The organism is Streptomyces sp. NPDC006739, assembly GCF_042869815.1.
Lineage (GTDB): Bacteria > Actinomycetota > Actinomycetes > Streptomycetales > Streptomycetaceae > Streptomyces.
In genome coordinates, this window is sequence record NZ_JBIAGM010000035.1 from 1 (window position 1) to 56156 (window position 56156).

Here is a 56156-nt window from a genome sequence, read left to right on the forward strand (position 1 = left end):
CCCGCGGAGCGGGTCCCATCGCGCTGCGCGCGATGCCAGCGAACCCGGGCGCTACGCGCCCGGGTTGCGCTCACGCTCCGCGTGAGCGCTGGCGGTTCGCTGCGCTCACCGCCCAGTTCGCTTGCTTCGCAAGCGAACTGACACTCCCTCCGCTGCGATTCGGGAGTGAGTCGGACTGCGTTGCAGTCCGATGCCAGCCTCCATCCGGCCCGAGGCTTCCGCTACGCTCCAGCCTCCACCGCGCTGCGCGCGGCAAACGGGCCTCCGGCCCGTGCAGCAGCAAGGGGGTGGGGTTGTGCGGCTGGGGGAAGGGGGGAAGGAACGTGACGATGAGTCGGAGGGCGGCTTCGGAGAGAAGAAGCCCGGGGGCTGCTCCCGTCCCGGTACTGTGGAGGCCTGGGTTGAGTGCTCAGATCTGTGCTTCAAAATAGAATCCAGATCGAATCTGGATCATGTCTTCCCTGCCGACCCCGCCTCACACGGCTCCCGCCGACCACTGAAACTGCGCAGCATCTGCGGCACACTCAAACTCACCCCTCGATGAGTGGAGTGAGACCTAAAGGTCTAGACACCTCATGGTCTGACGCGCTAAGCGGAATCTGAACACACGGATCTGACCGCCAGGTTGGGGAGCCGTGCTGGACCGCGCTCGAACCGGCCCGGCCCCTCCGGCGCTGCCGACCTGACCGCCCGCCACGGACGTCGGGGCGGCACCCGATGGGTGCTGCCCCGCTCCGGCGTGTCCCGACCCGTCAGCGCCAGCTCTGAGGCACGTACATGGCGTGGGGTCATAGCCGGAGGCGAGCAGCTCGGCCGCCTCCTGAAGCAGTCCCCCGGCCGTGGTCCGGCTGACACCGAGATCGGTCTCGATGTCAGTCAGCGCGACGACGTCGACGTTGCCGGCGTGGCCGTCGGCCGCCACGATCAGACGGGCCACCTGGCGAGCGCGACGCTGACGCGGGCTCAGCCCCGCCATGTACCTGGACGGCTGGGTGAACAGGCCGGCCCGCTAGCCGCGTTGATTCCCACGCGCGGTCCGCTGATCGACGCAATGAGCCTGATGGGAGACACGGCATCCCTCGACGAGGCGGCGGACAACCTGATGGCGGCTCCCCTCGCCCTGATGCACTCGAACTGGAGAACCTCGACTTCCACCCCGTACACCGCTCCTGGGCCCGCAACCTGATAGATGGCGACCGGGAAGCTCGCCTCCAGGTGGCCACGGCACTCAAGGCCTGCCACAGCGTTATCCTCGCCCCCTGCTGGAGCAGAGCGCGCTGCCGTCTGAGCGAGGTCCGAGCCGCGTACGCGTGCACGACGGCCGAGGGCGGGGTCGAGCAGCTGCTCAACACACTCGGCACTCCGTTGGTCCGCTGGCGGCCGCTTTGGCGTAAGTCGGTTACCGAACCGAGTGATCAAGTTCGAGGCACCATTCGACGCCAGCCATTAAAGATCAAGCTAGGGCCCGTCTTCAACGGATCTTGCCCAGAGCAAGAGTGACGCGAGACTGACCGATGCCTCGCAGGAGGAGGATCCGGTGTTCGTACGGGCCGGTTCCCGGCCGGAACTTGCGCAGTCTCAGTCGCATACGGCGATTCCTCTCAACACCGTGCGGGCCATCCGTCGGGCGAAGTCGTCCACGGGGGGCGGCTGCCCGTCGCTCGTGGCGTCGTAGGCGAAGGCGCGCTGGGCGCAGGCGCCCAGGAGGAGGGAGGCGGCCGCGAAGGTGTCCGCGTCGGGGTGGACGCGGCCGGCCGCCTGTTCGCCGCGGAGGTACGCGTCGAGGCCCTCGATGGGTTTGTGCGCGCCGGATCCCATTTGCCGCATCGCGTCGTCGTGACGCTTCTTGAGCTGGGTCTCGGCGTAGAGGGAGGCCGCGATCGGGAAGCTCTGCTCGTAGAACAGGGCCGCCTGCCGGGCGATCTCTGTGAGGTTCTCCTCGAGGGTGTGCCTGCCCGGCTCGGCGGTGAGGGCGCGCAGCAGCGGGCCCAGTCCTGGGAGCCGCTCGCGCAGGACCTCGATGAACAGCTCCTCCTTGCTGGTGAAGTGCTTGTAGAGGGCGGCCTCGGAGCAGTCCGCCGCCCTGGCGATCTCCTTGGTGGTGGCGCGGGCTAGACCGACGGTGAGCATGAGCTCGTGGGCGGCGTCGAGGATGCGGGCGCGGGCCGGTTTCTGCTCCATGGCGCCCAAGGATCGCATGACGTGTCCAACAGGTCTTGACGAGTGGGTGAGTACTTACTCACACTAGACGCACACTGTGAGTGAATACTCACCCACTGGTGGAGAATTGGAGTGGGCCAATGAACCTCACCGTTTTCGGCGCCACCGGAGGAATCGGGCAGGAGGTCGTTCGGCAGGCGCTCACCGCGGGCCACCGGGTCACTGCCGTGGTGCGGGACCCAGCCCGGTTCGAGTTGACCGGGGCCGGCCTGGAGGTCTTCCGTGCCGACCTCACCGACCCGGAGGCGGTACGACCCGCGGTCGTCGGCCGGGACGCAGTCCTCTCAGGTCTGGGGGCCCGCAGCCGCAAGAGCGCCGGGGTCGCGGCCCGGCTGACCCGTACGGTTTTGCGGGCCATGGAGGCCGAGGGCGTGCGCCGGGTGCTCGTGGTCAGCGCGGCTCCGGTGGGTCCCGAGCCGGAGGGTGACGGCTTCCTCGACCGCGGCGTTCGCGGGATCGTCTCGGCACTGCTCAAGGACGTCTACGCCGACCTGCGGGAGATGGAGGACGAGCTGGCTCGCAGCGGCACGGACTGGACGTCCGTACGGCCACCGCGGCTGCAGGACAAGCCCCTCACCGGCTCGTACCGGGTCGTCGTCGGTGGCTTCCCGCGCCGGGGCCGGTTCATCGCACGGGCGGACGTCGCTCACGCGATGCTGGGGATGATCGATGATCCCGGGACAATGAAGGAGGGGGTAGGGGTGGCGTATTAGCTTGACTCTGTCGCAGATCTTGGTGTCGGCGAAGTCAACAGCCAGGGTCCGCCAGGACTTCGGGCGAGGGATCTCGCGCTGGTCGAGGCAGTTCTGGAAGGCAGTCGGCTGGCGGGGTGTGGGGGCTTCCTCAGCCGGTGACGGTTTGCCGAGGCGCTCGATGGTGACGGCGATGGCCGTTCAATACGTGCTGGACGTGGACCTTTCCCTGTCCTCGGTAGCGGCAGCGCCGTATGCCGTGTCCGTGGGCGAACTCGTTGACCGTGCTTTCCACTCCGGAGCGGACCGCGTATCGGGCCTTCCATTCGGGCGTCTGTGGTGATCGCGGCTCGGGCGGCGGCCACCGACCAGCCGGCCGGATAGCCGGTCACCTCGTAGCGCCAGCGCGGCAGTGTCGGTGCCTGGTGGTGGTGATCCGGTACTGGCTCAGCTCAGACGTGTGGTGGCTGGGTCGCGTTGCTACGATCAACTCATGAGTTCTGACGGGGCAGTTCTGTCGGTGACGGTCAAACCGTCCTTGTCAGCCGCGTGGTTCCATCATCTGCTGACCCGGCCTGTTGTCGAGGTGGACGGGCGTGAGTTCCCTGCTCGCTGGGGGAGTGTGGAGATGCCGATCGGCAGCGGCGAGCACCGTGTGGCTGTGTTCTTCCGCTACCGGTGGCAGCAGGATGCACGGCTTGCCGAGTCGAGTGTCGAGTTCAGCGCAGATGCGCAAGCGCGTCGTGTGACTCTCACCGCCCGGCTCGGCGCGCGCAATGGCAGCCGGTTTCGTATCGGTGCACCGCTGGTCGCTGGGTGAACGACGGCAGCGGACAACGCCCTTCCGGACGGGCGTTGTCCGCTGGCAGCCCTCGGATGTCACGGCTCAGGCCGTCGTCACCAGCGGCGCCGTCATGACCGGTGCGGTGAGTGGTTGGGGTGGTTTGCGCTGCGGGGTCGCGCAGACGATCGCGGAGCCGATCATCACCGTGGCGAAGCTCCACAGCCCCATGGTGAGGATGATCGAGCCGTGTAGCACGATGTCCATCACCAGTGCGGCTTTGCGCCACCGGTCCGATGCGAGGACACACACACCGATGGCGAGTTCGATGACGAGCGCCCCCCAGGTGAGCGCCACCACCACGAGGGAGTTCTTCGACATCGAGAGGAACAGCGAGTCCCAGGGCCGGGCCACGCCGAACATGTTGTCGCGCAGGAAGTAGTACTCCGCGGTGCCGTTGGCCCAGTCGGCCACTCCGAACTTGCTGACGGCACTGTCGAGGTAGAGGTAAGCGATCTGCACCCGGATAGCGAGGAATGCGGCGAAGGTGACTGTTTGCCAGGATCGTCCCGTTTCGGTGGTGGGTGCCTGCCAGTGCCAGGTGCGGTCGTCCGCCAGAGCGATGGGAGTCATCAGCAGCGCCATGATCATTCCGATTGACTCGCCGCCGTCGGGTACGGCGATGCTCACGGCGACCGAATAGGTGGCCCAGGCGTGCGGAATGGCCGTCCAGCGTGGCCGGTATCCGCTGGCCACGACCGCGAAAATGACGACGAGCAGCCATCGGCGGGGCTCGGCACCCACCGAGTCGTTCCCGATGCACAGTGCCGAGGCGGCCCGGACCCCGTCGCAGCGGGGGTATTCCCCCATTGCGACGACCGGGATGAGCAGGGCCTTGATGGGCGTCAGCAGCAGGACGCTGAGCTGGGCCCCGGCCATGACCGTGCGGCCGGCCCCGAACCACCGGCTCCGCAGATCGTGCCGGGCGGTGCGGGCTTCCAGCCAACCGGCACACGACTGCAACGCATCGCTCACCCGCATCGGACGTCCAGATGAGCGACCTTGAGCACGCGCCTGACGTAGGGAACCTGATTGCGGAAACTCCACGGGACTGTTTCTTCCTGGGTGAGATATGCATCGCCGCACACGGTCGGCACCGGATTGGTGTTCTTCACCTGGACCGCCGGTTTTGAGGAGGCCTCTTTGACGCAGTCGTCCAGATAACCGGTGCAGTCAGTCCATTTTCCCGCCGCGTTGGCGTTCAAATAGCCCAGCTCTGGTCCTTGGGCGCGTTGCCTGCGTGAAAGCCCGAAAAAATTCGACGGATCGGCCTGTGGCGTTCTGAGAAGATTCCGTATCGAACCGTCGGCACGCTGAGCGTAGACACCGGTCTGCGTGGTCTGTGGGTTACGGGTGAAGAACGCCCAGTTCTCCGGGACTATAGTATTGAAAACCGAGCGTGTACCCCTTGAGTGTCGGCTGCTCAGCGCGTTGCTCGGCAGGGTGTAGAAGAGACCGGCGGCGAGATAGCCGAATATCACGAGGCAGGCGATGCAGAACAGGGTGAGCTGCCGTAGCGATCCGGCTCCCGGACTGGCCGGTTCGGACGGGACATCGGTGGCGTTGCTTGCCATCGGGGCGCGATCCTCTGCGGTGGTGAACGGTCTGACGGACGCCGGGGTTCCGCCGCGCCGGGGCGAGGTGCCCCGGCGCGGCGGGAGCGGCTACAGGGCCGTCGCCACCGAGGACACCAGGTTGTCGGCGTCCAGGCTGTTGGGCTGGCGCAGGTCGAAGCCGTAGCTCACGGCGGACGGGACCACTACGAGGGTGACCACGGCCTCGGTGGCGCCGGCCACGTTGGCGTAGACGACGCCGTTGATGGCGCCGACAGCGTTGATCTCGATCACGACATTGGCGTCGTGCCAGAGCCATCCGTTGGCCCGGTCCGGGCTGTTGACGCCGGCCTGCTTTATCTTGGCGAGGACCGTCTTGATGTCGTCACCGAGCCGCTGCATGCCGGCCTTGGCGGCGAACGGGTCGTTGATCTGGACCGCCACCGTCACCTTGGCGTGGAAATCTCTGTCCACGCCCTTGAGCGCCTTGGTGAACTCGGCGATCTGTACGAGCGTCACCTTGTCGTTCTCGGCAGACCGGTGGGAGCGGATCTGCCGGGCGAGGTCGGGGTGGTCGTCCGCCGCCTTGCCCTTGCCGAAGACGAGCAGGCCGACGATGTCGTCGTCAGAGTACTTCACGTGGTGCTGCGCCGGCTTGACCGCCGTGTGGGCAGCCGCCGGCTCACTGGACGCGGACGCCGAGCCGTAGGCGGCGCCGACGCTCAGCACAGCCGCCGCAGCGACGACCGCACCGGTCTTCTTCAGGTTCATGTGAGGTAACCTCAAATCGTCGTCGTGTACGTGCTCCACCGCCTCGGGGCAGGACCGGCCAGCGCTCCGCCACGTGACCTTGCGACGGCGAACGAGGGCGAACCGCTGGTTCATGCCAGCTCATGCGGTGGGTCCCGTCGGTACCGGACGGTGCCGGACCAACGGCGTCAGAGCCGGTGGTGGAGGGCCGCTTACTTGCGGACTCCGCCACCGGAGCCTGGAAAAGGGTGGGGTCAGGAGCGGCGCGCGGCCGTGTTCGCCGCCGAAACGGAGCGGCCCGCGATCACGAGGTCGATGACGCCGCTCACCCCGACGATCACCGCAAAGCCCCAGAAAGGGCCCTGCGCAAATGCGTTGACCAGCACCGCGATCGCGCCTGCGACCAATGCCGGAACCAACAGAACATAGGGGCGCCGGGTTTCGTGATGCGCTGCGCGCCAAGCGGCGTCGTCAGAGAGCGTCGCGGACGTCCGCACGCCTACCAGTATATTCCGGCGCAGGGTGCCGTTGCGGCTCGCGCGGACGGTGGTCAAGACGCCCACGGCTACCGACAGATACAGCACGGCCAGAACAATCCCCACCACGAGATGGGTATTCATCAGTTCGACTCATCTCCCCCAGCAGAGTCCTGTGATGCCGTGATGACATCATTGCACAACCGTTCGGTTCGCTCAAATAGAAAACGGGCCCAACTCGTGGCTCAGCAAATGGAGTTGGCAATACCGCTTTTTGGCAGCCGTGACGACCGGAGGAGCCCCACCTGGCTTCCGCAGGACGCCCGAACGTCGGTAAGCAATCCGGCTTGATCAACCTGCCCGTTTCATCGGCCGCTGCGAACACAAGCCGGTACTGGTGCACCTGGACATCAAGACACGGCAGCCGTAGTTCGTGATCTGTAGCGCGTCTTTCTGATCAGTGCGGTGGGTGGCCGCGGGCATGGGATGGTCAGCCACGATCACGACCGTAAGTCACGACGAATCAGGAAGCGGCAGCCAGCCTGCGCCGCACGCCGGCTGCCGTCCGCCGCTGCGCGGCCTCACCCACCGCCGCCTGGTCGGAGGGCAGTGTGCTGTGGGCCCGCAGGCCCTTGGGCAGCCGGGATGCGCCGAGACCGTCACGCCTGGCGATGGGGGCTGACCTCGGCCATGACGGCGTCCAGGCGTCCCGCATCCCAGGCGGCCACCCCGGGTCCAGATGATCGCCTTCACCGTCAGCATGCCCTGCTTGGCCCCGGCGGGGTGGATCGCTTGGCCGGCGGTCGGCCCAACCCCCCGGGCCTGATCACTCTCCTCGCCCGGTGTCGACGGGGGCGAGCAGGGTGCGATGCCCAACGAGGGCGCAATCCTGCGGGCCCTGGGCATGGGGCATCGCCCTGCCGACCAGGTGGGTGTCGTCGTCATCGGTTACAACGACGCGACCCACGTGGGGCCAGCGCTGGAGACGCTGGACCGTCTCTGCCCCGCAGGGGCGGCCCAGCACCCGATCGCCCGCCCGGCCCCGCACCCCAGGCATCACGGAGGTCGGCGGGTCCCGCAGACGCCAAGCACCCTGCGGGCATCATGACCCCGTCCCGTCGAAGGACCGGAAACCTCCCGCGGGACGGGGGTAGGACCGAAGAGGCCCCAGCCGGGATGTACCCACCAGCTGGGGCCTTGCTTGCGTGTGGCGTTACAGGGGGCGGATGTTCTCCGCCTGCGGGCCCTTCTGGCCCTGCGTGACGTCGAACTCGACCTTCTGGCCCTCCTGCAGCTCGCGGAAGCCCTGCGCGACGATGTTCGAGTAGTGGGCGAAGACATCAGGGCCGCCGCCTTCCTGCTCGATGAAACCGAAGCCCTTTTCCGCGTTGAACCACTTCACAGTGCCCTTGGCCATGTGCCTGTCTCCTTCGAAGGGACTCGTATCGGATCCCGCACCGTGCAAGATCCGGAGGTGATCGCCCTGGTCCGGAGAGGCGTGAACAGCAAAAACGCCCGCGATGCGATCACGGGCGAACGGGACTGCTGTGGGGCGTGGACTCGGGGGCGTAGAGGGGATGTCGGGCTCCCCGACCACACCTAAGAGGCGTGGTGAGCTGCGGCTACGTCGGCAGGCGTCCGATGGGCGCGGAGCGTTGTCGGCCGGGTTGTCGGCGGGGATGTGGGAGGGGTTGCGGGCGGGGTCGGGGGCGGGGTTATCGCATCGTGACGCTGGTCGGGCCTTCGTGGTCGGTGGTCTGGTCGGAGGCGGCTGCTGGCCTGGACGTATGCGCGGTGCCGGAGAAGGCCGGCGCCGCACCGTACGCGAAGGGCAGCAGAGTGATGCTGAATGTGGACGCCGGCGGCGGGGACCGGCTGGCACTCGCGGTACTGGCGCAGTACCGGATGGCGACGACCGAGCAGATGCACCTGGTGATCGCGCCCGGGGTGCGGATCGAGCAGACGCGGCGGCGTCTGGCCAAGCTGCGCGGCGAGGGGCTCATCGACCGCGTCACTCTGCCTCAGGCCGGCCGCACCCGGGTGTGGTTCGCCACGCAATACGGCGTGGACGTCGCCTCCGAATGGCCCGAACCCACGATGCCGCTGTCGAGGTCGATCGGCCCGCGGCAGGGATCGCTCTGGCTCTCGTCGTCGCGCGTCCACTACAGGCGCTGTCGTTCCTCGTGAGGGTGGCGGGCGCTCGGTTGGAAGATCTCTTGGAGGATGTTCACCGGAAGGCTCCGCTTAGCCCAGCGGCCGCCAACGCGGCGCGGGCCGACCTAGAACCGGTAGGCCGGCCGCCTGCTCGGGTCAGCCGGACTGCGCGTGATGATCATTCGGACTTGTGCGGCGTCGGCTCGTGCCGTGTTGGCCGTGATGCTCAGACGTGCCATGCGCTCACGGTGGCGGAGTACGTCCCGCCACACATCGCGCCGGTGCCCAGACTCCTGCGGCAGCAGCGCCGACAGGACACCAGGCAGAGCACCCGCCAGGGTTACGAGCCCGATGGTCCACCCGGGGCGCCGAGGTAGGACTTGGCGACCAGAGCCAGGCCGGCGGCGAGGGGAGGGGCGGTCCAGACGACGATGCGGCGCGCGGTCGGGCGGGTGGTCATGTCGGTTGTCCTTCGGGCTCGGAGCCCCGCACACGCCTGGTGCGCGTGCGGGGCGGAGCGTGCAGCAGTCCCAGCCCTGACGTCGCAGGCAGCGGATCTGACAGTGCCGAAGAGTGGGGGAGCACAGGGTTAGCAGCGCAAGCCTCGGCGGCGGACCTCGCGTTGCTGACGAGGGAACCCGCATTCAAGGCCGTGACCTGCTGGTTTCCTGCCTCTGTCGGCTTGAATCGCGGCCTCTACACCGCTAGGGGGCTAGTGGCGCAACCCTCTTCGCCATCAGCGGTTAGGGACTCGTTGGGCTGAGCCGCCGCTGTGCGAGGCGGCGTTGCTGTTCGGCGGCGATCCGCTTGGTTTTGCGTCGCACGTGCTCGCCGAAGGCTTGCGGGTCGGTGGCGCCGGTGGCGGCCGCGGCCTCTGGCCAGGTGGTTCCCTCGCCCTCGGCGTACGCGAAGACCACCCGCCGCCGCGGGGCCGTCGGCGCCGGTCTCCTGCGTGCCGTACAGGCGGTGGATCTCGGCGCCCACCCGGCCGTCCGTGATCAGCGGCTGGAAGTCGAGGTCCTGGAGGGCCATGCGGCCCGCTCCGGACGCCGCGAAGAGAGCGGGGAGGTGTTCGGTCAGGGATGAAGGCATGGCTGGTCCTTGGTGTGGTCGGTGGGTGGGAGCGGGCTGTGCCTGGTGGTGCGGGGCCGGCCACTGCGGACGGGGCGCAGCGGCCGGTCGGGGGCGCGGTGGTCGGGTCAGCCGGCGAAGTGGCGTCGCGGCAGCGCGAGCAGCACTGCGACGAGACCGCCGATGGCGGCGGCGAAGAAGGCCTGCTGGAAGCCCTGGTGCAGGGCGGCGGTGTGACCGATCCCCGAGTGTCCGCCGAGCAGGCGGCTGGTGTGGGCGGCCGCGATGGCGGTGAATGCCGCCGGCAGGGCGGAGCTTCCGGTCTGCTGGGCGGTGTACTGCAGGGCTGAGACCACGCCGCGCTCGGAGGGCTTGGCGCCGCTGGTCGCGGAGAGCATGTTGGCGAGGTTGGCGACGGTGGCGCCGCAGCCGATGAGGATGTCCGGGCCGAGCCGGCTGCCGACGAAGCTGGTCGAGGGGGTGGTGGCGAACCACAGCAGGCCCGCCGCCATGACGGCGGGAGCGGCGATCGCCATGTGGCGGACACCGAATCGTGCGACCAGCTTCGGGCCGATCCGGCCCATGGGGAGGATCATCACGGCGGCCGGCAGCAGGCTCAGGCCGGCGCGGGTCGGTGACTGGCCGAGGGCCTGTTCGTTGTCGAGCGCGACGAGGACCAGAGCGCACAGGAACGCGCCGGAGACCAGGGCGGCTCGCAGGTTCGCGGTGTGGACGACGGGGTTGCGCGGGATGCGCAGTGGCAGCAGCGGGTCAGGGCTGCGGTGCTCGTTCCAGCCGAAGGCGACGAACAGCGCAAGGGAGGCCGCGATGCCGCCGAGCGTGGGGGTGCTCAGCCAGCCGCGGTGCGCCGTCTCGGAGAGGGTGTAGATCAGCAGGGCCAGGGCCAGGGTCACCGTCATGGCGCCTGCCATGTCGAAGCGCCGGGATCCGGCGGTCTGCTCCCGGGTGGGGCGCGGCAGGAAGCGGGGGGTCAGGGCCAGGATGAGGGCGCCCACGGGGACGTTGACGAGGAACAGCCACCGCCAGCCGAGGGCGTCGGTGAGCAGGCCGCCGAGGATGAGGCCGAATCCGGCGCCCGACCCGATGACCGCCTGGAAGGTGCCCATGGCGCGCTGGCGCTTGGGGCCTTCGGGGAAGAGATCGAGGATGAGCGCGAGGGTGCACGGCGTGGTGATCGCGGCGCCGACGCCCTGTGCGGCACGCGCGGCGATGAGCACGGCGGCGTTGGGTGCCAGTGCCGCGGCGAGCGAGGCGAGGGTGAACAAGGAGATGCCGAGTACGAAGGAGTTGCGCCGCCCGAACAGGTCGACCACGCGTCCGCCGAGCATCATCGCTCCGGCGTAGGTGAGGGTGAAGGCCGTGGTGATCCAGGACAAGGAGGCGGCGGACAGGTGCAGGCCGCGGCTGATCGGTGTCATGGCGACACTGACGATGGTCATGTCGACCGCGATCATGAAGTAGCCGATGACGGCCAGGGTGAAGGCGATCCCGGGGTGGGCGACCGCGCCAGGTGTGTCGGGGGCGGCCACAGGGGTCTCGGCGTTGACGGCTTCTGCTTGTTTGCTGGTCATAAGGTGGTCCCGGGGTGGCAGGGATGGTGGCGGGTCCCGCAGTGCGACGCCTGCGGGCGGGAAGTCGCCGGGCGGACGGGGGCACGCCGGGCGCCGGGGTTGTGACGCACGTTCACAGGTCCGCTCCGGCGCCGCTGCCCCACCGGCTTCGCGGAACTCGGCCCGGGCCACGCCCCACACGTCGTCGAGGGTCAGCCCGCCCGATGCGGCGGCCACGGCCATGAGCCGTTGTGGGGTGAGGTGGCGCAAGTCGAGCGGGTGCGGGCGCTGCCGTACCGCGGGCAGGATCCCGGCGCGGGACACCACTCTGACGGGGCCGCGGGCCGCGATCGCGCTGCGCCGCAGGGGCCGGCGTGTGAGGGTCCTCAGCGAAGCCGTCACCGCAGGAGTCCAGGCACGCCAGCAGGGGCAGCCGACGGCCCTCGCGGCCACTTGCGGCACGCAGCGCGTGCTTGAGGACCTGCCTCGACAGGGGGTCGTAATCGGCCAGCACCAGGTTCGTCACGGACCGGTGCGTCTCCACGAAGACCAGCGGCATGGGCATTACGCACTCGGGACTCATCGTCATGGTGCCCTCAAGACCCTTCGATCGTGAACTCCGACCGCGCGGCAGCTGTGCCGTTGTCGGGAGCCAGGCGGCGATGCGCGCCCTCGATCACCGCTCCCCCGCCATCGAGCAATTTATGAACTTGAGAATAATCATAGACTGGAGTTCAAGCACAGTGGCAAGTTTACCTAAGTCGTGATCCACGTCACGGAATCTTGTGTGCAAAACGTTTTTTAGCGGGGTGAACTCGCGCGGGGACAGGGCCTGGAGATCGGCGAGGCGTTCGCGGGCGTGGAGCGACTGTGGTGGCGGGACGGGAAGCAGTGGCGCGCATGCGCCGACCGCAGGCTCACCCGCACGCGGCCTGGGAAAGCTGCCTGCAGTCGATCCTCGCCGCCTGGGCCTCGTCCCGTTCGCCGGGCAGGCGTATGTCCCGACCGGCTTCGACGACGTCCGGCTCGCGAAAGACCTGCCCGAGCACTTCTGGAGCGTGGCCGCCCTCAGGGACGCGGCAGGGACACAGCAGGCGGTCGCCGATGTGCCCGCCCGGGCATCGACGGCCGGGTGATCGCCGAGTTCGGGCCCGCCCTGCTTCCTGCGGAGCCGGCGATGCCGTCACCGGCCCCGCAGCCCCCTGCACAACAGGCCACCGCTCAACAGGCCACCGCTCAACAGGCAGCTGCGCCAAGGGAGTTCACCACCGACGAGCTGTTGCAGCAGGCCGCGGACATCCTCGGCATGGCACCGGGCGGGCTCGACCCGCGTCGGGCGCTGCGTGACTTCGGCCTCGACTCGCTGAGGGCCACGGTGCCGCAACGGCGGCTGCGCACCGACTGCAACATCGAGGTCCCGCTGGGGCAGTTGCTGGGCACGGAGAGCCCGGCGAGCATCTCCAAGAGCCTCACCAGACATCGCGTGGTACCCGCCTAGAGGTCGGGTGGAGTGACGTCGGGGCCGCCGTGCCGCCACCTGGCCGGCAGCCCCGATGTCACTGTCCCCCCTACCAATGGTGACCACAAGCCATAGATATACCCTAGTATAAATTCTATGGGTGTCGGTTGCCGTGCGCGGCGTCCGAACGATCGGAGAAGAATGAGGGCTCGCTCATGCCAGAGACCACACAGCCGATCGGCCGTCGCGAACGCAACAAGCAGAGGGTCAAGGACCGCCTGTACGCCTCGGCACTCGACCTGTTCACCAAGCAGGGATACGACCACACGTCGATCGACGAGATCGCCGAGCAGGCCGACGTCGCACGCGGAACCTTCTTCAACTACTTCCAGCGCAAGGACGACCTCATCAGCGCCTGGGGCGAGCAGCGTCGGCTGAAACTGCTGGCCACCCTCGGGGAGGAGGGGCCCGCTCACGGTGCCGACGCGGTGTCCCGACTCTACGAGTGTATGGCCGTCCTCGGACGTATCAACGAAGAGGAACGCGACCTCACCGCCGCCATGCTGTCCGCCTGGGTCAAGGCGGGCCGCCCGCTCACCGAGGAGCCCTACATCGGCCGCATATTCGCCGAGGTCGTGGAGGCGGGCCGCAGCAAGGGGGAACTCGCTGCCGACGTGGCATCGGAGCAGGTGGGAAACGTCCTGCACGATGTCTACTTCGGAATTCTCTACCGCTGGTCACAGTCCAGGACAGCCGAACAAGGCGCTCTCGAGAGCGAACTCCAGGCGGCCGTGAAGCTGCTGCTGGACGGCATCGCCGTACCGGGCTGACATCACCTCGACCCCGGCTCGTCCTTTCGACGAGTCGATGATCCGGCGGCCGAAACCCTCCTCCAGCGGAGGTGGCCCGAAACCCCACAGTTCCACTGGCGCGCGATACCCGGCCCCACCCAGCCACGCCCATGAGGTGCCGGTGGCGTACAACCCCGAAATCACACCTGGCCCGCGGCATTGGTCAAGAGCTTGCCCAGTGCCGTGAGCTCGTGCCGGACCGCACGGCCGTTGCGCCCCGTGTCGATCAGTCCGGCTCCGCGGAGGGCAGCCGCGTGGGTGGAGGCCGCGCTCGGGCTGACGGCCAGGTGGGCGGCCAGCTCGCTGGTGCTCAGTGGATCACTCAGCAGGCGCAGTGTGTGCGCTCGGGTGCTGCCCAGTACGGGAGCGAGCGCGTCCTCACGTAGAGCGGCGGGCAGGACCGGTGTGCCCGGACCGGCCGGATAGATCACCAGCAGTGGCTGGCCCTCGTTGCCGCCGACCAGAGTGGCACCGGTCCAATGGAACGTGGGCAGGAGAACCAGGCCACGGCCGGCTGCCGTCACGTGCCGCGAATAGGGCGCGTCGACCTCCCAGCAGCCGTCGACCAGCCGGGAGCCCGGGCACAGTGCGGCCAGCGCGCCGGCGACCCCGCGCTCGGCCACGTCGAGAGCGTAGCGAGCGAACTCGGCCTTGTGGCCGGCCGTCACTTGGGGCCAGGTCACGCCGAACGCAGCGTCGAAGGCGTCGTGCAGGCCCAGGCACAACCGCTCTCGGGAGAGGACGTCACCGTGGACCAGATCCCTCAGCCAGGGGGGCACGGGCCCCCTCCGCCCGGCCCAAGCTTGTTCGACACCCGCCCGCACCAGGGTGACGGGGGCGGCCCGGACCGCGTCCAGGCCGGTCGCCAGGTCCGTGCTCAGCGGGTCGAGGAACGCCGGGCCGATGTTCGCGGAGATCAGGTCCCACAGCGGGCGGGTGGTGCCGGGCAGGCGCTGCCGTAATGCGCGCCGCCACCGCCCGAACACCCGCTCCGAATCCGGGCGCTGCAGCATCATCAGTGTGAGCTTGAGCTCGACGAGCGGCGCCGGCTGCGGTGCGAACCGGATCCGAGCCAGGTCTTGTGTCGACAAGTCAATGCGCAACACACCCAATTCCCCCGTTTGCAAGCCTTTTAGTGAGAACAGAAGACATGGCCGACGATCTGCGGACGAGCCAGGCTGAGTGCGCGCCGTCATAGCGCACCACTGACAGCACACCGTGAGGAGCACCCGTATGAGGATCAGATTCGGACGCCGCACCGCGACTCTCGCGGCGGCCGCGGCCGTGAGCGCCTGCGCGCTCATCACGTCAGCGGGCAGCGCCTCCGCCGACGACGTCGTCCCGATCAATGTCGGCCACTGGGTCGGCCTCTACAACGACCCCAACACCACCGACGGCAAGATCGGGTGGTCGGATGTACCTCCGGGCGGCTCGGTCTACGCCCAGTGCTGGACCGTCGGCCAGAGCATCGGCAACTACGGCAACACCTGGTACCGGGTGAACGAGGTCAACTACAACGACGGCAACGGGTGGTGGTGGACCGGCAACGCCTACGTCTTCGCCGGATACGCCGACGGCAATGCCCGCTCCGTGAACCGGGACCCCAACATTCCTCACTGCTGATCCGTCACTCCGGGCACCGGCCGGCAAACAGCCAACAGTGGCGGGCGTCGAGTCGGTGCCGTCGGAGGACCGAGGCCGACGGGAGTGAGGCCGGGTCGGAGGCGAACGCCGCGGCAGCGTAGACGCCGGCCGTGATCGGCAGGGCCGCGTCGGTACCGCCGGACATGACGCGGGTGGGCAGGGGGGACGCCGCGGCAGCGGCCTTGGCTCTGTTACTGATCACCATGTCGGTTCTCCTACCGGCGCAGGGGCGCGTCGCATCACGGCCGGGGCCCGTCAACACACCGTGCAGAGTGGTTGGTTGCACGGCGAGGTGGGGGTCCCGGGATGGTCCCTGTTCTCGCCCCTGCGTTGCACCACATCCTCGGTGCCCCGGGACGGTGCCTCCATGACGGGAGGTTGACGTTCGCCTGCCGTTCGGACCCGGAGGAGCCGGCGGCCGCCGATCCTCGGGCCGGGCCGGTGCTGAAGTCGGCATCGGCCCGGCCTGGACTCCGCGTCCGGCTGCTGCGCGCCGGACGCCGCCCACGCCGCGCCCTCTCAGGATGCTCTCTCCGATCGTCCGCGCGACCGCGCAATCAGGGGTTCGATCGCTTTGGCGTGCTGGTGGACCACTGCGGCGGCCGGGCCTGGGCTGCCGGAGCGGGATCGGTCCGCAGGGCGGAGAGCCAGTCAGCGGTGTCTGCGGCGGAGGGCGAGCCGAGCCGGCGGTAGATGGCGACGGCGTCCTCCAGGTAGGCCAGGGCGCCGGCGCGGTCGTCGAGAGCGAGGGCGCAGCGGGCGGCGCCTTCCAGGGCGTGTGCCTCGTGCAGCGGTCTGTGGGTGTCGCGGGCGAGTATTAGGGCCTGCTGGTGGAGCGTCATCGCCGAGCGTGGGCCCGCCGTCCGTTCGGTGAGGGCTGCGAGGTCGAGCAGGGCGCTGGTCTCACCGAGACGGCTGCCGACGTCCTGGTAGAGCGCCAGCGCCTGCTGGTAGAGCGCGACGGCGTCGCGGTCCTCACCCAGCGCGTCGCGGGCCCGGCCCAGGCCGAGCAGCGAGTCGGCCTCTCCGTGGCGGCTGCCCGCCTCCCGGCAGGCGTCCAGGGAGCGCTGGTGCAGCTCGGCCGCGGCGCGGTGGTCGCCGACGGCGTGTCGGCTGCGGCCGAGCCCGCGCAGGGTGTTCGCCACTCCCTGCACGCTGTTGAGGTCTTCGTAGATCGTCAGCGCCTCCTGGTAGTACTCTCCGGCGCTGTTGGGTTCGCCCGTCTCGTCCAGGATGTAGGCGAGGTCGTGCAGGGCGGCGGCCTCGCCGCGGCGGTCTGCCATGGTCCGGTAGAGGGCGAGCACCTGTGAGGTCAGCTCGATCGCGGCGGGGGAGTCGCCCAAGGAGTGCCGGGCCCGGCCCAGGTCGCACAGCGCACGGGCCTCGCCGAGCCGGTCGCCGAGGGCCCGGAAGGCTGCCAGGGCCCGTTCGTGCAGCCGGGCGGCCTCGCGGATCTCCCCGGTCAGCAGCAGGATGCGGCCGAGCTCGTGGAGGTCGTTGGCCTCGCCGTGCCGGTCGCCCAGCTCCCGGTGGATCGCGAGAGCCCTCTCGTACAGCTCTGCGGCGGCCCGGTAGTCGCCGGTCGCGTGCCGGGCTCGGCCCAGGTCGCACAGGGCGTCCGCCTCGCCGCGGCGGTCGCCGGCGGTTGCCGCCGCGGTCACTGCGGACTGGTGCAGTGCGGCGGCTTGGCTCCAGCGCCCTTCCAGCAGGAGGAAGGCAGCCAGGTCGGCGGAGATCGACACGGTGAACGAGGGGAGGGCCGCGAGGGCGGGGTGCCCTAGGAGTGCGAGCAGGTTCCGGTGCTCGCTGCGCATCCAGGCCAGGGCCTCGGCCCGGTCCGTCAGCGCGGGGAGGGCAGCCGGTGCCGCCGACTCGAGGTGCCGGCCGGGGCGGGTATGGCGTGCCAGGTGTTCGTTGGCCCGCGCGGCGGCGTGCTGGTAGTACCCGGCCAGCCTGGCCAGCGGGGCGTTGCGGTCCGTCTCCCCGGTACGGTCTTCGGCCATCGACCGGGCGTAGAGGCCGACGAGGTCGTGGAAGAGGTAGCGCCCCGGGGTGCGCTGGATGAGCAGATTGTGGTGGAGCAGGGATTCCAGCAGGCGTTCCGCTGTGCGGTGATCGGTGCCGGCCAGGGCGGCGACGGCACAGGTGTCGACGTCGTAGCCGGGGAAGCGGCCCAGCAGCCGCAGCAGGTCCTGTTCGTCGGGGGCGATGGAGGCGAAGGAGGTTGCGAAGACAGCGGTCAGGCTGCGGTCCTCGTCCGCCAGATGGGCCAGGCGCTGGTGCTCGTCGCGGAGCATGTCCACCAGATCCTGAAGGCCCAGGCCGCGGTGGTGGCGCAGCCGCGCGGCGGCGATACGGATCGCCAGCGGCAGGTGACCGCAGAGCCGGACGAGCTCGTCGGCCGCCGGATGGCCGGCGGGGACGCGACCGGGGCCCGCGCCCTCTCGCAGCAGCGCCACCGCGTCAGTGTCCGGGAGAAGGTCGACGGCCAGGCTGTGCGCGTCGTCGAGGCCGGTCAGCCGCTTGCGGCTGGTGATCAGGACCAGGCAGCCGGAAGTGCCTGGCAGGAGCGGACGCACCTGTGCGCTGCTGGCAGCGTTGTCGAGGACGATCAGGGTGCGTGTGTCGGCGAGCCGTTCCCGGTACAGGGCGGCGCGGGTGCTCAGGTCCTCGGGTATCTGCTGCGGCGCCACGCCCAGTGAACGCAGCAGCCAGTCCAGGGCGTCGGCGGGGGTGACCGGGGCGATCCCGGCCGTGTGGCCGTGGAGGTCCACGAAGAGCTGCCCGTCCGGGAACTGCGCACGCACGCGGTGCCCGGCGCGAATGGCCAGCGCGGACTTGCCCACACCGCCCATGCCGTCGATCGCCGAGATCACCACCATGCCGGAGGCGCTGCCCGCCGGCGCCGACCTGGCCAGCGCCAGCAGTTGATCGAGCTCCCGGGCCCGGCCGGTGAACAGCCGGGTGTCGTAGGGGAGCTGGCAGGGCGCCCCCGGGCGCGGCCGTCCCGTTTCGGCAGCGACGGCCGAGCGGGCCGGGGCGGACACGGTGCGCGCCGCCACGAGCAACTGTTCGCGGCGGCGCGGATCGAGTGCGAGGGCCTCGGCAAGCCGGCTCACCGAGGAGAGTCTCGGCTGTCGCCGCCCCGCCTCCAACACACTGATCGAGTGGGCCGACACCCCTGACCGGTCGGCCAATTCGTCCTGCGTCCACCCGGCCGAGAGTCGACAGTCACGCAGAAGCTCCCCAAAGGCACTACCGCCCACTTCCCCCCCTGGAAACGGTCAGCCGCCGAAACGGCACAGGCCAGTCGGACCATTCTCGGTCAGCGAGCTGGACGCGTTCAACTGCCGTTCCGGGCCGCGGGGAAGGCAAGTCGGCCCGCGCGTCTGCGTCCGGCGCCATGAAAGCACTGGCTGCTCCCCCGGCCCGAGCCGAGCCAGGCACGTCCGGAAGGGCGGGAAAATGGAGTCGCCTCCTGCCCCAGGGCACCCTCTTCTCCGCTGTACGCGTCCCCGCCCGGCTCGTGCACTGCACCGCCGGAACCGAAGAACCCGACGACGACGCCGCCTCCCTGGAGGACGCCCTCGACGGCGTGGTGGTCCAAGCTCGACGTGGAACTCCTCGGACACGACGGGCCGAAATTAAGCGTTTTTCCGAAGGCTGAAATAGCGCCAACGCCATGCTGCGCTCGGATGTGTTTTCAAGGGGAGTGTTTCCTAGGTTGCGGAATCGTGTTTCTTTGGTGACATCAGGTTGACCGGTGCGGCACGGGCTGACTAACTTGCAGAGAATTGGCGGAGAAAGTGCAGAAGGGGCCCGCCGAAATTACCTGAGGCAGTGATTCGATGTCCGTCACCGAGCAGCGCACCGACATCGTGACCGGAGTGACCCGAGGCATCGGGCCGGCCACCGCCGGGCGCCTCGCCGCCGACGGACACGCGGTCGCCGTACTCGACCTGGACGCGACGGCGCACTTCTCGCGGCCTCGCCCCGCCTCAGGCCGTTGTCCCGGTCGCCCGTTCACACGCGCGCACGTACTCCCGCACCGGCGGGCGACGGTCGTCGGCGCGCCAGGCCAGGGCGAAGCGGCTGGGCGAGATGCCCCTCACCGCACGGGTGACGACTCCGCCGAGGGTGATCAGCGGAGCGTTCCCGCCCGCGAGCAGCACCACGCCGAGACCCGCGACGAGCGCCTCGTACGTCTCTTCGGTGCTTGCCACCTCCGCTTCGGAATTCTCTATCGCTGGTCACAGTCCAGGACAGCCGAACAAGGCGCTCTCGAGAGCGAACTCCAGACGGCCGTGAAGCTGCTGCTGGACGGCATCGCCGTACCGGGCTGACATCACCTCGACCCCGGCTCGTCCTTTCGACGAGTCGGTGATCCGGCGGCCGAACCCTCCTCCAACGGAGGTGGCCCGAAACCCCACAGTTCCACTGGTGCGCGCCCCGCACATCCTGGTCTGCGGCGGCACCGACGGCGGCAGCACGACCATCCTGCGCACCCTCACCGCCCAGTTCCTCCACCAGGGCGCCCACGCCTGGCCATCGACCACACCCGCATCTCCCACCTGTGGGCGAAGGACCTGCCGACGGTCACCCACCGCGGCAACGCCGCCGGCATCCACGACGCCCTGGTCGGCCTCGGCTCCGAGCTGAAGCGCCGCACCGACCTCGACGGCGACCTCGACGGTGTGCTGCGGCTGATGGTCGTGATCGACCGTGCCGACGACACCCTGCGGCCCCTCGCCCGCTAATGGGAGACGTTCCGGTAGAAGGACGACCCGCAGCGCTCCCCGGCCATCGCCGCCCTCGAGGTCGTTCTGTACGAAGGGCGCGCGGCCCTCATCCTGTGATCTTCGCGTCGCGCTGAGGGCGTCCTACCTTCGATGTGCTGCGCGAGGTCTCCCAGCACACCGGCATCAACCTGCACGCGGTCGCGCAAGCCTGATCGCCTGGCCGATGTCGTGCGGCGCCCCCTGGGGTCCAGCAGGGCTACCCAGTCCACGGCCCGGATGTCGACGCCCTGTTGAAACGATCGGTCAAGTACCAAGCTGCGCCGTCGGCGCCCTTCGTTTGAGTGAAGGGCGCCGACGGGTGGGGGCGTCAGTTGTGGTTGTCCGCCAGTTCCAGGGTGAGGGGGTGGGTGGCCAGGGGGGTTACCTGGATGTCCGCGTAGGGCCGGATGGGCAGGGAGGACAGCACCTTCTCCAGCGCGTCCGCGTCGGCGGCCTTCCAGATGCCGACGTTGCCGCGCTGACCGGGCATCCGCCAGATGTGCTTGAGAACGCCTGTGGCCATGAGTTCGTGTGCGTGTGCGTGCTCGCGCTTGATGACCTCGTCGCGTTCTTCGGCCGGCAGTTCGTAGACGCGGGAACCGTCGAGCTGGATCATGAAGTCCACGGAAGTTCTCCTTGAATGAGTTGTTCGATGTGGTCGTACGGCCGGACGGGCCGGGCGTCACTGTGGCTGTGGTCCGTTCGTCTGAGCGGGGACCGCGGTGGCCTCAGTGGTTGCCGGGTCCGGGGAGTCCACGTGGTGGTGGCCGGGGGGCAGGAAGCGGGCCACGGCCAGCATCGTGGCCACGAGGACCGCGGCCCCGATGATCAGGCTGATGCGCATGCCCGTCATGAAGTGGGCCTGGTCGGCGATCAGTGCGCCCAGCAGGGCCACGCCGATGGCGCCGCCGAACTGGCGGGCCGCGCTGAGGACTCCGGAGGCCAGGCCCGCCCGCTCGTGCGGGACCGACTCCAGCATCGCCGTCGTCAGGGGCGGGATCGCCAGGCCTCCGCCGATGCCCAGCGGGACGAGGAGCACCAGGAGCAGGGGGGTCGGGGTGTCCTGGGAGACGAAGAGCAGCCCCAGGATGCCCAGGGTCTGGATGGTCTGGCCGAGGAGCAGTGGGAAGCGCGGTCCGTGGCGGTTGGTGAGTTTGCCGGCCAGGAGGTTGACCAGGGTGGTGAAGGCCGTCATCGGGATGAACATCAGGCCTGCCACCAGGGCCGAGGCGCCGCGGTGTTCCTGGAAGAAGATGGTGAAGACGAAGACCAGGCCGTAGTAGCCCAGGTTGAGGGCCAGGCCCGCGCTGGTGCACACGGCCACCGCGCGGTTGCGGAACAGGGTCAGCGGCACCGCCGGGTTGCTCTGGCGGGACTCGGTCACCAGGAAGACGGCCGCGGCGAGGATGGCGACCGCGAAGCCGACGACGGTGGCCGGGTTCGTCCAGCCGTTGGAGCCTCCGTTGATCACCGCGAAGACCAGAGCGGCCAGGGCGAGGACGGCGGTCACCTGTCCTGCCGGGTCCATCGGGGCCGGTCGGCGCGGGGACCGGGGGGCGCGGAGCATGCCGATGAGGGCGAGGATGCCGACGGGGACGTTGATGAAGAAGATCCAGCGCCAGCCGAGTCCGGTGGTCAGTGCTCCGCCGACGACCGGGCCCGCGGCGACCGCCGCGCCGCCGCCCGCCGTCCACCACGCGATCCCGCGGGCGCGCAGGTGGGGTTCGTCGTAGGCCTGGCGAACCAGGGCGAGCGAGGCCGGCATCATCACCGCTGCCCCCGCCCCCTGGATCGCGCGCGCGACGATGAGTACGTCGAGGCTGGGCGCGAGTCCGCACAGCGCGGACATGAGGGTGAAGACGGACAGGCCGATGGTGAAGGCGCGGCTCGCGCCGATCCGGTCCGAGATCGCGCCGGCCGACAGCAGCAGTGCGGCGAAGAGCAGGGTGTACGCGGTCACCACCCACTGCAGCGCGGAGACTTGGCCGTCCCACTGTGCGCCGATGCTCGGGAGTGCGACGTTGACCACCGTCGTGTCCAGTGTGATCACGAAGAAGGCGAGGCAGGCCACGAGGACGGTGGCATTGGGGCTCAGCCTCGGCCGGGCATCAGCCGCCACTGCCCCGGAGGGAGAAACAGCGGCGGGTCGCCCGCTCACAGTGTCCTTCCGAAGTGGGCCCCGACCGAGTCCAGGGCAGCCGTCACCGTCGGTTCCTGGTCGTAGAAGTCGAACTGGTTGCCGGTCGTCCACTGCAGTTCCTTGGGTGCGGTCAGCGAGTCGTGGAAGCGCCGGGCGCCGTCGGGGATGGCGGCGTCGGGACTGTGCAGCATGAAGGTGGGTGCCGTGAGCCGGGGGGCGACCGCGATGGGGTCGAAGGTGAGCCACTGGGGCCAGCTCATGACGGCGAACTGGTTGCGCCACTGTGGGACGGCGCCCCTGTCGGCGTTCAGGTAGTAGTCGAACGGTCCGTACATCGCGGCCTGTGCGTCGGTGCCGCTGGCCGCGGGGATGTAGTCGACCTCGCCCGTCGTCTCGTACTTGTCCCGGGCTGCCTCTCCCTGGGCGATGCGCTCGCGGACGCCTTCCGGGCCGCCGTAGATGTCCGGGACCAGGGTGCGGTCGTGCAGCCACGGGGCCACCATGGCGACGGAGCGGATCCGGGGGGTTCGCGAGGCGGCGACGGCGACGTAGCCGGAGCCGGCACAGATGCCGAGCGCGCCGATGCGGGAGGCGTCCACGTCCGGCCGTGATGCGAGGTATGCGACGGCGCTGACTATGTCGGCGATCTTGCGCTCGGGTGATTCGAAGTTCTGGGGGTCGCCCTTGGAGGCCCCGTATCCGCGGAAGTCGAAGGCGAGCGCGGTGAGGCCTCGCCGGGCGAGTCCGGCGGCGTAGCGGCCCGCCATCTGTTCCTTGACAGTGGTCCACGAGCCGACCACGACCACTGCGGGAGAGGCATCCGTCGTCGGCTGCGTCGCAGGTCGGTAAAGGTCGCCGACCAGTTCGACTCCTTCACTGGGGAGTGCCACCCCCTCGACACGTACATCACCGTTGGGGTACATGGGTCTCCCTTCCAGGTCCTGCAAGCGCTCGCTGCGCTCCGCGATGCATGATAACCAACAATTTTGACTCACTGTCAAGTGATGAGTCATTTTGTCTTGATCGAAAATGACAACATAGTTGACAGTGAATCCATCCGGGAGTCACTCTCGATCAATCGTCGAACGAGGAGTTGACTATGACGCAGGATCAGCTCGCCCCGCCCCGCGATGCCCAGTCAGTGGGGCGCTACTTCCTGGACCAGATCGGCGGTGGGCAGCTGGAAGCCGCGTTCGCCTGCCTCGCCGACGACGTGGTGATGGAGATGCCGTTCGCCCCGCCGGGCAGCCCCACCCGGCTCGAAGGCGCCGAGGCGCTGCGCAGCCTGTACTCGGGGGTCGTGAACGCGGCCCTGTCGATCGAGCTGCCGGTGAGCACCACCTGGCCGTTCGCCGACCCCGAGTGGGCGCTGGTCGAGTACACGGGCCGGATCGTGCAGCCCGGCGGTCAGGAGTACACCAACACGTACCACGGTCTGTTCCGGGTCGTGGACGGGAAGATCAAGCAGTTCCGGGAGCTGTACGACACCTACCGGTTCGCCGAGCAGGTGCCCCTGGAGGCACGCCGGGCGATGTTCCCGACCACCGGCGAGGGGTGAGCGGGATGCCTGGAACCACAGCCACCCGTGCCCTCGGTGTGGGAGCCCCGCTCTCCGGAGCCTGGGCGACGCCCGACACCCAGGTACGGATCGCCCGGCAGGCCGAGGCGCTCGGCTACCAGTCCCTGTGGACCTTCACCCGGCTGCTCTTCCCGATGCAGAGCAACGACGCCGAATGGTCGTCCGACTTCCAGCCGGCCTTCCACTACGGTGTGGCGGAACCGCTCATCACCCTCGGATACCTGGCCGGCTGCACCGAACGGATCCGGCTGGGTGTGTCCGTCGTCAACGCGCCGTTCTTCGCCCCCGCGGTCCTGGCCAAGCAGCTCATCCAGCTCGACCGGGTGTCGAACGGGCGGCTCGACGCCGGGGTGGCCCAGGGCTGGTCCGAGGAGGAGTTCCGGGCCGTCGGCCTGCCCATGGAGCGGCGGGTGGCCCGCACCCTGGAGTACGTGGAGGTGCTGCGCCGGATGTGGGAGCAGGATCAGGCGGAGTTCCAGGGGGAGTTCACCGAGCTGCCGCGCACCCTGGTCCGCCCGCGCCCGGTCCAGCCGGTGTTCCCCCTGCTGCTCGGTGGCTCCACCGAGAAGGCGTGGGCGCGGGCGGGGCGGCTGGCCCAGGGCTGGGTCAGTCCGGGTTTTGTCACCGTGGCCGAGGTCGCCGAGGCGGCGTCCGGGGTCCGCGCGGCCGCCGAACGTGCCGGGCGTTCCCCCGGAGACCCGCGCGTCGTCGTGCGTGCCACGGTCTTCCTCGGGCCCGAGGAGGGTTCCGGACGCGATGCCTTCCACGGTTCGATCGCTCAGATCCGGTCCGACATCGAGCAGATGCATGATGCCGGAGCCACTGAGGTGTTCCTCGACTTCAACTTCGATCCGCAGATCGTCGGCCCTCAGGCGGACCCCGTCGGCTCGCTCGCCCGGGTCGAGGAAGCGCTGGGTGAACTGGCTCCCGTCGCGCTTGCCGCTGCACGGTGACGCCTTCCCCGCGCGAGCGCACACCTGGAGACTTGGAGACATCATGATCCATGCGATTTCACGTCTTGTCGCGGGTTGCCGGTCCGACGGCACCTCGGTGGTCGAGGCGAACGGGCCGGTCGCCCCGGTGACCGTGGGCGCGCTGCCCGGCGTCGAGTTCTATCAGGTCTGGGGGCGCAACGAGGCTCCGGCGATAGGCGACGGCGGCGCCGAGGCGGCCTTCGTCCCCTACTTCCCCGAGGTCGACGGCACTCGCTTCGTGATACTGCGCTGGCCCCCGGAGACCGGGCGCGGCCCGCAGGGCGATCCCGGTCTGCTCTCCGCCGAGGTCGAGGAGGTCTTTCCCGGACTGCTCAAGGCTCTGGCGCCGGACGAGAAGGGTTACCACGCGACGGACACCGTGGACATGTCGATCATCCTCGAAGGCGAACTCTGGCTGCGGCTGGAGGACGGCTCGGAGACCCGGCTGACGCCCGGCGACTGCGTCGTCCTGCGCGGCAACCGGCACGCCTGGTCCAATCGCAGCGCCGAACCGGCCGTCATGGCCTGTGTCTTCGTCGGTGCCCGCGACGCCCTTCAGCAGGCCGGCTGACCCGCGGTGAACGAACCGGGCCGGCCCTGCCCGGCCCGGTCAGCGCGCGCTGGGGACGCCGGTCTGTTCGGTGGAGGTGATCAGGGCGGGCAGCCCTGCGTCGTCGAGGGCCTGCCGGTAGGCGGCGGTCGATTCGGCGATGTACCCGTACCGCTGCCAGACGTCCGCGATCCGGCGCCAGGCGGCGGCCGACGAGCGGGCCGGGGGCAGTTGGCGAAGCTGCGTCTGCGCCGCACGGAGAGTCTCCTGCGCCCGCCCGCTCTCGCCCGCGCTGAACTGGGCGTGCGCCAGCACGGTGCGGGCCTCGACCGACTCCCGGCACGGCTGGTCGCGCAGCAGTCCCAGCGCCCTGGACGCGTGGTGTTGCGCTTCGACCGCCTGGTCCAGCCGCAGGCACGCCACCGCGAGGCTGCTCTCCGCTGCCGCCTGTTCGACCGCCGTACCGACTTCCACCAGCTGGGCATGCGACTGTTCGAGCAGCTGACGGGCCCGCTCGGGGTCGCCGGGGTCGGAGGAGAGCAGCAGCATCCCGTAGACGCCGGAGAGCAGTGCGTGGTGGCGCAGACTGTCGCCCTCGGTCAGCAGCGCGCGTGCGCGTTCGGCAAGCGCCAGGGCCTCGTCGAGCCGGCCCTGTGACTGCGCTACGAGAGCGGCGTTCCAGTACGTTTCGCGCTGCGCGGTCCGGCCCGCGCCGTCGTCGGCGATCCTGATCAGCCGTTCGGCCACGAGGCGGGCCTTGGCCAGGTCGCCGCGGGTGCGGTAGCAGCCGACGAGCACCGCTCCGAGCTGGATGTGGTCGTCGGTCGCCTCAAGGCCGAGCTGGTCCAGCCGGCGCAGTGCCCGCTCCGCGATCTCGACGCTGAGGGTCTGGTCGCCGAGGGCCTGGTGACAGCGGCACAGCGCGGTCGCCAGTTGGCTCCATTCGGCCGAGCCGGCGACACAGCCGGGATCCTCGTACAACAGGGTGAAGGCCTGGACCGCGGCTTCCAGCCGGCCGAGCTGCTCCAGGGCGAGACCTTGTCCCAGCCGTGCTCGGCGCACGGTTGCCTCGGACAGGACGGGCGCGGAGGCGAGGACCTCGCTGAAGGCCTGCAGCGCCTCCGCGTTCGCACCGTTGTGCAAGGAGAGGTCGGCGAACGCCGCCTTGAGTTCCAGCTCGCGGGTGCGGGTGTCGTCCTGACCGGTGAGCAGATAGCTGGTGGTGCATCCGAGGCGCTCGGCGAGGAGGGTCACGACAGCTGCCGAGGGGGTTCGCTTGCCCGACTCGATCAGCGAGATGTAGCTCACCGACACGTCGTCGCTGGCGAGGTCCTGTTGCTTGAGACCACGGGCACGGCGGAGTTCCCTGAGCCGTCGGCCGGTGCCTTCACCGTCTTCGGCGGTGCTGTCCACAGTGTCTCCTCGGGGCCTGCTGGTGCGCTGTCGGCGGGGTGAGGTGAAATTTACAGTATGCTTGACAATTGTCGCTATCTCCGGTGAAGGAAGTCACAACTTCTGTTGGCGCCTCTCGCCAGCCGGACCTGTCCAGCGCCCCCGAGGTCGTGGCGCAGGGCGACTTCAGGATGTACAAAGTCCAATTTCGCGGTCGTCCCCGGGGCTTGGCTAAGGTCACGCGGAGTGACGGAAGTGCTGACCGCATGAGGGATTCGGGCTGGTTGCCGGCGCATGCGGGTTCGAGACAGGAGTGGGGCATGTTCCGACCGATGCGGCGTGCGGCCTTCTTCGACCTCACCCATCCGCAGCGCCCTCCGAACGAGGACGCGGCGCTTCTTGACGCGCTCGACGGCCACCGGGCCAAGGGAGACCTCGTCGTCCTGGTCGTGGATGCCCACCGGCGGTTGCCGGAGCGGACGTCCGCCGAGGGGACCCTCCTGCGGCTTCCCCCGTCCGCCACCTGCGACATGGACAAGTGCACGACGGTCGTCGAAGCCATGACCCGTCTGTGCATCGACCCGGTCAGTTGCTTCGGCTACGGGGATCTGTGCGCCGGGACGGGTCTGCTCAGTGTCGTCGGCAACCCGCGTGTCATCGCCTGTAGCGCGGACAGCAGCAGGCTCGCTCAGGAGCGGGGCTGGCCCGTGATCATGCCGCCCTCCTCGGTCCATTAGAGCCGCCCTCCTGCGTCCACCGGACGCGCAGCCGTTGCCGGAAGCCGCCAACGTCCACGGACCCCAGGGAAGTCGCCATGCATGTGCAGCAGCCCGCTCGTTCGTCCCGGGTACGCGTCGATCTGCTCACCAAGGAGTTCCCTCCCCAGGTGTACGGAGGGGCCGGCGTCCACGTCGCCGAACTCGCCGGGGAACTGCGCGCGCTGGTCGATCTGCGGGTGCGCTGTTTCGGTTCGCCGCGTGACGCGCCGAACGTGACCGCCTACGCGGAGCCCGAGTTGCCGGGAGACGGGAACCCCGCCCTTCGCACGCTCGGGGTGAACGTCGAGATGGCCGCGGCATGCGCGGGAGCGGACCTGGTGCACAGCCACACCTGGTACGCCAACGCGGCGGGCCGGCTCGCGCAGGTGCTGTACGGCATCCCCCATGTCGCCACCACCCACAGCCTGGAGCCGTTGCGCCCGTGGAAAGCGGAACAGCTGGGCGGCGGTTACGCATTGTCGTCCTTGGTGGAGCGTTCGGCCCTTACGAACGCCGACGCGCTGATCGCCGTGTCGCACGGCATGCGTCAGGACATCCTGCGCGTCTATCCCGAGGTGGATCCCGAGCGGGTGCACGTGGTCCACAACGGCATCGACACCCGGGTCTACCGTCCGGACGACGGCACCGCGGCGCTGGAGCGGCATGGGGTGGACCCCGACCGGCCCGTCGTCCTGTTCGTCGGCCGCCTCACCCGGCAGAAAGGCCTGCCCCAACTACTGCGTGCGGCATTCGAGTTGGACCCTCGCGCCCAGCTCGTGCTGTGCTGCGGTCAACCCGACACGCCAGAGATCGCAGCCGAGACGGCGGCGCTCGTCGACGAACTGCGCCGGGTGCGGGGCGGGGTCGTCCGTATCGACGGGATGCTCGACCGGACCTCCCTGCTGCAGTTCCTCACCCATGCGTCCGTGTTCGTCTGCCCGTCTCTCTACGAACCGATGGGCATCGTGAACCTGGAGGCCATGGCCTGCGGCACAGCGGTCGTGGCGACAGCCACTGGCGGCATCCCGGAGGTCGTGACGGACGGCGAGAGCGGTCTCCTGGTGCCCGTCGAGCAGGAGCAGGACGGCAGCGGCACACCGCTGGACCCCTCGCGCTTCGCCTCCGACCTCGCGGCCGCGGTGAACCGGCTCCTCGCCGACCCGGCGCACGCTGCCCGGCTCGGCGCGGCCGGCCTCGCACGGGCGCGGAAGGAATTCGGCTGGGACGTGGCGGCACAGCGGGCGCGCGCCGTCTACAGCTCGGTCCTGGACCGCTGACCGCCGGGCCCGGTGTACCCCGACCTCATGATGTGTGGTCGGTTTCGTTGACCGGACCACCTCTGCCGACGCTACCTTCGCAGACATGTCTCAAACGACTTCCGCGCACGATGTAGAAGGCGTCCCCGAGCATTCGATATCCATGCACGACCCCCTTTCCAGGGGAAGGGCGGAGGAATCCACGGGGCCCGCTGCCTCGTCCGTGGTTCCCTCCCCGAAAAGCGGGGCCCGGGTGACAACCCTGGAGTTGTTCTTCGACCTCGCGTTCGTCTTCAATTTCACGCAGCTCGCCCGTGTGCTCAGCCGGGACATGACGCCCCGCGGAGTCGGCCAAGTACTTCTGATCTTCTGGCTCCTGTGGTGGATGTACGGCGGATACGCGTGGCTCACCAACCACCTTCCGCCGCATCGCAGACACCACCGGATCCTGCTGCTGCTCGGCATGGCCTCGTTCCTGGTCATCGGTCTGGCCACGCCCAACGCCTTCCACGGCGACGGCGTCGCGTTCGGCATCGGCTATCTGCTGATCGTCACCGTGCACGCCGCGCTCTTCGCGTTCGGCGGCCCAGGGGCGGCCCGCAACATGCTGCGCATCGCGCCTTTCCACACGGTGGGCGCCCTCCTCATCATCTGCGCCGGCTTCCTCGACGGATGGCCCGTGTACGCGCTGTGGACCACGGCCGTCGGACTGGAGGTCATCGCGCCGGTGCTGACCGGTGTGTCGGGCTTCGAGCTGAAACCGGGCCACTTCGTGGAGCGGCACGGACTGCTCATGATCATCGCGCTCGGGGACTCGTTCCTGGCGCTCGGCATCGGCACCGACGGCGGCCAGGCCGGACCGTCGGTCGTCACCACGGCCATCCTCATCTTCGTCATCCCGGCCGGCCTGTGGTGGGTGTACTTCGACGAGTCCGAGAAGGCCTGGCGGGCCGAACTCGCCCTGGAGCGGCAGGACGCGGTGAACCGCTCACGGCTGGCGCTCGCCGCGTTCTTCTACGCCCACGTACCGATGCTGCTCGGACTGATCCTCATCGCGGCGGCCGTCAAGAAGACGATCGTGCACCCCTACGAACCACTGGCCGCCGCCCCGTCCGTCGCGCTGGCGTGCGGTGTGGCGCTGTATCTCGGTGGCATCGCCTGGTTCCACGGGATCTTGAAGATCGGTCCGCAGCGCTTCCACTTCACCGCTTCGCTGTTCGCCGTACTGACCATTCCGGTAGGGCATTTCGGAACGGCGGTGGCCGAAGTCGTCGTACTCGGTGTCCTCATCGGCGCCGCCCTGCTCAGCGACCATCGCTGGACCAAGAAAATGGCACACCTCTATCACTGAAGGAAGAAAACTCCATGAGTTCTGTGGCCGACCGGCTGGACATCATCGAGACGTGCACCCGCATGGCCTGGTACATCGACCAGCGTGAGTGGGAGTCGCTGGACGATGTCTTCAGCGACGAGATCATGCTCGACTACACCAGCCTCAACGGCGGCGAGCCCAGCGCCGTGTCCCGCAAGGACCTGGTCGGCGCGTGGTCCGGCCTGCTCGGCAGCTTTGCCGCCACCCAGCACCTGATCGGCAACTTCCTGGTCGACGTGCAGGGCGACACCGCCGTCACGACCGCGATGTTCCAGGCGACCCACCGCATGCCCAACGACCACGGCGGCCCGCTGTGGACGCTCGGCGGCACCTACCGCATCGACCTGGAGCGCACGGCGGACGGCTGGCGGATCAACGGCATCGTGATGACGGCCACCTGGGCGGACGGCAACCAGCACCTGCTCGCCCGCGCCGCAGAGGCTCAGTCCGCCGATTCCTGAGCAAACGGCGGCAGCACGATCTCAGAAAGTCGCCCACCCTTTTCTTGCTGATTCCTGAGTTTCTCGCTCAAGATTTCTCTGGGATTCCTTCCATTTCGAGGAGAGTTCATGAGCAACGCCACGGAAGAAACCAGGAAAGTCGTTCAGCGGTGGTTCGACGCACTGACGTCGGGCGACTTCGAGACCGCACTCGACACACTCGCCGAGGACGTCGAGTGGATCAACTACACGCCGGTGCCCGGCTACAACGACGACATGAAGTGGATCGGCAGCTACCGCGGCCGTGACGCCGTCCTGGAGACCCTGAAGATCTTCACCGGTGCCGTGGACGTCCGCTTCGAGAAGTTGGTGAACCTGGTCGTCGACGGCGACCAGGCGGCGGGCGTCATCCATGAGATGTCCACCGTGCGGGGCACCGGCGTGGAGTTCGAGATCGAGTTCATCCAATGGCTGACGGTCCGGGGCGGAAGGATCACGCGCTGGAAGTCCTACACGGACCCCTCGCAGATCATCCGGGCCCTGCGGGGCGACACCACCGGCGCCGGGCAGGAGGCCGCCTGATGAGTGCCGAGCTGATCGCCGCCGTACGGGACCGGGACACCGCACGGGTCGCCGGTCTGCTCGCGGCCGGCGCCGACGCACGCCACCGCGAGCCCGCCACCGGACTGACCACCTTGATGATCGCGGCGGGGCAGGCCGATGCCCCCACGGTCCGCGCCCTGATCGACGGCGGTGCCGACGTCCTGACAGCCGACACCCGGGCCGGTGCGACCGCGCTGCACAAGGCCTGCCAGGGCGGCAGCCTGGACGTGGTGAAGGCCCTCGTCGAGGCCGGTGCCTTCGTGGACGCGGTGGCACCCACCACCGGGCACACCGCCCTGATGGACGCCCTGTGGTACAAGTACCCGGACATCGCCGAGTACCTGCTGGCCCAGGGCACCGCGCTGCAGGTCTACACGCACTACGGCTTCTCGCTGGAGCAGCACTTCGCGTACGAGCTGAACGTCAACACGTTCGGCAAGGACAAGCTGCTCAAGGCCGAGGAGCACCTCAACGCCCGCCGGGCCGACGACGAACGCGCGGTGGCCGACCAGGAACTGATGGCCGCGACCGCACAGGGCGATACCGAGCGCGTGCGCAAGCTGCTCGCCGCCGGTGTGCCGGTCGACGAGCGCTCCCCCAACCTGAGCGGCTTCAACGACAGTCACACCCCGCTGCTCGTGGCCTGCCGCGACGGACACGACGAGATCGTGCGTCTGCTGCTCGCGGCGGGCGCGGACGTGAACGCCGTCGAGCCCACCTTCGGCGCCGTACCGCTGCACAAGGCCGTCTACAACGGTCACGCCGGAATCACCGCCGATCTGGTCCGGCAGGACGGCATCGACCTCGACTACCAGGGCGCGACCAACGGCTACAGCCCGCTGCACGACGCCCTGTGGCACGGCTACGAGGACTGCGCCCGCACGCTCGTCGAGGCCGGCGCCCGGCTCGACCTCCTCGGCCACGACGGCAAGACACCGCTCGACCTCGCCGTCGAGGTCTTCGGCGCCGACCACGCGCTCACCGAGCTGATCCGGTCCCGCGGCGCCCGCTGACGCCCGATGCCCGACGGCGTTCACAGACACGGAGTTGACGCATGCTGTTCTACGTCCAGATGAAGTGGAAGCACGAGGGACGCCTCACCCTCGACGAGCTGTGGGAGCTTGAGCAGGACGAAGCCGTCCACGCCCAGGAGACGGTGGACTCCGGCTTCTGCGTCGGTATTTGGAAGGTCGCCGCGCAAAAGCGCGTTATCGCCATCATCGACTCGCCCGATGCCGAGGAACTCGACCGCACCGCTCTGGGCCGGCTCCCCATGCGGGAGTACCTGGAGTTCGAGACCGTATGGCCGCTGCGTGACTACCTCGGGTTCGCCGAGGACGTCAAGCAGCGCTACAAGGTCTGACCGCGGCGAGGAGTCCGAGAACGTGAACCGGCAACGCAACCGCACCGCCCTCGTCACGGGCGCCAACCGCGGCATCGGTCTGGAGACCGTCCGCCGGCTGGATCTGGCCGGCCTCGACGTCGTCCTCGGCGCGCGGGATCCGGAGCGCGGCCTGGCGGCCGCGCGCACCCTGAGCAGCCCGCGCGTGCGGGTGGAGGAGCTGGACGTCAGCGACGCCAAGAGCGTCACCGCGTGTGCGGAACGGCTGGCCGAGGACAGCGTCGAGGTCGACGTCCTGGTCAACAACGCCGGAATCTATCCGACGGTCTCGTTCTTCTCGCTCGACGAGGACATCATGCGCCGGGCCCTGGACGTGCACCTCATGGGAGCGTTCCGCACCTGCCAGGCGTTCTGCCCCGGCATGGCGCGGCGCGGCTACGGCCGGGTGGTGAACGTCTCCTCCGGGCTCGGCGCCCTCACCGAGAACGTGCCGTCCCCGGCGGCCTACGGCATCTCCAAGGCCGCGCTGAACGCGCTGACCCTGGTGGTGTCCGCCGCGATGCCGCAGACCGTCAAGGTCAACGCGGTCTGTCCGGGCTGGGTCCGCACCGACATGGGGGGCCGCGGGGCGCCGACCGGTGTCGAGCAGGGCGCCGACACCGTGGTCTGGCTGGCGCGCCTGCCGGACTCCGGGCCCACCGGGGGGTTCTTCCGCAACCGCAGGAGGATCGACTGGTGAGCGCGGCCCGCGCCGCCGCCGTGGTGCCCCCGCACCTGCTTCTGTCCCCTTCCAAAGGAGTGGCTTCTCCATGAGCACCGCCACCGCACCGGGGCCCGGCGAGACCCGCAACAAGCTCGCTCTGGGCGCCCTCGGCCTGGGCGCTTTCGTCATCGGCACGGCCGAACTGGTCATCGTCGGCGTTCTCAATCTCATCGCCGGCGATCTGGACGTCTCACTGAGCACAGCGGGCCTGCTGGTCACCGCCTACGCGCTCGGCATCTCCCTGGGCGGCCCGATCGTGACGGCGGCGACCATCAAGGTGCCGCGCCACACTCTGCTGTGCGCGGCGCTGGTCGTCTTCGTGCTCGGCAACCTGGCCGCGGTCTTCGCCGGGGTGTTCGGTCTCCTGGTCGTCGCGCGGGTGCTGTGTGGCGCCCTGCACGGCCTGTTCCTCGGTGCTGCCTCCGCGGTCGCCACCGGCCTGGTCGCCCCGGAGCACCGGGGTCAGGCCGTCGGGCTGGTCTTCGGCGGCATCTCCGTGTCGACGGTGCTCGGGGTGCCGCTCGGTACGCTGCTGGGCCAGAGCCTCGGCTGGCAGGCCACGTTCGCCGGTGTGGCCGTCCTCGGCGTCATCGCCCTCGTCGTGATCATGGTCTGGGTGCCGTCCGTGCCGAGCCGCGGCTCGGGCGGACTCGGCTCCCAGGCCCAGCACGCCTTCCATCCCCGAGTGCTGGCCATGCTGGGGGCCGAAGTGCTGCTCATGGGCTCGCAGTTCGTCGCGTTCACGTATCTGGCGGCGTTCCTGGAGGACGTCACCGGCATCAGGGGCGCCATGGTGAGCGTCTTCCTGATGATCTTCGGTGTGTTCAGCGCGGTCGGCACCTTCGCCGGCGGGCGCTTCGCCGACATCAACGCCTCGCGGACCCTGCTGGTGGGCAACGGTGTCCTCATCGCGGGCCTGCTCGGCCTGTACCTCTTCCGGGACAGCCCGCCGCTGGTCGGTGTCGCCCTGGCCGCCTGGGGCATCGTCGGTTTCGGTGTCACCCCCTCGCTCCAGCTGCGCGTCATCTCGCTGGCCGGGGAGGGCGCCGACCTGGCCGCCACGCTGGGTGCGTCCGCCGCGAACGTGGGTGTCGCCTCGGGCGCCGCGGTCGGCGGCTGGGCGCTGGCCTCCTTCGGCATCGACGACGTCCCGCTGACCGCGCTGGTCTTCGCCGTCGTCGCCCTGCCCGCGGTATGGGCCACCCGGTTCCTGAAGGTGCCCGTCGCCCAGGCCCCGGTGACCGGCTCCGTGCCGGCCGGCGCGGGTGACAACTCGCCTGTATCCACCGGTAGTTGAGCCGAGCGGGAGCAGGCGGAGCCCGTTTGCCCGGCGTCTTCGGACGCCGGGCAAACGGGCTTCGTCGTGGGCACCGAGTCCGGCCGCGGCCTCATTCGGAGGCCGCGGCCGTGGGCTCCGGCTCGGCCGGCCGGGACGCCAGAGACCGCCGTACGGGACCCGGCGCGGGGTACTCCTTGCCACGCCACCGGGCGATCCGCCGCGCGGCCGGCTCCGTGAAGCGGGCCGCCACCGGGCCCATGACGACCAGCAGCAGCACGTACGCGGTGGCCATCGGGCCGAGGGAAGGGTCGACCGCGCCGGCGGAGACGGCGAGTCCGGCGATGACGATGGAGAACTCACCCCGCGCGACCAGCGCGCCGCCGGCCCGCCACCTGCCACGTTCGGCGATGCCGGCGCGCCGGGCGGCCCAGTACCCGGTGCCGATCTTCGTCCCGACGGTGAGCACCGCCAGCGCGAGCGCGGGCGGCAGCACCGACGGGATGGTGCTGGGGTCGGTGCTCAGACCGAAGAACACGAAGAACACCGCGGCGAACAGGTCCCGCAGCGGCATCAGCAGATGGTGGATGTTCTCGGCCACCTCACCGGACAGGGCGATACCCACGAGGAACGCACCCACCGCCGCCGAAACCTGCAGCTGCTGGGCGACACCGGCGACGAGCAGCGTCGTACCGAGGACGACGAGCAACAGCTTCTCTGGGTCGTCGCTGGACACGAAACGCGAGATGACCCGGCCGTAGCGCACCGCGACGAGCAGGACGGTACCGACCGCGGCAAGCGCGATACCCAGGGTCAGACCGCCCGCCAGCCAGCCCGAACCGGCGAGCAGCGCCGTCAGGATCGGCAGGTAGAGCGCCATGGCGAGGTCTTCGAGGACGAGGATGCTGAGGATGACCGGGGTCTCCCGGTTGCCGAGCCGGCCCAGGTCGCCGAGCACCTTCGCGATGACGCCGGACGACGAGACCCAGGTGACGCCCGCGAGCACCACGGCGGCCACCGGTCCCCAGCCGAGCAGCAGCGCGGCGGCCGCGCCGGGGACCGCGTTGAGCAGGAAGTCGACGCCGCCCGCCCGGGCGTGGGTCTTGAGGTGACCGACGAGATCGGCCGCCGTGTACTCCAGGCCGAGCATCAGGAGCAGCAGTACGACGCCGATCTCGGCGCCGACCTCGATGAACTGTTCGCTGCCGCCGAGCGGGACGACACCGCCCGCGCCGAACAGCAGTCCGGCCAGCAGATAGAGCGGGACCGGGGAGAACTTGAGGCGTACGGCGAAGCGGCCGAGCAGGCCGAGCGCCAGTACGACGGCACCGAACTCGATGAGAAAGACCGCGGAGTGCACGTGATCAGCCCCGTTCGAGGATCTCGTGGGCGCCGTCCACGCCTTCCCGGGTGCCGATGACGATCACGATGTCGCCCCCGTGCAGGCGGAAGTCGGGTCCTGGCGAGGGGATCGCGTGGGACCTGCGCATGACGGCGACGATGGAGGCTCCGGTGGCGGTGCGCATCCTGGTCTCCCCGAGGGCGCGCCCGTTCCAGTAGGAGGTGCCGGTGACGGTCACCTGCTCGGCCAGCAGCCCGAAGTCGCTGGTGTGCAGCAGGTTGGGATTGTTGTGGCCGGGCAGCAGGGCGTCGGCGAGTGACAGGGCCTCCGCGCCGGTCAGCACCAGGGAGAGGCCCGCCGAGTCCGGATCGTCGTCGTGGTGCACGTTCAGGGTGCGTTTGGTGTCCCGGTGGGCGATCACCGACAGGGTGTCGTGCCGGCGTGTGGTCAGCTCGTACTGCACCCCGATGCCGGGCAACGGGGTGGTCCTCAGGCGGGGAGCTGGCATGGTGTCTCCTTAGGCTGCGTCATTGCTTGCGGAACCACACGCCGCCCAGCGGCGGCAGGACCACGCTCGCGCCGGCCGGCAGGCCGTGCCGGGGGTCGGGGACGGCGTGGACGCGCCCGGGATTGGTGACCCCGGAGCCTCCGTACCGTGCCGCGTCCGTGTTGAGCACCTCGCTCCAGTGGCCCGTCTCGGGCAGCGCCAGGTGGAAGTCGCGCCGGACGGTGGGCTGGAAGTGGAAGACGCACACCAGCGACTCGCCTGCCTCGCCGTAGCGCACGAAGGAGTACACGTTGTCCTCGGCCGCGTCCGCGTCGATCCAGCGAAAGCCCTCGGACCGGGTGTCGAGGCTCCACAGCGCGGGTTCCTCGAGGTAGTGGCGGTTGAGATCGCGCACCAGGTCGCGCACGGCGCTGTGCGCGCCGCGCCCGAGGACGGACCAGTCCGGGCCGCGTTCGTGGGACCACTCGGTGTCCTGGGCGAACTCCTGCCCCATGAACAGGAGTTGCTTACCGGGAAAGGCCCACATGAAGGAGAGGAAGGCACGCAGGTTGGCCAGCTGCTGCCAGCGGTCTCCGGGCATCTTGGTCAGCAGCGAGCCCTTGCCGTGCACCACCTCGTCATGGCTGATCGGCAGGGTGTAGTTCTCCGCGTACGCGTACGTCGTCGGGAACGTCATGCGGTGGTGGTGGTACTGGCGGTGCACCGGGTCTTCGGCCATGTACGACAGCGAGTCGTGCATCCAGCCCATGTTCCACTTCAGGGCGAAGCCGAGCCCTCCGTGGTCGGTGCGCCGGGTGACGCCGTCCCACGCCGTGGACTCCTCCGCGATGGTCAGCGCTCCGGGGCAGCGTCGGGGCACGGTGGCGTTCATCTCCTGGAGGAACTCCACCGCCTCCAGGTTCTCACGGCCGCCGTACACGTTCGGCAGCCATGCGCCGTCGGGGCGCGAGTAGTCGAGGTAGAGCATGGAGGCGACGGCGTCGACCCGCAGGCCGTCGACGTGGAACTCCTCGCACCAGTAGACCGCGTTCGCGACGAGGAAGTTGCGCACCTCGTTGCGGCCGTAGTCGAAGACGAGAGTCCCCCAGTCGGGGTGCTCACCGCGGCGCGGGTCCGGGTGCTCGTAGAGCGCGGTCCCGTCGAAGCGGGCCAGGGCCCACTCGTCCTTGGGGAAATGGGCGGGGACCCAGTCCAGGATGACGCCGACGCCCGCCCGGTGCAGCGCGTCGACCAGGGCCCGGAAGTCGTCGGGACTTCCGAGGCCTGCCGCCGGTGCATAGTACGAGGACACCTGGTAGCCCCAGGAGCCCCCGAACGGATGCTCGGCCACCGGCATGAACTCCACGTGGGTGAAGCCCAGCGCCTTGACGTAGGCGGGCAGCTCGACCGCCAGCTCGCGGTAGCCGAGGCCGGGGCGCCAGGAGCCCAGATGCACTTCGTAGACGCTCATCGCGGCCCGGTCCGCGCTCCGTTCGCCGCGCCGGGCCATCCAGGCCTCGTCGCCCCAGTCATGACGGGAGCCGAAGACGACGGAGGCCGTGCCCGGTGCCGGCTCCGCCGAGGCGGCGAGGGGGTCCGCCTTCTGGATCCAGCGGCCGTCCCGGGTGAGGATCTCGTACTTGTACCGGCAGCCCTCGCCGATGCCGGGGACGAACAGCTCCCACACCCCACTGGCACCGAGCGAGCGCATCGGGTGGGTTCTGCCGTCCCAGTGGTTGAGGTCGCCGATCAGCCGCACGGCGCGGGCGTTGGGGGCCCACACGGCGAACGCCGTACCGGCGGCCGTGCCCCGGCCCGACTCGTGCTCGCAGAGGCGGCCCCCGAGCACCTTCCACAGCTGTTCGTGCCGGCCCTCGCGGATCAGGTGCAGGTCGAGTTCGCCGAGGGTGGGCACGAAGCGGTAGGGGTCGTCGTAGGCGAACACGTCGGTGCCGTAGTGGACACGCACCCGGTAGTCGGGGACGGCCGGGCCCGCCAGGCTGCCCACGAACACGCCCTCGCCCTGGTGTTCCAGTTCCGCCAGCGGCTCGCCCGACGGCGCGGTCAGCCACACCTGGTCGGCGAGCGGCCGCAGCACCCGCACGGTCACGCCCCCGGCGCCCGGGTGCGGGCCGAGCAGCGCGTGCGGGTCGCTGAGGTCTCCCGTGGCGAGCCGCTTGAGGTGGGTGGCGGGCAGGGCAGTGGGGCGCTGTGCGGTGGTCACGACTGCTCGGTCCCGTCCGTGAGTATGTGGGCCACTCGGTGCTGTGGATCGAGGCGTACGTAGTTGTCGCGGCCCCAGCGGTAGCTCTCGCCGGACAGGGCGTCGTGCACCTGGAAGGTCTCCGAGCGCTCCAGTCCCAGCGCGGGCAGGTCGAGGGTGACGGTCGCCTCGCGTGTTTCGTGCGGGTCAAGGTTGAGCACGACGAGGACCCAGTCGCCGTCGGCGGACCGCTTGGAGAAGCACGTCACCGCGTCGTTGTCGGTGCGGTGGAAGCGGAGGTTGCGCAGCTGGTGCAGGGCCGGGTGAGCACGCCGGATGTCGTTGAGCGCACGGATCAGGGGGGCCAGGGAGTCGCCCGCCGTCTCCGCGGCCACCCAGTCGCGAGGACGCAGTTGGTACTTCTCGGAGTCCAGGTACTCCTCGCTCCCGGGCCCCATGGGCACGTTCTCATACAGCTCGTACCCGGCGTACACGCCCCACGTCGGACCGGCCGTGGCGGCGAGCACCGCACGTGCCGCGAAGGCCGCCCTGCCGCCGTACTGGAGGTAGGCGTTGAGGATGTCGGGTGTGTTCACGAACAGATTGGGCCGCAGGTAGGCCGAGCTGCTCTCGCCGCCGAGGCCGGCGAGTTCGGCGAGGTAGGCCTCCACCTCGTCCTTGGAGTTGCGCCAGGTGAAGTACGTGTACGACTGGTGGAAGCCCACGCGCGCCAGGGCGTGCAGCATGGCCGGGCGGGTGAACGCCTCCGCGAGGAAGAGCACGTCGGGATCGGCGGCGCGCACCTCGTCGATGAGCCGTTCCCAGAAGGCGACGGGCTTGGTGTGCGGATTGTCGACGCGGAAGATCCGTACTCCGTGGGCCATCCAGTGCCTCAGCACGCGCAGGCACTCGGTGTGCAGTCCTTCCGGGTCGGTGTCGAAGTCGATCGGGTAGATGTCCTGGTACTTCTTCGGGGGGTTCTCGGCGAACGCGATCGAACCGTCGGCGCGGTGCCGGAACCACTCGGGGTGCTCGGTGACCCACGGATGGTCGGGGGAGCACTGGAGGGCGAAGTCCAGGGCCACTTCGAGCCCGAGTTCACCGGCGCGCGCCACGAAGTGGTCGAAGTCGTCGAGGGTTCCCAGGTCCGGGTGGACGGCGTCGTGTCCGCCCGCGGCCGATCCGATCGCCCAGGGTGAGCCGGGGTCGTGCGGACCTGCCTGCAGCGTGTTGCCCGCGCCCTTGCGGTGAATGGTGCCGATCGGGTGGACCGGCGGCAGATAGACGACGTCGAAACCCATGTCCGCCACGGCCTCCAGCCGCTTGGCCGCGGTCCGCAGCGTGCCCGAGCGCACCGGCTCCGCAGCCTGGTCGCCCGTCGCGGCGACGACGGCCCCCTCGGAGCGGGGGAAGAACTCGTACCAGGCGCCGTACAGGGCGCGTTTCCGGTCCACCCGCAGCGGCAGTTCCGGCGAGCGGGTGAGCAGTCTGCGCAGCGGGTGGGCGGCGAGCAGGGCGGCCACGGGGGAGCCGGTGACGGCGGTGAGCCGTTCCTGCGCGTCCAGGCGCCCGTCCCGCAGCAGCCCGGCCGCCCCGGTCAGCTGCCGGGCGGCGTCGGCGGGGACGGTGCCGGCCGCCTCTTCCAGGAGCAGCGCGCCCTCCTCCAGGACCAGCGCGGTCTCAATCCCGGCCGCCACCTTGATCTCGGCGGCCTGGCGCCATGTCGCCCAGGGGTCCGTCCACGCGTCCACCCGGTAGGTCCAGTCTCCCTCCCGTCCGGCGGTGATCCACGCGGTGTAGCGGTCCGTGCCGGGGGCCACGAGGTGCATCGGGATCCAGTCGCCCGCGGTGCCGTGGGGGTCGGTGAGGACGACGCCGGCGCCGATCGCGTCATGCCCTTCCCGGAAGACGGTGGCGCAGACCTCGAACTCCTCGCCGGGGACGGCGCGGGCGGGGGTGCGGCCGCCGTCCACCTGGGGCGACACGTCCACGACGGGGATACGGCCCATACCCGGCCCGGATCCCGGTCGGCCCGTGGACCCACCGGCCGGCGGTGCGGCTCCGGTGGGCGGGCGCGTCACGTCGCGCTGCATGGGCTTGCCCTCCATAGTGCTCGTGCCTCCTCGCACCGGGGTGCGGTCGCTGGACAGGGGGTGCTCGGTGGTGCGAGCGGTTCTCGTGGGCCGGCGGACGCGGTCAGCGCCGGATCGCGGTGGTCCCGTTGCTGACCTCCGCGATGATCCGGCGGTATCCCGACACCAGCGGGTGCAGCGGGTATGCCGTGGAGAACACCCGTTCCCCCGCGAGCAGGGCCATCTCGGGCGCGTACGGCAGCACCGTGGTGATGCGGGTGTTGTAGGCGCTCTCCACGGCGACGCGCAGCCGGTCGCCCACCCCGCCGTCGGGGGCCATGTTCACGGCGACGCTCATGGCGGCGAAGCCGAGCCGGCTCGCCAGGGCCGTCGTCTCCTTGGCGCCGGCGAGGTCCAGGCGGTCGGCCCGGGTCACGACGACGAGCGCGTCCGAACTCGCCATCGCGGTCACGGTCTCGTTGTTGAAGCCCGCGTGGGTGTCGAGCAGCAGCACGTCGAGGGCCAGGGTGTCGATGAGCCGGTCGAAGCCCTCGCGCAGCAGGCCCACGTCGTAACCGCGGCCCATGATCTCGTTGACCCCGGTGGTCTGGCTCCTGGCCGGAACCAGGAAGAACCCGTCGTGTCCGGCGCTCTCGTCGACGGCGTAGGCCGCCTCCTCGATCTCGCAGCGGCCGATGAGGTAGTCGGTGAGCGAGCGGCGCGCGGGGACCGCCGTGTCGCCGAAGATCACGTCCAGGGCGGGGGTCTGGATGTCGGTGTCCACCAGGGCGACCCGAAGGCCCGAGGAGGCCAGTAGCAGCCCGAGGTTGGCGGCCGTGCTGGATTTGCCGGTGCCCCCTCGGTAGGAGTGCACCGTGATGATCTGCGACATGGTCTCCACCTGACGGTTCTGGGAGTCGGCACGCTGGCCGGTGAGCGGTTCTGGTCAGTCGGCGGCCCCGGCCGGCGCCTGCCAGTGCACGGCCAGCATCGTGATGTCGTCGGACTGCTCGGCCTGGCCGACGAAGTCGCTGAGCGCGCCGTCCATGTGGTCGAGCAGCTGCTCACCGCGCACGGCGGCCTCGGTCAGCTGCTGGACGAGGAGGTCCTCGCCGAAGAAGCGCCCGGTCTGCGAGCGGGCCTCGGTGACCCCGTCCGTGTAGATGAAGAGCGTGTCCCCCGGGCCGATCTGCGCGTACCCCAGCGAGAAGGTGCAGTCCGGCATGACACCCACGACCGGCCCGGTGGGCTGGAGCAGCACGGGTTCGCCGCCGCTTCCGCTCACCAGGACGGGCGGGTTGTGTCCGCCGTTGATGTAGACGAGGTTGCCGGTGACCGGGTCCAGGACGCCGAAGAACATGGTGGCGAAGTAGCCCTGTTTGATGTGGTTGCGGGTCAGGTAGCTGTTGGTGCCCACGACCGCGTTCAGCAGCGGGGTGGCGCCCACGACCGGAATGGCCCGCGCGTGCTCGGCCCCGCCGGGCTCCTCCCCCATGAGGTCCGCCGCGATGAGGTTCTGCAGGCCGCTCTGTTCGGCGGTGTGCCGCAGCAGGGAGCGGATCAGTGCCATGAACAGGGCGGCGCCGACGCCCTTGTCGCACACGTCGGCCACGACGAGCGCCAGCCGCCGCCGGTTGACCAGTTCGAAGACGTCGTAGAAGTCCCCGGCCACGGTGCGCGCGGGCCTGAAGCGCACCCGGATGTCCCAGCCGTCGGGGCTGGGCAGCGAGTCCGGCAGGAATCCCAGCTGGATCTCCCGGCCTATCTCCAGCTCCCGTTCGTAGCTGAGCAGTTCGGCGTGTGCGGCGACCTCCTCCATGTTCCGGTTCAGCTCGGCGTGCTGGTGGCAGTCACGCAGCCGCGCCTCCACCAGGACGGGATGGAAGGGCGGGAGCAGATAGTCCGAGCCCGCGCGCACATGGCCGTCGAGGAGGTGCAGGTCGCGTTCCGCGTACGCCACCACGGTGGGCTGCTGTCCCTCGTCCGCGAGCCTTCGGGCCACCGACCTGACGGTGTGGGGGGAAAGCGTCGCGTTCGCTAGCAGGGCCGTCACCCCCGGCATCCGGCCGCGCGACGCCGCCAGCACCTCGCCCGGCGTACAGGTGTGCGCCTCGGCGCCGACGGCGTCCAGCGCCTTGGACAGGGCTTTCGGCACGGCCCGCCGCTCATCCAGTATCAGCACTCTCGTCTGCGCCATCTCCGCCTCGTCTACTCGGCTGCCGGCCGGCGCATCACGAGGGTGCTCACATTGCGCCCAGCGACCAGCTCGTACTCGAAGGTGTCCACCGCTGTGAACGCCAGGAAGACGCCGAGGCCGCCGATCTGCCGCTGTTCGAGCGGCACGTCCAGCTCGGGCTCCCGCATGCCCTGCCTCGGGTCGAACGCCGGGGCGTCGTCCTGGAAGCGGACCCATACGTCGCCCGGGTCGATGCCGCCGTCCACGGTGATCTCGCCCGGCTCGCCGCGGTATCCGTGCACCACGATGTTCGTGGCGAGTTCGTCGGCGGCCAGGCGCAGCCGGTACAGCGAACTCTCGGGAAGCCGGGCCTGTTTGCCCAGGCCGAGAACGAAGTCGGATACCGGTTCGAGGGAATCGATGGTCGCGGGGACACGGAGTGCGTTCGCCCCGCCGCACCCGGGCGCCTGCGCGAGGCCCGCCGCCCTTGCGGCCCTGCCGGCCGTTGCGGCCTCGAAGTCGAACGTCATCTCGGTTCGTCCCTTCAGGCGTCCACGAGATGGATGCTGTGGTCGAATCCGGCGAGCCGGATGGTCCGTGCCACCGGCTCGGACGCGCCCACGACGGCGATGCGCACCCCGTCGCCCATCTTCTGGCGGGCGAAGATCAGGGAGCGCAGGCCCGCGCTGGACAGGTAGCCGAGCTGCTCGGCGCGGATGACCAGTTCGACGGCGCCGGACCCGGCCGCCCGGCCGACGGTGTCGTGGAACTCGCCGGCCGTCGAGGCGTCCAGCTCCCCCTCCAGTTCGATGGTGGCGATGTTGTCGTTGATCCTGAGCCTCGCGTCGAAAGCCACGATGGTTCTCCTTCTGGGTCAGACGGTCGTCCGGTGAGCCGCGCGTCCCACGAGGACGACCGCGGAGTGGGGTCCCAGGTGGAAGCGCCCGGGGTGCTTGAGTTCCGGCTCGGCACCGACGGGATGAACGGCGGTGCCCGTGTCGGCGAAGAGGTGCCAGCGCTGTCCGTCGGGCAGGGCGGGCAGCTCCAGGTCGTGTGCCTCCCAGTGCGCGTTCACGGCGACGTACACGTGGTCGTCGGCCACGCTGCCGCCCTTGGCGTGCCGACCGCACCGCATCATCGCGAGGACCCGGCCGTGGTCGGCCCAGTCCGGGGCCCAGGCGCGCACGCCGTGCCAGCTGACGTCGGGATAGCCGCTGCCGACCCGGTCCGTGCCGGTCGGGTGGTCGGTGGAGCGCAGTACCGGATGTGCGTGCCGGAAGGCGATCAGCGCCCGGGTGAACCGGAGGAGTTCGGCGTTGACCTCGAGGAGCCCCCAGTCGAACCAGGAGAGGTCGTTGTCCTGGCAGTAGGTGTTGTTGTTGCCGAGCTGGGTGCGGGCGACCTCGTCGCCGGCCAGGATCATCGGGATGCCCTGGCTCGTCAGGAGGATGGTCAGCAGGTTCTTCATCTGCCGCAGCCGCAGATCACGGACGTGCGGGGAGGCGCTGGGCCCCTCTTCCCCGCAGTTCCAGCTGTTGTTGTCGTTGGCTCCGTCGTTGTTGTTCTCGCCGTTGGCCTCGTTGTGCTTGTCGTTGTACGAGACCAGGTCGGCCAGGGTGAATCCGTCGTGGGCGGTGATGAAGTTGACGGAAGCGGACGAGGTCCGGCCCTGGTACAGGTCGGGCGAGCCGGCCATCCGGGTCGCCAGTTCACCGACCAGCCCCGGCTCGCCCTTGACGAAGCGCCGGACCGTGTCGCGGTACTTGCCGTTCCACTCCGACCAGCGGCCGTAGTTGGGGAAGTTGCCCACCTGGTACAGCCCGGCCGCGTCCCATGCCTCGGCGATCAGCTTGGTGTGCCGCAGGATCGGGTCGTGCGCCAGTTGTTCGAGCAGCGGCGGGTTGGGCAGCGGGGTGCCGTCCGGGGCCCGGTCGAGGATGGCCGCGAGGTCGAAGCGGAACCCGTCGATGTGGTATTCGGCGACCCAGTGGCGCAGGCAGGAGAGCACGAAGTCCCGTACCACGGGATGGTTGCAGTTGACGGTGTTGCCGGTGCCGCTGAAGTTGTAGTACTCGCCGCGCGGGGTGAGCATGTAGTAGGTGGCGTTGTCGAGTCCGCGGAACGAGATGGTGGGGCCCTGCTCGTTCCCTTCGGCCGTGTGGTTGAAGACGACGTCGAGCACCACTTCGATCCCGGCCTTGTGCAGCTCCTTGACCAGCGACTTGAACTCGTCGGCCTGCATGCCGAAGGGGCCGGTGGCGGCGTAGCCCGCCTTGGGGGCGAAGAACGAGACGGTGTTGTAGCCCCAGTAGTTGTACAGCCGCTCGCCGGTCACCGGATCGGAGCGTGGATTGTCCAGCTCGTCGAACTCGAACACCGGCAGTAGTTCCAGGCAGTTGACACCCAGCTCCAGCAGGTAGGGGATCTTCTCCCGCATCCCGGCGTACGTGCCCGGCGCCGAAACCTGCGAGGAGGGGTGCCGGGTGAAGCCGCGGACGTGCGTCTCGTAGATCACGAGGTCCTCGGCGGGAATGCGCAGCGGCCGGTCGCCGCCCCAGTCGAAGTCGTCGTTCAGCACCTGCGCGCGGTAGTGGTAGACGTTGTCCCAGTCGGGTTCGCGCCCCCACACCTCGCGTCCGGAGACCAGCCGTGCGTAGGGGTCGCTGAGCACCTTGCCGGCGTCGAAGCGGTCGCCGTGCTCCGGGTCGAAGGAGCCGGCGGCGCGGAACCCGTACTCCAGGTTCTCCACGTCGAGCCCGAATACCGTCATGGCGTACACGCTGCCGATGCGGAACTCGGGCGGGAACTCCAGTTCGGCGCTGGGCCGGGTGGCGCCCTTGTCGAAGAGCACCAGGCTCATCGCGGTGGCGCCGTCGGAGTAGACCGAGAAGTTGACACCGCCGGGCACCGGGGTCGCTCCGTAGGGGAAGGGCCGCCCGGCCCGGACCCGGTACGGGCCGATCCGGTGCGTCGGAAAGGCGTCGATGCGCTCCCGGACGTCCGGGGTGCTCATCGGCCCGCGCGTTCCAGCTCGGCGTCCAGGTCCTCGGCGATCCGGAAGAAGTCCAGGAACCCCGTGGCGGACATGACGAACGAGACCTCCTCGGAGAGACCGACCAGGGTGATCTCGGCGTCCAGCTGTTGGGCGTGGCGGTGCACGATGAGCAGGGTGCGCAGGCCGGCGCTGGAAATGTACGAGATCCCGGTGAGGTCGATCAGGACGACGGAGCCCTGCCCGATGAACGGCAGCAGCTGGGACTGCAGTCCGCCGGAGGTGGTCGAGTTGATCTCGCCTTCCAGGGCGACGACGGTGGCACCGGCGAGCACCTGCGAGCTGACCTTGACAGTCATCCCATCACCTTCGTACGGAAGTTGGCTTCGAGGCGGACCTTGACCTTGACCCGGCCCGAGGTCTCGGGCAGCCGGACGGTCAGGGCCTGGGCGTTGAAATCGGTGTGCTCCTCACCGTCGACCTGCACGGCCGCGATGCGCACCGCTCCGGCCGGCAACAGGTCGGGGGCGACCCGCAGGACGCGGTCCTCGACCAGGGCGGGGTCGGGCTTGAACCAGAAGTCCATCGCCTTGCCGTTGACGAGCAGGTTGTTGTAGACGGCCGCGAGGTAGCACAGCTCGGCCGAGTGGTACATCGACATGGAGTGGCTGCCCTTGAGGCGCTCCACGCCGAGGAGGTAGGGCAGACCACTGGCCATGGTGTTGAAGTAGACGGCGCCCTCGTCGTGGTCGAGGAAGAAGGCGTTGTAGAACGACTGGGCGTCGCGCGCCTCGGAGCGGAAGTCCACCCGGCCGGTGACGCCGTGCAGGATCAGGTAGGCGAGGATCGCCTGCTCCTGCTGCCACCAGGCCTTGCGATCGTGCCAGGCGAAGCGGAACCTTTCCTCACCGTCGACCCGGACACGTTCCACGACGTCGTACCAGCCGCCCCGCTGTCGGTCGCTGCCGACCTCGGGCATGGTCTCGCCGAGGGAGACCGCCGTCTGCAGGTAGGCGTCCTTGGGACGCAGCGCGTTCATGCGCATCAGGTTCCAGGCGATCTTCAGGTTGTGCCCGATGACCGCGCGGTTCTGCTGCCACCCGTGGGTGGTGTCGTGCGACCAGTCCTTGTGGAATCGTTCCTGCACGAACGGGCTGTTCTTGAGGTCGGGGAAGTGCTCGACGATGGTGTCGAAGGTGTACTCCAGCATGTCGGCGTACTTCTGCTCGCCGGTCGCCAGGTACAGGTTGATCAGGTACGCGGGCGCGTGGTCACCGACGGAGTTCCAGTTCTTGCGCGCCTGATTGGGGCCGAGCGAGGAGTGCAGGGGGCTGAGCAGGATCGGGTCGATGTGCGAGAAGTAACCGCCGTCCTCCGGGTCCAGGAAGAAACGGTCGAAGAGCCGGATGGTGGCGTCCGCGTCCGCCTTGATGCGCGGGTCACCGGTGACCCGGTAGGTCTGCACGGGCCCGGCCAGCGCGTAGATCTGCTCGTAGGCGGGCAGCGCGTCGTAGTCGTCGGAGAACTCGGACGTGAACAGCTTCGTCTCCACGTCGCCGTCGACCTTGAGACCGTGGTACCAGTACACGACGTTCTCGTCCGTGTCCACGAACCGCATGTGCTCCCGCAGGTACTCGGTGCCGCGCTCGGCGACCTCCAGGTACTCGTCGTCACCGGTGAGCAGGAAGGCGGAGGCCATGCCGTAGACGAGCCGCGAGATGGTGTCCGTCTCCTGGACGTGGCTCGCGGTCTTGTCGCCGCCGAGCCGGATCTCGGTGCGGTAATTCCTGAAGTCGACGGGACCGTCGCCGAACTGGGCCTTGCGGTAGAAGCCGGCTATCTCCTCGATCTGCCGGATCCACCAGCCCGCCTCTTCGAAGCGGAAGTCCTCGGGGTCGCGTCCCACGAAGATCAGCCGCTTGGCTTCGAAGCGCAGCGTCTCGCTGTGGGGGTAGAAGATGCCGTACGCGAGGACGAAGGCGCCTTCGGTGAGCAGCTCGTCGACATGGCTCGTGGCGTCCTGGTACGGCTCGCCCAGGTTGTGCAGCAGCTCCGCGCTGGGGCCACCGTCGAGGCTGACGTCGAAGGACCGGCCGTCGGCGGTGACTAGGGAGAGCACGCGGGCCTCGCTGTCGAAGCCGGACACCCGTCCCGCGATGGTGTCCGAGAAGGTGAAGTCGACGTTCCTGGCACTTCCTGACATGGCTGTCACACCCCTCGCAGTACGAGTTCGTCGATGATGGTCCGCGCGAACAGATGGCAGTGGTCGCCCGTGCGGGCGGTCACCAGGTCCCCGTCGACGACGACGTCCTGGTCGACGTAGTTGGCGCCCATGTTGCGTACGTCGCCGAGCAGGTTGTTGTGGCAGACCACCTTGCGGCCGCGGACGGCGTACGGGATCGACGAGGCCAGCCACATGCCGTGGCAGATGATCCCCTTGAGCACCCCCGACCGGGCGAAGGCCCGGCGCAGCAGGTCCGTGGCCGGCGCGAGTTCTTCGACGTCCTCGGTGTAGCGCAGCCGGTCGGCGACCATGCCGGAGGGCACGATCAGTGCGCTGTACTCGCGCAGCCGCCGGTCGTCCAGGTCCTCCAGGCTTCGGGTCACCGTCAGCGGAGCCCGGTGCTCATGCCCGGTGAAGGTGATCGACTTGTTGCCCCACATCCTGGTGACGAAGTCGACCCGAGCGCCTTCCTCGGCGAAACGGCGCTGGTAGTAGGCTATTTCGGGCTCGTAGAAGTCGCTCTCCGCCAAGATCGCGATCTTCCGCCCGCTGAGCACCCCGTCACGGGACGGTACGTCAGCCACGGTCTCCCCCTTCGGTGGTCCGCAGATCGATGAGAAACGGCTTGTCGTCCGCGAGCATCCGCTTGACCGCGTACTCGACCTGGCTGTGGTCGTCGACCCGCAGTGCCTCGACTCCGAATCCCTCGGCGATCTGCGCGAAGCCCAGGTCGGGGTGGGAGAGATCGAACGGCGTCGGATAGGGGTGCGGTGCGACGTCCCGCTCCCGCCAGTACTGCTCGATGTTGTTGTCGAGCAGCTTGTAGCCGCGGTTGTTGCAGATGACGAACTTGGCGCCGATGCCGTGCCGTACGGCGGTGTAGAGCGCCTGGAAGGTGTACATGGAGCCGCCGTCGCCGGTGAAGCCGATCACGGTCTTGTCCGGGTGGGCCAGCTTGATGCCCAGCGCGCCCGGGATGCCCACACCGAGGGAGCCGCCGCGCGTGGAGAACCAGTGGCCCGGCCGGCGGCCCGGCAGATGGGCGGCGAGGGCGCCGGAGGCGGTCAGTGCCTCGTCGAAGATCATCACGTCGTCGGGGACCTGGGCCGCCAGTGCCCGCAGGAAGGCGTGGAGCAGCGATCCGTCGTCCGCCACCTCGGTGGGCCGCTCTCGGCGCCGGGTCCCGAGACGTTCCGACGCAGCCACCTGGTCGAGTTCGGACAGCTTGTGGACCAGTTCGGCGGAGAGCGCGGTGAGCGTCTCCTTCGGATCGGCGACCAGACCGAGGGTGACCGGGTGGTTCTTGGCTATCTCGTAGTCGTCGAGGTCGATGTGGACGATCCGGGCGTCGGCGCGGAAGGGGTCACCGGTGTCCGGGAAGACCTCCGGGAAGGTGTACGTGCCGACGATCAGGACCACGTCGGCGTCCCGTACGGCGGCCGTGCTGACGGCGCCGAACATGTGACCGAGGTCCCCGCGGTAGAGCGGGTGCGTGACGTCCAGATTCACCTCGGAGTAGTTGACGCCGTATATGTCGGCGCCCAACTGCTCGGCCACCCGCACGAGTGCGTCCTGGGCACCGGATGCCGAGACACCGTCGCCCACGAGGACGACCGGCCTCTCGGCGCCGGTCAGCAGCCGTGCCGCCTGCTCCACGAGCGGGCCGGCCGGGACGCTGCGGGTACTGGGAGCGGAAGTCGGCACGATCCGCTCGGTGTTGATCGCGTCGAGGACGTCGAGAGGAAGCGCCACGAAGACCGGGCCCATCGGAGGCGTCATCGCCGTCTTCATCGCCCGCCGCAGCACCCGCAGCACCGAACGCGGGTCGGTGACCCGGGTCGCGTACTTGGTCACGGGCTTGGCCATGGCGACCAGGTCGGCCGCCATCTGGGCGTCCATGGACTCGTACCGGACACCCGACTCACCCGCGATCGTCAGGATCGGCGAGTGGCCGCGCTTGGCCTGGTAGAGCATGCCGATGGCGTTGCCCAGACCGACCCCGCTGTGCAGCTGCAGGAGTGCGGGCCGGCCCGTGGCGCGGGCGTAGCCGTCCGCGATCCCGACCGCGACGGTCTCCTGCAGGGTCAGGATGTACTGGAGGTCGTCATAGTCCTCCAGCGCGTCCAGGAATCCCTGCTCGACCGTTCCTGGGTTGCCGAACATGAAGGGAATTCCGTCGGCGATGAACTGCTCGATGATCGCCGCATTGCCCTGCCTGGCCATGTCTGCCTTCTCTCGATTTCTCGATCGTCGCCGGGAATTACCAGCCGAATCGGCGCAGGCCGTCTTCGAGCACCTCGACGACCTTTTCTCCGGTCAGATAGGAATCCGGCGTCGAACGCCCGGTGATGAAGGGATAGTCCACGATCACCGAGGTCTCCTTGCCGAAGTTCCCGATGTAGCGGCCCTCGGGTCCGGTGGCGTCGCGCAGGATGTACTCCAGCGGGTACGGCGGCGGGCCGATCACGAAGTCGGTGCCGAGGAACCCGGTCCCGTCCTTGTAGTCGTACTCCTTGCAGTGGCCAGTGACGTGCTTGCCCCAGATGATGGACCTGCGGTCCTCCCAGTCACGGGCGAAGGCCAGCGGCGCGACGCCGTAGCACTCGGCCGCGATCGGCTTGTCGGCGCGCAGGAAGGACAGGATGATCTGGTGCACCCGCTCGTTGTTGGCGAGGTCCACGACCGGGCCCGAACCGCCGACGATGAGCAGCGCGTCGTAGGCGTCGAGTTCCTGCGCCACTACGTCGACCGCCCGGTGGTAGGCCTCCAGCCTGCGCAGGTAGTCGTCGTCCGCCGTGTAGGGACGCTCCGGGATCCAGCTGGAGATGTCGATGGGGTCGTCCAGGCGCTCGGAGGCGTCGATCTCCGCGGTGAGTTTCGCGACTTCCTCGGAGGTGACCGAGCGGCCGAGCGGCGGGTCGATGTACTCGGGGTCCATCGACGGCGGCAGCGCGTGCGCGCGCCTGCCGGTCGGGGTGGCGAACTCCACCTCGTAGCCCCGCTGGTCGAAGTGGTGCAGGGGCCCGACCAACTCCTCGCCCCAGTAGCCGTACTCCGACAGGATCACGAGGATCTTCTTGGCGTTCTTCCTGGGCACGCCGACTCCTTCGGTCATCGGTTCGGGATGGGCGGCCGGGCGCGGCGACGGGAGGGGTCGGCGCCTCAGCCACCGGGTCAGGGGGATCAGCGGGCCTGCGGGCCGATGATCCAGTTCTCCTTCGCCGCGAGGGAGAAGACGTACTTCTCGTCGACGATCTCGTCCCGGGCGGCCTTCACCTGTTCGGTGAAGTAGGGCGATCGCAGCGCCTCCTCAAGGGCGTTCACGTCGTCGAACCACAGCTGCTCGACGCTGTCGAAGGCCGCCTCGCCGAAGACGTAGGCGCCGTCGACGGTGTGGGCGTGCAGGTAGCGCCGCAGGCCCGGGGTCGCCTTGACGATGGAGGCGTACGCGTCGAGGGTCTGCTTGCGGTAGTCGTCGAGGGACAGGCCCGGGCGACGCTTCTGCAGCACGGTGAGCTTGACCCACTCCTGCCCCCTGGCGGGCGGCGGGCCGGGGACGATCTCGTGCGCGGTGGTGTCGATGACGATGGTCTGCCAGAACGCGGCCCAGTTGGGCTCGTCGACACGGGCGCCCTGCAAGAACTCCTCGGTCTGCAGGGAGGCCAGCTGCTCCTCGCCGTTGGCCAGGAAGATCTCGGCGATGCCCTGGTGGGGCAGCGCCGGCTCACCGAGGTTTCCCTCGATGTCCACCACCGTGTCGACCATGTATTTGCGGATCTGCGGAATCTTTGCCGCGTACTGCACCGCGTGGACATTTACCCAGTAGTCCTGGAATTCCTGCGCGGTCATGCCCGGCTTGGGCGCCGCCAGAATGAACTGGTGGATCATCGGATTCTCCTTAGGACGGGCCCGTTCATGATGTCCAGCGGACCTCGGAAAGGGCAAAGAAGGAAAAGCGACTTTCTGAACTGCCGGATCAGCCCGTGAACCGGCTGCCGCGCGCGAGGCGGCGCACCGCAGCGAGCGGTATGGGCAGCCACTCGGGCCGGTTGCGGACCTCGTAGAGCGCCTCGTACACGGCTTTGTCGGCCTCGAACGCCCGCAGGAGCACGGGGCTCGTGCGCGGGTCCTGGCCGCCCGCCGCGGTGTAGCCGGCGCAGAAGGCGCGCCTGCTGTGGACGGCCCAGGCCGAGGCCCTGCGCGCCAGGCGCATGCTCCTGAGGTCGCGGGAGGTCTGTTTCCCGGGCGGGATGCCGAGGATCTCACCGAGGGCGTGATGCGCCGCGTAGTCGAAGGACCGCAGCATGGCGGCGACATCGCGGACCGCCGGCCGCAGGTGGCGCCGTTCCTCGACGGGATGCCCGGGCTCGCCCTCGAAGTCGATCAGGACCCACCCGTCGGCGGTCCGCAGGGCCTGTCCCAGGTGGAGGTCGCCGTGGATGCGCTGGACCGGCAGCGGGTTGCCGCGTCGCACCACCTCGCGCAGGTCCTGGTACGCCGTGTGCAGAGCACGCGCGTAGGGGGTGAGGCCGGGTACCTCGGCCAGAGCCTCGTCGAGCCGGGCCACCAGGGCGTCGGTCAGCTCCACGGCTTCCGGCAGGCTCAGCGGGCGCGACCCCAACTGCTGTGCGAGCGCCCGGTGCACCTCGGCCGTGCACCGCCCCAGACCGAACGCGTCGTCGGAGAAGCCGCCCAGCGGCGCGACGGACGCGCACGCTCCGCGGATGCAGGCCTGGGCCTGTGCCGTGGCGATGCTCCAGCCGTCCCCGCATGAGGGCACGAACTCCTGGAGGACGCACAGCGTGGCCGGCTCGGCGCCGTACCGACCGGCGGTCTGCGCCCAGGCCAGCGGTGCCGCGCCGGGTACGTCGCCGGCCCGCTGCAGAGCGCTCAGCATCTCCAGTTCGGCAGGGACACCCGGCACGATGCGGCGCAGCACCTTGAGCATCAGCCGGTCGCCGAAGACCACCGACGTGTTGGACTGCTCGCCGGTGAGCGGTCTGGCCCGCAGTCCGGCCGGGATCGTCGCCCCGGGGAGGCGGTGGTATTCGACCGCCCCGCACGGCTCGCCCGCCATGAAGCGCGCCAGCAGGGCGGCCAGCAGACCTGGGTCGGAGCCGGCTTCGTAGAGCGTCAGCCGCAGCCCGTCCGAGGTGTGGGCGCTGCCGATGACGGCGTCGGCGGGCACTCCCGGGCGGGCGTCGGCCGGGCCGGGCACGGCGCCGACGAGAAGCTGGTAGCACTCGCCGTCATCGGTTCGGAAGACGGTTTGCAACAGCGCCGGTGTGCCGGCGACGACGGCCTCCGCGACGAGGGGCCGGACCGCGCGGGGGCCGTGGCCCTTGCCCGCGTACCAGCGTCGGCCGGGCAGCCAGGCCGGCAGGAGCCGGCACAGCTCCTCGACGATCGGGGCCAGGTCCTCGCCGGCCAGGACTCCGGACCGCCAGGGTGCCAGGGAGCGTTGACCGGTTCCGGTCATACGGCGCTCACTCTGGCGGCCCGTGAAGGTGCGAGCGTGACCCGGCCCGGGGGCGGGAGCGGGGGGTGCGCGCGGGACGGCGAGAGCACCCTGACGGCATGCGCCAGGGACACCATCGTCATGTGGTGGTGCCAGCCGCGGTACGAGCGGCCCTCGAAGTCGCGGATGCCGAGGCCGTCGCTCACCTCCGCCAGATCGCGCTCCACGCGCCGCGCGAGCATGGCCGTGCGGTACACGGTGCCCAGTGTCGTGGCGGGCAACGTTTGAGGCGGAGCGCACATCGCCTGTTGCGGCACCGGCTGCGACTGGGCGAGGTTGGAGAGCCAGAACTCGCTTGGGGAACGCCGGCCGGGGTCCGCCCAGGCGGCCAGCAGCACCAGGTCGAGGTGTTCCGGCCGACCGTGCGCGGCGGTGCCAGTGCGCAGTGCGACGCGGGCGGCGCCCACCGAGGTGGCGCGCATGATCCGCGCCGCGTGGTCGAACCACTCCACTGGCATGCGCTGCTTGTGCAGCGCGGTGAGCAGCCCGGCCGAACCCACCCATCCCTGCGCGCTGTCGGCCGGCCCGGCCGGCGGCATCGGTGTGATGGAGGCCGGATCGACCCGGACGACGAACGGGATCCGGCGGGCCACCAGGTCCGTACAGACCGCGAGGGGTGCGGTGTCCCGCAGGTCCATCACCACCGGCCGGCCGCGCAGCCCCCACTCCCGTGACATCTTGCTCACCGAGTCGACGGCGCACTGCTCGGGCGGGCACGATCCGACATGGGTGGGGATGGAGGCGCGGCGGCGCATGTCCTGGTCCGTCCAGCACTCGGGCAGTGCCAGTTGCCAGTCCACGGGGCAGCTCCCCTGGTCGCCGGCGAGCCAGACGCTCATCGCCTGCTGGCAGTTGACGACCCGTCCGAGCCGGGAGACCCACTGCCGCTCCACGCCGACCGAGTGCTGTCCCACCTTGGTGATCACCAGGGGCTGCACCACCCAGGCGCGGGGCTGTGCGCGCTCGATGAGCAGCCGGGCCAGGTCGCCCCGCACCGGATCGACGTCCCACGGTGACTTGCTGATGAACTGGTACAGGCTCTGCTCCGCCGCACTGCCCGCGCCATTGGCAAGAGCACGCATCGTCTTCTTGCCGCGGACCGCGAGCAATCCGCGCACATACAGTTCTCCCCAGCGCCGCTGATCGCTTCGCGGAATGGAACTCAGCGTCGAGAGGACCTCAGTGAATTCGTTCGGTGAAATGTCGTCGGGCAGCGTCTGCCGGGTTTCTGCGGACACCGTTCTCCCCTCTCCATCAAATACGTGAGCCTCATCCCGGTAAGCCACGGATCCGTGCTGCGGGAACCGAGGACCGCCGAGTTCGGGCAGGCCTCACAGCCGCGTGCCGGGCATGGGCGGACGGCGACGCGACAATGGCGGCCAAAGCTGTAAAGCGCCGGGCGGACACGGGGCCGGCCGGCGGTGCGAGGCACTCGTCCCGGCCCCGTGTCCCTGCCTGCCGGTGACGGGGGAATGTGCCCGGCAGGTCGTGAGCGGGGCGGGCCGGGCGAGGGGCTCCGCCCCGCCGTGCGGGGGGCTCAGGCGTCCGTCAGTGGACCGGTCCCAGATAGGCGGGGACCCGGTCGGGGAGCAGCCGGTCGAACAGCGGACCCCAGTCGGTGGGCTCCTTGCCGGGTTCGTTGTACAGCTCGTAGGTCCTGCCGCGCGCGGCCGGCAGGCGCAGGGACTGCACGCACGCCTCCGCCACCGACTTCCTGGAGACCCAGCCGTTGCCGCGGTCGTGCTGTTCCAGACGCACCCGGGCGCCCGCGACGTCGCTGTCCGTCAGCCAGCTGGGACGGACGACGGTGTAGGGCAACCCCGAGGCACGCACCTCGTCCTCGCCCCGCAGCCGCCAGTCGAGCAGCCGTCCGTAGGCGTTCATCGGGTGCTCGCGCCGCGTCACGAAGATCTGGCTGACCAGTACGACGTGCGGGCGCCGTCCGCCGTCGGCGACCACGGCGAGCACGTTGCGCACTCCGTCGTAGACCGTGGTCTCGGGGCTGTGCGGACCGGAGTCGGCGGTGCCCGGCTCGACGGTGAACACGACGCCCGAGCACCCGCGCAGCGCGTCGCCCAGCGAATCCGCGTACCGGACGTCGGCGCGGTGTTTCTCCACTGCGGGCGGCAGCACGGCGCGCTCCGGGTCGCGGCTGACCACGCGTACTCGGTGGCCTTGTTCGAGCAGTCGGCGGGTGATGATCACGCCCGTCCGGCCGGCCCCTCCGATGACTGCAATGGGGCTGTGCATGGTCCCTCCAGGGATGAGCGCCGTCACACCCAGCGCAGGATGTCGTCGGCGTGCCTGAGCTGGGTCTGTGCGGGCACGCCGGTCAGTGCCGGAACCCGCAGTCGGGGGTACACGGTGACCCCGCAGAACCGGGATCCCGGCCAGAGCACGGCTCCGTCGCCGATGGCCGAGAACTGCTCCAGCCGCAGTGGCCTGACGCGCTCCGAGAGCACTTGGGCCATGGGGCCCAGGTAGGTGTCGGTGATGTCGGCCCAGTCGCCGACCACCGCCGACTCCCCGACCGCCGACCGGGCGAGGGTGGCGCCCTCACGGATCTCGGCTCCATCACCGACGTCCGTGTGGTCCAGGCGCACTCCGGGTCCGATCTCGACATCGCGGCCGATCCGG

General features: G+C 69.6%; 52 protein-coding genes and 4 pseudogenes (1 of these 56 running past the window's edge). 20 read left to right on the forward strand and 36 right to left on the reverse strand.

What is annotated here, in order from left to right; translation table 11 throughout:
• Positions 1-1578 precede the first annotated feature (1578 nt).
• Positions 1579-2181: a TetR/AcrR family transcriptional regulator gene (locus ACFYMM_RS39110; RefSeq protein ID WP_388396184.1), complete on the reverse strand. Its 603-nt coding sequence runs from the start codon at positions 2179-2181 to the stop codon at positions 1579-1581.
• 119 nt (positions 2182-2300) lie between these two features.
• Between ACFYMM_RS39110 and ACFYMM_RS39115 the strand changes: the two genes are divergently transcribed.
• Entirely contained in the window at positions 2301-2933 is a 633-nt protein-coding gene (locus tag ACFYMM_RS39115; RefSeq protein ID WP_388396187.1) for an NAD(P)-dependent oxidoreductase, read from the forward strand.
• 130 nt (positions 2934-3063) lie between these two features.
• On the opposite strand, the gene ACFYMM_RS39120 is transcribed toward ACFYMM_RS39115, so the two are convergent.
• Positions 3064-3207: a hypothetical protein gene (locus ACFYMM_RS39120; RefSeq protein ID WP_388396190.1), complete on the reverse strand. Its 144-nt coding sequence runs from the start codon at positions 3205-3207 to the stop codon at positions 3064-3066.
• 198 nt (positions 3208-3405) lie between these two features.
• On the opposite strand from ACFYMM_RS39120, the gene ACFYMM_RS39125 reads away from it, so the two are divergent.
• Positions 3406-3732 (forward strand): hypothetical protein, encoded by a 327-nt coding sequence (locus ACFYMM_RS39125; RefSeq protein WP_388396192.1) that lies wholly within the window; start codon positions 3406-3408, stop codon positions 3730-3732.
• Positions 3733-3798: 66 nt separating this feature from the next.
• Here the strand turns inward: ACFYMM_RS39125 and ACFYMM_RS39130 are convergent, their stop codons facing one another.
• The 5 genes from ACFYMM_RS39130 to ACFYMM_RS39150 form a co-directional block, all read right to left on the reverse strand.
• Positions 3799-4728 (reverse strand): sporulation-delaying protein SdpB family protein, encoded by a 930-nt coding sequence (locus ACFYMM_RS39130; protein ID WP_388396194.1) that lies wholly within the window; start codon positions 4726-4728, stop codon positions 3799-3801.
• Positions 4725-5327, reverse strand: a complete 603-nt coding sequence (locus ACFYMM_RS39135) for an SdpA family antimicrobial peptide system protein (RefSeq protein WP_388396195.1) — start codon at positions 5325-5327, stop codon at positions 4725-4727. The genes ACFYMM_RS39130 and ACFYMM_RS39135 overlap by 4 nt, the downstream gene beginning before the upstream one ends.
• A gap of 90 nt (positions 5328-5417) precedes the next feature.
• Positions 5418-6077: a sporulation delaying protein family toxin gene (locus tag ACFYMM_RS39140; RefSeq protein ID WP_388396198.1), complete on the reverse strand. Its 660-nt coding sequence runs from the start codon at positions 6075-6077 to the stop codon at positions 5418-5420.
• 233 nt (positions 6078-6310) lie between these two features.
• Complete coding sequence (locus ACFYMM_RS39145) at positions 6311-6676, reverse strand: SdpI family protein (protein WP_388396201.1); 366 nt, start codon at positions 6674-6676, stop codon at positions 6311-6313.
• A gap of 1069 nt (positions 6677-7745) precedes the next feature.
• Positions 7746-7949 carry a cold-shock protein gene (locus ACFYMM_RS39150; protein WP_067045496.1) on the reverse strand — a complete coding sequence of 68 codons (204 nt, stop codon included), beginning with the start codon at positions 7947-7949 and terminating at the stop codon, positions 7746-7748.
• 425 nt (positions 7950-8374) lie between these two features.
• Here ACFYMM_RS39150 and ACFYMM_RS39155 point away from each other — a divergent pair.
• A pseudogene (locus ACFYMM_RS39155) lies at positions 8375-8596 on the forward strand (replication-relaxation family protein); the annotation flags it as partial.
• Here the strand turns inward: ACFYMM_RS39155 and ACFYMM_RS39160 are convergent.
• Positions 8554-8664 (reverse strand): annotated as a pseudogene (locus tag ACFYMM_RS39160) (hypothetical protein); the annotation flags it as partial. The pseudogenes ACFYMM_RS39155 and ACFYMM_RS39160 overlap by 43 nt on opposite strands.
• Before the next feature lie 904 nt (positions 8665-9568).
• On the opposite strand from ACFYMM_RS39160, the gene ACFYMM_RS39165 reads away from it, so the two are divergent.
• Complete coding sequence (locus ACFYMM_RS39165; RefSeq protein WP_388396204.1) at positions 9569-9772, forward strand: hypothetical protein; 204 nt, start codon at positions 9569-9571, stop codon at positions 9770-9772.
• Between the two features lie 113 nt (positions 9773-9885).
• Here the strand turns inward: ACFYMM_RS39165 and ACFYMM_RS39170 are convergent, their stop codons facing one another.
• On the reverse strand, positions 9886-11349 hold the full coding sequence (locus tag ACFYMM_RS39170; protein ID WP_388396206.1) for an MFS transporter: 1464 nt from the start codon (positions 11347-11349) through the stop codon (positions 9886-9888).
• A 1156-nt stretch (positions 11350-12505) separates the two neighbouring features.
• On the opposite strand from ACFYMM_RS39170, the gene ACFYMM_RS39175 reads away from it, so the two are divergent.
• Both ACFYMM_RS39175 and ACFYMM_RS39180 read left to right on the forward strand, forming a co-directional pair.
• Entirely contained in the window at positions 12506-12826 is a 321-nt protein-coding gene (locus ACFYMM_RS39175) for an acyl carrier protein (RefSeq protein WP_388396208.1), read from the forward strand.
• A gap of 176 nt (positions 12827-13002) precedes the next feature.
• The gene (locus ACFYMM_RS39180; protein WP_388396210.1) at positions 13003-13617 is read left to right on the forward strand and encodes a TetR/AcrR family transcriptional regulator; all 615 of its coding nucleotides are present in this window, start codon (positions 13003-13005) and stop codon (positions 13615-13617) included.
• 161 nt (positions 13618-13778) lie between these two features.
• On the opposite strand, the gene ACFYMM_RS39185 is transcribed toward ACFYMM_RS39180, so the two are convergent.
• Positions 13779-14654, reverse strand: coding sequence for an ArsR family transcriptional regulator (locus ACFYMM_RS39185; protein ID WP_388396212.1), 876 nt, complete (start codon positions 14652-14654; stop codon positions 13779-13781).
• 217 nt (positions 14655-14871) lie between these two features.
• Between ACFYMM_RS39185 and ACFYMM_RS39190 the strand changes: the two genes are divergently transcribed.
• Positions 14872-15261: a hypothetical protein gene (locus ACFYMM_RS39190; protein WP_388396214.1), complete on the forward strand. Its 390-nt coding sequence runs from the start codon at positions 14872-14874 to the stop codon at positions 15259-15261.
• A 4-nt stretch (positions 15262-15265) separates the two neighbouring features.
• Here the strand turns inward: ACFYMM_RS39190 and ACFYMM_RS39195 are convergent, their stop codons facing one another.
• Positions 15266-15487 (reverse strand): hypothetical protein, encoded by a 222-nt coding sequence (locus ACFYMM_RS39195; protein WP_388396216.1) that lies wholly within the window; start codon positions 15485-15487, stop codon positions 15266-15268.
• Between the two features lie 352 nt (positions 15488-15839).
• On the reverse strand, positions 15840-18548 hold the full coding sequence (locus ACFYMM_RS39200; protein ID WP_388396218.1) for an ATP-binding protein: 2709 nt from the start codon (positions 18546-18548) through the stop codon (positions 15840-15842).
• Positions 18549-19130: 582 nt separating this feature from the next.
• Here ACFYMM_RS39200 and ACFYMM_RS39205 point away from each other — a divergent pair.
• Positions 19131-19256: pseudogene (locus tag ACFYMM_RS39205) on the forward strand (beta-ketoacyl-ACP reductase); the annotation flags it as partial.
• Between the two features lie 24 nt (positions 19257-19280).
• On the opposite strand, the pseudogene ACFYMM_RS39210 reads toward ACFYMM_RS39205, so the two are convergent.
• The 4 genes and pseudogenes from ACFYMM_RS39210 to ACFYMM_RS39225 all read right to left on the reverse strand — a co-directional run.
• Positions 19281-19511, reverse strand: a pseudogene (locus tag ACFYMM_RS39210) (LysR family transcriptional regulator); the annotation flags it as partial.
• An 877-nt stretch (positions 19512-20388) separates the two neighbouring features.
• Positions 20389-20676, reverse strand: coding sequence for a muconolactone Delta-isomerase family protein (locus ACFYMM_RS39215; protein ID WP_388396337.1), 288 nt, complete (start codon positions 20674-20676; stop codon positions 20389-20391).
• A 66-nt stretch (positions 20677-20742) separates the two neighbouring features.
• On the reverse strand, positions 20743-22179 hold the full coding sequence (locus ACFYMM_RS39220) for an MFS transporter (protein WP_388396221.1): 1437 nt from the start codon (positions 22177-22179) through the stop codon (positions 20743-20745).
• Positions 22180-22214: 35 nt separating this feature from the next.
• Positions 22215-23123 carry an alpha/beta hydrolase gene (locus ACFYMM_RS39225; RefSeq protein ID WP_388396224.1) on the reverse strand — a complete coding sequence of 303 codons (909 nt, stop codon included), beginning with the start codon at positions 23121-23123 and terminating at the stop codon, positions 22215-22217.
• A gap of 176 nt (positions 23124-23299) precedes the next feature.
• Between ACFYMM_RS39225 and ACFYMM_RS39230 the strand changes: the two genes are divergently transcribed.
• Genes ACFYMM_RS39230 through ACFYMM_RS39240 form a run of 3 tightly spaced genes read left to right on the forward strand, consistent with a single transcriptional unit; the run spans position 23300 to position 25324 of the window.
• Entirely contained in the window at positions 23300-23758 is a 459-nt protein-coding gene (locus tag ACFYMM_RS39230) for a nuclear transport factor 2 family protein (RefSeq protein ID WP_388396227.1), read from the forward strand.
• Positions 23759-23763: 5 nt separating this feature from the next.
• Positions 23764-24732 carry a TIGR03619 family F420-dependent LLM class oxidoreductase gene (locus ACFYMM_RS39235; RefSeq protein ID WP_388396230.1) on the forward strand — a complete coding sequence of 323 codons (969 nt, stop codon included), beginning with the start codon at positions 23764-23766 and terminating at the stop codon, positions 24730-24732.
• 43 nt (positions 24733-24775) lie between these two features.
• Entirely contained in the window at positions 24776-25324 is a 549-nt protein-coding gene (locus ACFYMM_RS39240; RefSeq protein ID WP_388396232.1) for a cupin domain-containing protein, read from the forward strand.
• Between the two features lie 39 nt (positions 25325-25363).
• On the opposite strand, the gene ACFYMM_RS39245 is transcribed toward ACFYMM_RS39240, so the two are convergent.
• Positions 25364-26716, reverse strand: a complete 1353-nt coding sequence (locus tag ACFYMM_RS39245; protein ID WP_388396235.1) for a helix-turn-helix domain-containing protein — start codon at positions 26714-26716, stop codon at positions 25364-25366.
• A 299-nt stretch (positions 26717-27015) separates the two neighbouring features.
• Here ACFYMM_RS39245 and ACFYMM_RS39250 point away from each other — a divergent pair, with 299 nt between their 5' ends.
• The 9 genes from ACFYMM_RS39250 (at position 27016) to ACFYMM_RS39290 (ending at position 34526) form a co-directional block, all read left to right on the forward strand.
• Entirely contained in the window at positions 27016-27432 is a 417-nt protein-coding gene (locus ACFYMM_RS39250) for a hypothetical protein (protein ID WP_388396238.1), read from the forward strand.
• A 77-nt stretch (positions 27433-27509) separates the two neighbouring features.
• Complete coding sequence (gene glgA / locus ACFYMM_RS39255) at positions 27510-28730, forward strand: glycogen synthase (RefSeq protein ID WP_388396241.1); 1221 nt, start codon at positions 27510-27512, stop codon at positions 28728-28730.
• A gap of 232 nt (positions 28731-28962) precedes the next feature.
• The gene (locus ACFYMM_RS39260) at positions 28963-30060 is read left to right on the forward strand and encodes a low temperature requirement protein A (RefSeq protein WP_388396244.1); all 1098 of its coding nucleotides are present in this window, start codon (positions 28963-28965) and stop codon (positions 30058-30060) included.
• A gap of 14 nt (positions 30061-30074) precedes the next feature.
• Positions 30075-30542 carry a nuclear transport factor 2 family protein gene (locus ACFYMM_RS39265; RefSeq protein WP_388396246.1) on the forward strand — a complete coding sequence of 156 codons (468 nt, stop codon included), beginning with the start codon at positions 30075-30077 and terminating at the stop codon, positions 30540-30542.
• A gap of 108 nt (positions 30543-30650) precedes the next feature.
• Entirely contained in the window at positions 30651-31103 is a 453-nt protein-coding gene (locus tag ACFYMM_RS39270; RefSeq protein ID WP_388396248.1) for a nuclear transport factor 2 family protein, read from the forward strand.
• Entirely contained in the window at positions 31103-32137 is a 1035-nt protein-coding gene (locus ACFYMM_RS39275) for an ankyrin repeat domain-containing protein (protein ID WP_388396250.1), read from the forward strand. The genes ACFYMM_RS39270 and ACFYMM_RS39275 overlap by 1 nt, the downstream gene beginning before the upstream one ends.
• 41 nt (positions 32138-32178) lie before the next feature.
• Positions 32179-32487 (forward strand): muconolactone Delta-isomerase, encoded by a 309-nt coding sequence (locus tag ACFYMM_RS39280; protein WP_388396252.1) that lies wholly within the window; start codon positions 32179-32181, stop codon positions 32485-32487.
• A gap of 22 nt (positions 32488-32509) precedes the next feature.
• Entirely contained in the window at positions 32510-33205 is a 696-nt protein-coding gene (locus tag ACFYMM_RS39285) for an SDR family NAD(P)-dependent oxidoreductase (RefSeq protein ID WP_388396255.1), read from the forward strand.
• A 70-nt stretch (positions 33206-33275) separates the two neighbouring features.
• Positions 33276-34526 (forward strand): MFS transporter, encoded by a 1251-nt coding sequence (locus tag ACFYMM_RS39290; protein ID WP_388396257.1) that lies wholly within the window; start codon positions 33276-33278, stop codon positions 34524-34526.
• 91 nt (positions 34527-34617) lie between these two features.
• Here ACFYMM_RS39290 and ACFYMM_RS39295 read toward each other — a convergent pair whose 3' ends face one another.
• The 19 genes from ACFYMM_RS39295 to ACFYMM_RS39385 form a co-directional block, all read right to left on the reverse strand.
• Positions 34618-35865: a cation:proton antiporter gene (locus tag ACFYMM_RS39295; protein WP_388396260.1), complete on the reverse strand. Its 1248-nt coding sequence runs from the start codon at positions 35863-35865 to the stop codon at positions 34618-34620.
• A 4-nt stretch (positions 35866-35869) separates the two neighbouring features.
• Positions 35870-36355 (reverse strand): cation:proton antiporter regulatory subunit, encoded by a 486-nt coding sequence (locus ACFYMM_RS39300; protein WP_388396262.1) that lies wholly within the window; start codon positions 36353-36355, stop codon positions 35870-35872.
• A 19-nt stretch (positions 36356-36374) separates the two neighbouring features.
• Positions 36375-38558 carry a 1,4-alpha-glucan branching protein GlgB gene (glgB, locus tag ACFYMM_RS39305; RefSeq protein WP_388396265.1) on the reverse strand — a complete coding sequence of 728 codons (2184 nt, stop codon included), beginning with the start codon at positions 38556-38558 and terminating at the stop codon, positions 36375-36377.
• Complete coding sequence (locus tag ACFYMM_RS39310; protein WP_388396267.1) at positions 38555-40546, reverse strand: maltotransferase domain-containing protein; 1992 nt, start codon at positions 40544-40546, stop codon at positions 38555-38557. The genes glgB and ACFYMM_RS39310 overlap by 4 nt, the downstream gene beginning before the upstream one ends.
• 187 nt (positions 40547-40733) lie before the next feature.
• A complete protein-coding gene (locus ACFYMM_RS39315; protein ID WP_388396270.1) occupies positions 40734-41501 on the reverse strand; it encodes an AAA family ATPase in 768 nt (255 codons plus the stop codon).
• Positions 41502-41555: 54 nt separating this feature from the next.
• Positions 41556-42806: a PP2C family protein-serine/threonine phosphatase gene (locus tag ACFYMM_RS39320; RefSeq protein WP_388396273.1), complete on the reverse strand. Its 1251-nt coding sequence runs from the start codon at positions 42804-42806 to the stop codon at positions 41556-41558.
• 11 nt (positions 42807-42817) lie between these two features.
• Entirely contained in the window at positions 42818-43315 is a 498-nt protein-coding gene (locus ACFYMM_RS39325; RefSeq protein WP_388396276.1) for an ATP-binding protein, read from the reverse strand.
• Between the two features lie 14 nt (positions 43316-43329).
• Positions 43330-43641 carry an anti-sigma factor antagonist gene (locus ACFYMM_RS39330; protein ID WP_388396278.1) on the reverse strand — a complete coding sequence of 104 codons (312 nt, stop codon included), beginning with the start codon at positions 43639-43641 and terminating at the stop codon, positions 43330-43332.
• 18 nt (positions 43642-43659) lie between these two features.
• Positions 43660-45798, reverse strand: a complete 2139-nt coding sequence (gene glgX, locus ACFYMM_RS39335) for a glycogen debranching protein GlgX (RefSeq protein ID WP_388396281.1) — start codon at positions 45796-45798, stop codon at positions 43660-43662.
• Positions 45795-46136 (reverse strand): STAS domain-containing protein, encoded by a 342-nt coding sequence (locus ACFYMM_RS39340; RefSeq protein ID WP_388396285.1) that lies wholly within the window; start codon positions 46134-46136, stop codon positions 45795-45797. Before ACFYMM_RS39340 ends, glgX begins: the two co-directional genes overlap by 4 nt.
• Positions 46133-47980, reverse strand: a complete 1848-nt coding sequence (locus ACFYMM_RS39345; RefSeq protein WP_388396287.1) for an AGE family epimerase/isomerase — start codon at positions 47978-47980, stop codon at positions 46133-46135. The genes ACFYMM_RS39340 and ACFYMM_RS39345 overlap by 4 nt, the downstream gene beginning before the upstream one ends.
• A gap of 5 nt (positions 47981-47985) precedes the next feature.
• Positions 47986-48585, reverse strand: coding sequence for a DJ-1/PfpI family protein (locus ACFYMM_RS39350; protein ID WP_388396290.1), 600 nt, complete (start codon positions 48583-48585; stop codon positions 47986-47988).
• A complete protein-coding gene (locus ACFYMM_RS39355; RefSeq protein ID WP_388396293.1) occupies positions 48578-50224 on the reverse strand; it encodes a thiamine pyrophosphate-binding protein in 1647 nt (548 codons plus the stop codon). Before ACFYMM_RS39355 ends, ACFYMM_RS39350 begins: the two co-directional genes overlap by 8 nt.
• Before the next feature lie 37 nt (positions 50225-50261).
• On the reverse strand, positions 50262-51098 hold the full coding sequence (locus ACFYMM_RS39360) for a type 1 glutamine amidotransferase domain-containing protein (protein ID WP_388396296.1): 837 nt from the start codon (positions 51096-51098) through the stop codon (positions 50262-50264).
• 86 nt (positions 51099-51184) lie between these two features.
• Entirely contained in the window at positions 51185-51889 is a 705-nt protein-coding gene (locus ACFYMM_RS39365; RefSeq protein ID WP_388396298.1) for an EthD domain-containing protein, read from the reverse strand.
• Positions 51890-51977: 88 nt separating this feature from the next.
• Entirely contained in the window at positions 51978-53480 is a 1503-nt protein-coding gene (locus ACFYMM_RS39370) for a maltokinase (protein WP_388396301.1), read from the reverse strand.
• Positions 53477-54805 carry an IS701 family transposase gene (locus tag ACFYMM_RS39375; RefSeq protein ID WP_388396304.1) on the reverse strand — a complete coding sequence of 443 codons (1329 nt, stop codon included), beginning with the start codon at positions 54803-54805 and terminating at the stop codon, positions 53477-53479. Before ACFYMM_RS39375 ends, ACFYMM_RS39370 begins: the two co-directional genes overlap by 4 nt.
• Positions 54806-55067: 262 nt before the next feature.
• The gene (locus tag ACFYMM_RS39380; protein ID WP_388396307.1) at positions 55068-55769 is read right to left on the reverse strand and encodes an SDR family oxidoreductase; all 702 of its coding nucleotides are present in this window, start codon (positions 55767-55769) and stop codon (positions 55068-55070) included.
• Between the two features lie 23 nt (positions 55770-55792).
• Positions 55793-56156, reverse strand: the end of a protein-coding gene (locus ACFYMM_RS39385; RefSeq protein WP_388396310.1) for a sugar phosphate nucleotidyltransferase. It continues 977 nt past the right edge of the window; 364 of the gene's 1341 nt are visible here — the last part of the coding sequence; the start codon falls outside the window, past its right edge; its stop codon occupies positions 55793-55795.

Bases quoted from the DNA above. Each gene is read 5' to 3' on its own strand.
- ACFYMM_RS39275 (WP_388396250.1), top strand. From the start codon at position 31,103: ATGAGTGCCGAGCTGATCGCCGCCGTACGGGACCGGGACACCGCACGG.
- glgA (WP_388396241.1), top strand. From the start codon at position 27,510: ATGCATGTGCAGCAGCCCGCTCGTTCGTCCCGGGTACGCGTCGATCTG.
- ACFYMM_RS39380 (WP_388396307.1), bottom strand. From the start codon at position 55,769: ATGCACAGCCCCATTGCAGTCATCGGAGGGGCCGGCCGGACGGGCGTG.
- ACFYMM_RS39170 (WP_388396206.1), bottom strand. From the start codon at position 11,349: ATGACCAGCAAACAAGCAGAAGCCGTCAACGCCGAGACCCCTGTGGCC.
- ACFYMM_RS39140 (WP_388396198.1), bottom strand. From the start codon at position 6,077: ATGAACCTGAAGAAGACCGGTGCGGTCGTCGCTGCGGCGGCTGTGCTG.
- ACFYMM_RS39150 (WP_067045496.1), bottom strand. From the start codon at position 7,949: ATGGCCAAGGGCACTGTGAAGTGGTTCAACGCGGAAAAGGGCTTCGGT.
- ACFYMM_RS39115 (WP_388396187.1), top strand. From the start codon at position 2,301: ATGAACCTCACCGTTTTCGGCGCCACCGGAGGAATCGGGCAGGAGGTC.
- ACFYMM_RS39365 (WP_388396298.1), bottom strand. From the start codon at position 51,889: ATGATCCACCAGTTCATTCTGGCGGCGCCCAAGCCGGGCATGACCGCG.
- ACFYMM_RS39325 (WP_388396276.1), bottom strand. From the start codon at position 43,315: ATGACGTTCGACTTCGAGGCCGCAACGGCCGGCAGGGCCGCAAGGGCG.
- ACFYMM_RS39290 (WP_388396257.1), top strand. From the start codon at position 33,276: ATGAGCACCGCCACCGCACCGGGGCCCGGCGAGACCCGCAACAAGCTC.
- ACFYMM_RS39225 (WP_388396224.1), bottom strand. From the start codon at position 23,123: ATGTACCCCAACGGTGATGTACGTGTCGAGGGGGTGGCACTCCCCAGT.
- ACFYMM_RS39145 (WP_388396201.1), bottom strand. From the start codon at position 6,676: ATGAATACCCATCTCGTGGTGGGGATTGTTCTGGCCGTGCTGTATCTG.
- ACFYMM_RS39230 (WP_388396227.1), top strand. From the start codon at position 23,300: ATGACGCAGGATCAGCTCGCCCCGCCCCGCGATGCCCAGTCAGTGGGG.
- ACFYMM_RS39300 (WP_388396262.1), bottom strand. From the start codon at position 36,355: ATGCCAGCTCCCCGCCTGAGGACCACCCCGTTGCCCGGCATCGGGGTG.
- ACFYMM_RS39125 (WP_388396192.1), top strand. From the start codon at position 3,406: ATGAGTTCTGACGGGGCAGTTCTGTCGGTGACGGTCAAACCGTCCTTG.
- ACFYMM_RS39370 (WP_388396301.1), bottom strand. From the start codon at position 53,480: ATGACCGGAACCGGTCAACGCTCCCTGGCACCCTGGCGGTCCGGAGTC.
- glgX (WP_388396281.1), bottom strand. From the start codon at position 45,798: ATGAGCACCCCGGACGTCCGGGAGCGCATCGACGCCTTTCCGACGCAC.
- ACFYMM_RS39340 (WP_388396285.1), bottom strand. From the start codon at position 46,136: ATGACTGTCAAGGTCAGCTCGCAGGTGCTCGCCGGTGCCACCGTCGTC.
- ACFYMM_RS39280 (WP_388396252.1), top strand. From the start codon at position 32,179: ATGCTGTTCTACGTCCAGATGAAGTGGAAGCACGAGGGACGCCTCACC.
- ACFYMM_RS39240 (WP_388396232.1), top strand. From the start codon at position 24,776: ATGATCCATGCGATTTCACGTCTTGTCGCGGGTTGCCGGTCCGACGGC.
- ACFYMM_RS39345 (WP_388396287.1), bottom strand. From the start codon at position 47,980: ATGTCAGGAAGTGCCAGGAACGTCGACTTCACCTTCTCGGACACCATC.
- ACFYMM_RS39195 (WP_388396216.1), bottom strand. From the start codon at position 15,487: ATGGTGATCAGTAACAGAGCCAAGGCCGCTGCCGCGGCGTCCCCCCTG.
- ACFYMM_RS39185 (WP_388396212.1), bottom strand. From the start codon at position 14,654: ATGATGCTGCAGCGCCCGGATTCGGAGCGGGTGTTCGGGCGGTGGCGG.
- ACFYMM_RS39270 (WP_388396248.1), top strand. From the start codon at position 30,651: ATGAGCAACGCCACGGAAGAAACCAGGAAAGTCGTTCAGCGGTGGTTC.
- ACFYMM_RS39190 (WP_388396214.1), top strand. From the start codon at position 14,872: ATGAGGATCAGATTCGGACGCCGCACCGCGACTCTCGCGGCGGCCGCG.
- ACFYMM_RS39355 (WP_388396293.1), bottom strand. From the start codon at position 50,224: ATGGCCAGGCAGGGCAATGCGGCGATCATCGAGCAGTTCATCGCCGAC.
- ACFYMM_RS39320 (WP_388396273.1), bottom strand. From the start codon at position 42,806: ATGGCGCAGACGAGAGTGCTGATACTGGATGAGCGGCGGGCCGTGCCG.
- ACFYMM_RS39110 (WP_388396184.1), bottom strand. From the start codon at position 2,181: ATGGAGCAGAAACCGGCCCGCGCCCGCATCCTCGACGCCGCCCACGAG.
- ACFYMM_RS39265 (WP_388396246.1), top strand. From the start codon at position 30,075: ATGAGTTCTGTGGCCGACCGGCTGGACATCATCGAGACGTGCACCCGC.
- ACFYMM_RS39315 (WP_388396270.1), bottom strand. From the start codon at position 41,501: ATGTCGCAGATCATCACGGTGCACTCCTACCGAGGGGGCACCGGCAAA.
- ACFYMM_RS39175 (WP_388396208.1), top strand. From the start codon at position 12,506: ATGCCGTCACCGGCCCCGCAGCCCCCTGCACAACAGGCCACCGCTCAA.
- ACFYMM_RS39310 (WP_388396267.1), bottom strand. From the start codon at position 40,546: ATGGGCCGTATCCCCGTCGTGGACGTGTCGCCCCAGGTGGACGGCGGC.
- ACFYMM_RS39250 (WP_388396238.1), top strand. From the start codon at position 27,016: ATGTTCCGACCGATGCGGCGTGCGGCCTTCTTCGACCTCACCCATCCG.
- ACFYMM_RS39135 (WP_388396195.1), bottom strand. From the start codon at position 5,327: ATGGCAAGCAACGCCACCGATGTCCCGTCCGAACCGGCCAGTCCGGGA.
- ACFYMM_RS39215 (WP_388396337.1), bottom strand. From the start codon at position 20,676: ATGATCCAGCTCGACGGTTCCCGCGTCTACGAACTGCCGGCCGAAGAA.
- ACFYMM_RS39235 (WP_388396230.1), top strand. From the start codon at position 23,764: ATGCCTGGAACCACAGCCACCCGTGCCCTCGGTGTGGGAGCCCCGCTC.
- ACFYMM_RS39180 (WP_388396210.1), top strand. From the start codon at position 13,003: ATGCCAGAGACCACACAGCCGATCGGCCGTCGCGAACGCAACAAGCAG.